Origin of the sequence: Sediminibacillus massiliensis, from assembly GCF_900156915.1 — a bacterium.
GTDB lineage: Bacteria > Bacillota > Bacilli > Bacillales > Amphibacillaceae > Sediminibacillus_A > Sediminibacillus_A massiliensis.
The window spans coordinates 2,989,215-3,046,885 of record NZ_LT732535.1 but is presented as its reverse complement, the minus strand read 5'-3'; the positions used below and the strand labels follow the sequence as shown (position 1 = coordinate 3,046,885).

General features: G+C 44.2%; 49 protein-coding genes, 10 tRNA genes, 1 rRNA gene and 1 other annotated feature (1 of these 61 only partly in view). Of the genes, 8 read left to right on the top strand and 52 right to left on the bottom strand.

The genetic code is table 11. The features are described 5' to 3' along the window. The 7 genes from CZ434_RS15890 to CZ434_RS15860 all read right to left on the bottom strand — a co-directional run. Positions 1-22: the 5' portion of an Lrp/AsnC family transcriptional regulator gene (locus CZ434_RS15890; protein WP_077624047.1), read on the bottom strand. It extends 479 nt beyond the left edge of the window; the window shows 22 of its 501 coding nt (coding positions 1-22); it begins with the start codon at positions 20-22; the stop codon falls past the left edge of the window. A gap of 131 nt (positions 23-153) precedes the next feature. Beyond that, entirely contained in the window at positions 154-1,554 is a 1,401-nt protein-coding gene (locus tag CZ434_RS15885) for an MFS transporter (protein WP_077624046.1), read from the bottom strand. A gap of 242 nt (positions 1,555-1,796) precedes the next feature. Beyond that, positions 1,797-2,591: an ABC transporter ATP-binding protein gene (locus tag CZ434_RS15880; RefSeq protein WP_077624045.1), complete on the bottom strand. Its 795-nt coding sequence runs from the start codon at positions 2,589-2,591 to the stop codon at positions 1,797-1,799. Continuing rightward, entirely contained in the window at positions 2,591-3,571 is a 981-nt protein-coding gene (locus CZ434_RS15875) for an ABC transporter permease (RefSeq protein WP_077625218.1), read from the bottom strand. The genes CZ434_RS15880 and CZ434_RS15875 overlap by 1 nt, the downstream gene beginning before the upstream one ends. A 98-nt stretch (positions 3,572-3,669) precedes the next feature. Continuing rightward, on the bottom strand, positions 3,670-4,710 hold the full coding sequence (locus CZ434_RS15870) for an ABC transporter substrate-binding protein (protein WP_425442059.1): 1,041 nt from the start codon (positions 4,708-4,710) through the stop codon (positions 3,670-3,672). Between the two features lie 163 nt (positions 4,711-4,873). Then, positions 4,874-6,553, bottom strand: coding sequence for a dihydroxy-acid dehydratase (gene ilvD, locus CZ434_RS15865; protein WP_077624043.1), 1,680 nt, complete (start codon positions 6,551-6,553; stop codon positions 4,874-4,876). 341 nt (positions 6,554-6,894) lie between these two features. After that, positions 6,895-7,671: a glucose 1-dehydrogenase gene (locus CZ434_RS15860; RefSeq protein WP_077624042.1), complete on the bottom strand. Its 777-nt coding sequence runs from the start codon at positions 7,669-7,671 to the stop codon at positions 6,895-6,897. Positions 7,672-7,846: 175 nt separating this feature from the next. Between CZ434_RS15860 and CZ434_RS15855 the strand changes: the two genes are divergently transcribed. Continuing rightward, positions 7,847-8,422: a M15 family metallopeptidase gene (locus CZ434_RS15855; protein WP_077624041.1), complete on the top strand. Its 576-nt coding sequence runs from the start codon at positions 7,847-7,849 to the stop codon at positions 8,420-8,422. Between the two features lie 52 nt (positions 8,423-8,474). Here the strand turns inward: CZ434_RS15855 and CZ434_RS15850 are convergent, their stop codons facing one another. Then, positions 8,475-9,479, bottom strand: coding sequence for an NAD(P)/FAD-dependent oxidoreductase (locus CZ434_RS15850; RefSeq protein ID WP_077624040.1), 1,005 nt, complete (start codon positions 9,477-9,479; stop codon positions 8,475-8,477). A gap of 337 nt (positions 9,480-9,816) precedes the next feature. On the opposite strand from CZ434_RS15850, the gene CZ434_RS15845 reads away from it, so the two are divergent. Then, entirely contained in the window at positions 9,817-10,509 is a 693-nt protein-coding gene (locus tag CZ434_RS15845; protein WP_077624039.1) for a type 1 glutamine amidotransferase domain-containing protein, read from the top strand. A 43-nt stretch (positions 10,510-10,552) separates the two neighbouring features. Here the strand turns inward: CZ434_RS15845 and CZ434_RS15840 are convergent, their stop codons facing one another. The 19 genes from CZ434_RS15840 to CZ434_RS15750 all read right to left on the bottom strand — a co-directional run bounded on the left by CZ434_RS15840 (position 10,553) and on the right by CZ434_RS15750 (position 30,759). Continuing rightward, positions 10,553-12,046: a flavin monoamine oxidase family protein gene (locus CZ434_RS15840; RefSeq protein ID WP_245831003.1), complete on the bottom strand. Its 1,494-nt coding sequence runs from the start codon at positions 12,044-12,046 to the stop codon at positions 10,553-10,555. 126 nt (positions 12,047-12,172) lie between these two features. Then, the gene (locus CZ434_RS15835) at positions 12,173-13,726 is read right to left on the bottom strand and encodes a glycosyl hydrolase family 28-related protein (protein WP_077624038.1); all 1,554 of its coding nucleotides are present in this window, start codon (positions 13,724-13,726) and stop codon (positions 12,173-12,175) included. Positions 13,727-13,909: 183 nt separating this feature from the next. Further along, positions 13,910-14,116 carry a hypothetical protein gene (locus CZ434_RS15830; protein WP_077625216.1) on the bottom strand — a complete coding sequence of 69 codons (207 nt, stop codon included), beginning with the start codon at positions 14,114-14,116 and terminating at the stop codon, positions 13,910-13,912. Between the two features lie 451 nt (positions 14,117-14,567). Beyond that, a complete protein-coding gene (locus tag CZ434_RS15825; RefSeq protein WP_077624037.1) occupies positions 14,568-15,035 on the bottom strand; it encodes a metal-dependent hydrolase in 468 nt (155 codons plus the stop codon). Between the two features lie 67 nt (positions 15,036-15,102). Then, positions 15,103-16,335: a peptidase T gene (gene pepT / locus CZ434_RS15820; RefSeq protein WP_077624036.1), complete on the bottom strand. Its 1,233-nt coding sequence runs from the start codon at positions 16,333-16,335 to the stop codon at positions 15,103-15,105. Between the two features lie 165 nt (positions 16,336-16,500). Continuing rightward, positions 16,501-19,422: a DUF5689 domain-containing protein gene (locus CZ434_RS15815; RefSeq protein WP_143262139.1), complete on the bottom strand. Its 2,922-nt coding sequence runs from the start codon at positions 19,420-19,422 to the stop codon at positions 16,501-16,503. A gap of 190 nt (positions 19,423-19,612) precedes the next feature. Beyond that, a complete protein-coding gene (locus CZ434_RS15810) occupies positions 19,613-20,524 on the bottom strand; it encodes an AEC family transporter (protein ID WP_077624034.1) in 912 nt (303 codons plus the stop codon). A 123-nt stretch (positions 20,525-20,647) separates the two neighbouring features. Then, on the bottom strand, positions 20,648-22,378 hold the full coding sequence (locus CZ434_RS15805) for a PAS domain-containing sensor histidine kinase (RefSeq protein WP_077624033.1): 1,731 nt from the start codon (positions 22,376-22,378) through the stop codon (positions 20,648-20,650). A gap of 11 nt (positions 22,379-22,389) precedes the next feature. Continuing rightward, a complete protein-coding gene (locus CZ434_RS15800) occupies positions 22,390-22,851 on the bottom strand; it encodes a GAF domain-containing protein (RefSeq protein WP_143262138.1) in 462 nt (153 codons plus the stop codon). Next, the gene (locus tag CZ434_RS15795) at positions 22,841-23,494 is read right to left on the bottom strand and encodes a response regulator (RefSeq protein WP_077624031.1); all 654 of its coding nucleotides are present in this window, start codon (positions 23,492-23,494) and stop codon (positions 22,841-22,843) included. Before CZ434_RS15795 ends, CZ434_RS15800 begins: the two co-directional genes overlap by 11 nt. An 11-nt stretch (positions 23,495-23,505) precedes the next feature. Further along, the gene (locus tag CZ434_RS15790) at positions 23,506-24,162 is read right to left on the bottom strand and encodes a sensor histidine kinase (protein ID WP_077624030.1); all 657 of its coding nucleotides are present in this window, start codon (positions 24,160-24,162) and stop codon (positions 23,506-23,508) included. Positions 24,163-24,179: 17 nt separating this feature from the next. Continuing rightward, a complete protein-coding gene (locus CZ434_RS15785) occupies positions 24,180-25,685 on the bottom strand; it encodes a nitrate/nitrite transporter (RefSeq protein ID WP_077624029.1) in 1,506 nt (501 codons plus the stop codon). Position 25,686: 1 nt separating this feature from the next. After that, a complete protein-coding gene (locus tag CZ434_RS15780) occupies positions 25,687-25,965 on the bottom strand; it encodes a hypothetical protein (RefSeq protein ID WP_245831002.1) in 279 nt (92 codons plus the stop codon). Beyond that, the gene (locus tag CZ434_RS15775) at positions 25,952-26,266 is read right to left on the bottom strand and encodes a hypothetical protein (protein WP_245831001.1); all 315 of its coding nucleotides are present in this window, start codon (positions 26,264-26,266) and stop codon (positions 25,952-25,954) included. Before CZ434_RS15775 ends, CZ434_RS15780 begins: the two co-directional genes overlap by 14 nt. Then, positions 26,259-26,462, bottom strand: a complete 204-nt coding sequence (locus CZ434_RS15770) for a hypothetical protein (protein WP_077624027.1) — start codon at positions 26,460-26,462, stop codon at positions 26,259-26,261. Before CZ434_RS15770 ends, CZ434_RS15775 begins: the two co-directional genes overlap by 8 nt. Further along, the gene (locus CZ434_RS15765) at positions 26,452-26,976 is read right to left on the bottom strand and encodes a QcrA and Rieske domain-containing protein (protein WP_077624026.1); all 525 of its coding nucleotides are present in this window, start codon (positions 26,974-26,976) and stop codon (positions 26,452-26,454) included. Before CZ434_RS15765 ends, CZ434_RS15770 begins: the two co-directional genes overlap by 11 nt. Before the next feature lie 25 nt (positions 26,977-27,001). Next, complete coding sequence (locus tag CZ434_RS15760) at positions 27,002-27,562, bottom strand: 4Fe-4S dicluster domain-containing protein (RefSeq protein WP_077624025.1); 561 nt, start codon at positions 27,560-27,562, stop codon at positions 27,002-27,004. A gap of 1 nt (position 27,563) precedes the next feature. Further along, a complete protein-coding gene (locus tag CZ434_RS15755; RefSeq protein ID WP_077624024.1) occupies positions 27,564-29,732 on the bottom strand; it encodes a molybdopterin oxidoreductase family protein in 2,169 nt (722 codons plus the stop codon). Next, positions 29,719-30,759 (bottom strand): pepsin/retropepsin-like aspartic protease family protein, encoded by a 1,041-nt coding sequence (locus tag CZ434_RS15750; RefSeq protein WP_077625214.1) that lies wholly within the window; start codon positions 30,757-30,759, stop codon positions 29,719-29,721. The genes CZ434_RS15755 and CZ434_RS15750 overlap by 14 nt, the downstream gene beginning before the upstream one ends. 283 nt (positions 30,760-31,042) lie before the next feature. Between CZ434_RS15750 and CZ434_RS15745 the strand changes: the two genes are divergently transcribed. Further along, a complete protein-coding gene (locus CZ434_RS15745; RefSeq protein ID WP_077625213.1) occupies positions 31,043-31,348 on the top strand; it encodes an ArsR/SmtB family transcription factor in 306 nt (101 codons plus the stop codon). 36 nt (positions 31,349-31,384) lie between these two features. Then, complete coding sequence (locus CZ434_RS15740) at positions 31,385-32,323, top strand: cation diffusion facilitator family transporter (protein ID WP_077624023.1); 939 nt, start codon at positions 31,385-31,387, stop codon at positions 32,321-32,323. A gap of 24 nt (positions 32,324-32,347) precedes the next feature. On the opposite strand, the gene CZ434_RS15735 is transcribed toward CZ434_RS15740, so the two are convergent. Next, positions 32,348-34,543 carry an FUSC family protein gene (locus CZ434_RS15735; protein WP_077624022.1) on the bottom strand — a complete coding sequence of 732 codons (2,196 nt, stop codon included), beginning with the start codon at positions 34,541-34,543 and terminating at the stop codon, positions 32,348-32,350. Between the two features lie 301 nt (positions 34,544-34,844). On the opposite strand from CZ434_RS15735, the gene CZ434_RS15730 reads away from it, so the two are divergent. Further along, positions 34,845-35,045, top strand: coding sequence for a cold-shock protein (locus CZ434_RS15730; RefSeq protein WP_077624021.1), 201 nt, complete (start codon positions 34,845-34,847; stop codon positions 35,043-35,045). 148 nt (positions 35,046-35,193) lie between these two features. Further along, a complete protein-coding gene (locus CZ434_RS15725; RefSeq protein ID WP_077624020.1) occupies positions 35,194-35,961 on the top strand; it encodes an SDR family oxidoreductase in 768 nt (255 codons plus the stop codon). Positions 35,962-36,165: 204 nt separating this feature from the next. Here CZ434_RS15725 and CZ434_RS15720 read toward each other — a convergent pair whose 3' ends face one another. The 3 genes from CZ434_RS15720 to CZ434_RS15710 are packed head-to-tail and all read right to left on the bottom strand — an operon-like array spanning position 36,166 to position 38,783. Continuing rightward, the gene (locus CZ434_RS15720; protein WP_077624019.1) at positions 36,166-36,789 is read right to left on the bottom strand and encodes a class I SAM-dependent methyltransferase; all 624 of its coding nucleotides are present in this window, start codon (positions 36,787-36,789) and stop codon (positions 36,166-36,168) included. Positions 36,790-36,830: 41 nt separating this feature from the next. Continuing rightward, on the bottom strand, positions 36,831-37,871 hold the full coding sequence (locus CZ434_RS15715) for a DmpA family aminopeptidase (RefSeq protein ID WP_077624018.1): 1,041 nt from the start codon (positions 37,869-37,871) through the stop codon (positions 36,831-36,833). Between the two features lie 24 nt (positions 37,872-37,895). Beyond that, positions 37,896-38,783, bottom strand: coding sequence for a serine hydrolase (locus CZ434_RS15710; protein WP_179107290.1), 888 nt, complete (start codon positions 38,781-38,783; stop codon positions 37,896-37,898). A gap of 79 nt (positions 38,784-38,862) precedes the next feature. Between CZ434_RS15710 and CZ434_RS15705 the strand changes: the two genes are divergently transcribed. Beyond that, positions 38,863-39,843: a DMT family transporter gene (locus CZ434_RS15705; RefSeq protein ID WP_077624016.1), complete on the top strand. Its 981-nt coding sequence runs from the start codon at positions 38,863-38,865 to the stop codon at positions 39,841-39,843. A 10-nt stretch (positions 39,844-39,853) separates the two neighbouring features. Here the strand turns inward: CZ434_RS15705 and CZ434_RS15700 are convergent, their stop codons facing one another. From CZ434_RS15700 to sigW, 9 genes are all read right to left on the bottom strand, one after another. After that, positions 39,854-40,141 (bottom strand): hypothetical protein, encoded by a 288-nt coding sequence (locus CZ434_RS15700; RefSeq protein WP_077624015.1) that lies wholly within the window; start codon positions 40,139-40,141, stop codon positions 39,854-39,856. An 85-nt stretch (positions 40,142-40,226) separates the two neighbouring features. Next, complete coding sequence (cydC, locus tag CZ434_RS15695; RefSeq protein WP_077624014.1) at positions 40,227-41,951, bottom strand: thiol reductant ABC exporter subunit CydC; 1,725 nt, start codon at positions 41,949-41,951, stop codon at positions 40,227-40,229. Next, positions 41,948-43,678, bottom strand: a complete 1,731-nt coding sequence (gene cydD, locus CZ434_RS15690) for a thiol reductant ABC exporter subunit CydD (protein ID WP_077624013.1) — start codon at positions 43,676-43,678, stop codon at positions 41,948-41,950. Before cydD ends, cydC begins: the two co-directional genes overlap by 4 nt. Positions 43,679-43,898: 220 nt before the next feature. After that, entirely contained in the window at positions 43,899-45,704 is a 1,806-nt protein-coding gene (glmS, locus tag CZ434_RS15685; RefSeq protein WP_077624012.1) for a glutamine--fructose-6-phosphate transaminase (isomerizing), read from the bottom strand. A gap of 474 nt (positions 45,705-46,178) precedes the next feature. After that, complete coding sequence (gene glmM / locus CZ434_RS15680) at positions 46,179-47,528, bottom strand: phosphoglucosamine mutase (RefSeq protein ID WP_077624011.1); 1,350 nt, start codon at positions 47,526-47,528, stop codon at positions 46,179-46,181. Between the two features lie 34 nt (positions 47,529-47,562). Further along, on the bottom strand, positions 47,563-48,798 hold the full coding sequence (locus tag CZ434_RS15675) for a CdaR family protein (protein ID WP_077624010.1): 1,236 nt from the start codon (positions 48,796-48,798) through the stop codon (positions 47,563-47,565). Further along, on the bottom strand, positions 48,791-49,618 hold the full coding sequence (gene cdaA / locus CZ434_RS15670; RefSeq protein WP_077624009.1) for a diadenylate cyclase CdaA: 828 nt from the start codon (positions 49,616-49,618) through the stop codon (positions 48,791-48,793). The genes CZ434_RS15675 and cdaA overlap by 8 nt, the downstream gene beginning before the upstream one ends. A 160-nt stretch (positions 49,619-49,778) precedes the next feature. After that, positions 49,779-50,414: an anti-sigma factor family protein gene (locus CZ434_RS15665; protein WP_077624008.1), complete on the bottom strand. Its 636-nt coding sequence runs from the start codon at positions 50,412-50,414 to the stop codon at positions 49,779-49,781. Between the two features lie 16 nt (positions 50,415-50,430). Further along, a complete protein-coding gene (gene sigW / locus CZ434_RS15660) occupies positions 50,431-50,994 on the bottom strand; it encodes an RNA polymerase sigma factor SigW (protein WP_077624007.1) in 564 nt (187 codons plus the stop codon). Positions 50,995-51,163: 169 nt separating this feature from the next. Here sigW and CZ434_RS15655 point away from each other — a divergent pair, with 169 nt between their 5' ends. Then, positions 51,164-51,322, top strand: coding sequence for an aspartyl-phosphate phosphatase Spo0E family protein (locus CZ434_RS15655; protein ID WP_143262137.1), 159 nt, complete (start codon positions 51,164-51,166; stop codon positions 51,320-51,322). A gap of 51 nt (positions 51,323-51,373) precedes the next feature. Here CZ434_RS15655 and rocF read toward each other — a convergent pair whose 3' ends face one another. The 12 genes from rocF to CZ434_RS15595 all read right to left on the bottom strand — a co-directional run bounded on the left by rocF (position 51,374) and on the right by CZ434_RS15595 (position 57,585). Further along, positions 51,374-52,276: an arginase gene (gene rocF / locus CZ434_RS15650; RefSeq protein ID WP_077624006.1), complete on the bottom strand. Its 903-nt coding sequence runs from the start codon at positions 52,274-52,276 to the stop codon at positions 51,374-51,376. 770 nt (positions 52,277-53,046) lie between these two features. Continuing rightward, positions 53,047-53,122 (bottom strand) — tRNA-Ala (locus CZ434_RS15645). A gap of 4 nt (positions 53,123-53,126) precedes the next feature. Next, positions 53,127-53,201, bottom strand: a tRNA-Gly gene (locus CZ434_RS15640). An 18-nt stretch (positions 53,202-53,219) separates the two neighbouring features. Next, positions 53,220-53,292 (bottom strand) — tRNA-Lys (locus tag CZ434_RS15635). A 12-nt stretch (positions 53,293-53,304) separates the two neighbouring features. Then, positions 53,305-53,379: transfer RNA gene (locus tag CZ434_RS15630), tRNA-Gln, on the bottom strand. Between the two features lie 57 nt (positions 53,380-53,436). Beyond that, positions 53,437-53,522: transfer RNA gene (locus tag CZ434_RS15625), tRNA-Tyr, on the bottom strand. Between the two features lie 20 nt (positions 53,523-53,542). Beyond that, a tRNA-Thr gene (locus CZ434_RS15620) sits at positions 53,543-53,618 on the bottom strand. Positions 53,619-53,621: 3 nt separating this feature from the next. Then, a tRNA-Val gene (locus CZ434_RS15615) sits at positions 53,622-53,697 on the bottom strand. Between the two features lie 28 nt (positions 53,698-53,725). Continuing rightward, a tRNA-Glu gene (locus CZ434_RS15610) sits at positions 53,726-53,800 on the bottom strand. 10 nt (positions 53,801-53,810) lie between these two features. Then, positions 53,811-53,883: transfer RNA gene (locus CZ434_RS15605), tRNA-Thr, on the bottom strand. 3 nt (positions 53,884-53,886) lie between these two features. Beyond that, a tRNA-Asn gene (locus CZ434_RS15600) sits at positions 53,887-53,961 on the bottom strand. 7 nt (positions 53,962-53,968) lie between these two features. Then, positions 53,969-55,825 (bottom strand) — a sequence feature (23S ribosomal RNA rRNA prediction is too short). Between the two features lie 192 nt (positions 55,826-56,017). Then, positions 56,018-57,585 (bottom strand): 16S ribosomal RNA (locus tag CZ434_RS15595). Between the last annotated feature and the right edge of the window lie 86 nt (positions 57,586-57,671).

Here is a 57,671-nt window from a genome sequence, read left to right as displayed (position 1 = left end):
ATTCCTTCTCGTTCATAAGCAATACCCCCTTCAAATTCTTTTTTGGATGTGAGGGGGGAGGTTCATGGAATGTGCATGATAGATTCACACTAATCTCATGACTCTCCCTCAATTCCCTAGTATAAATTACTTCATAATTCTTCGACAGCAAACTTATAACTGTTGGGTGTCCGCTTTCCTTTTCTCTAAATCGCTGAGAATTTTCGGATACTGTTTATCAAGCCTATAGAAGAACAGCAATAACAGCTGAACTCCTGCAATAAAAACAGGCAGATGGATAAATAAAAACTTAATAGCAGTTATGGCCGACTCAGACTGGGCCGATCCTCCGCCTGTATAGCTACCCATCGACAGCACCCAACCGACAATAGCTACAGACAATCCATTTCCGACTTTCGTCCCGAAACTGCCGGCACTATAGACAAGTCCTTCCGTTCTGATCCCGGTTTTCCATTCACCGTACTCAATCGTATCTGCAAGCATTGCAAATTGCGAGCCCACAACCGGGGCAATTCCGATTCCGCGGATAAACATGCCGATAACTACGACCGTCAGGCTGGTTGGGTCCACCAGAACAAATACCGAACCTAAAATTCCCAATAAAATACCGGCAATCATCGTATTTCTCTTTCCATAACGGCGGATAATCGGTGGGACGACGAAAAAACCTACAAGCTGCGGAAGATTCCAGGCAACCGCCAATGTACCGACAAGGCTGGCATTATTCAAAATATATTCTGCATAATAAACATTTATCGCGTTTCCAAGACCCACAAAAATAAAATTGGTAATGAGAAAAATAACCATGATGATCCAATACTTATTCTTCATCAATGCTTTGGTCCCAACCTTGATCGAAACATCATTCTTCCTGCTCGCTTCCGTACTGGATGTTACCCTTTCCCTGGTTGTTTTAAAAGTGATTCCAAAGATAAGAACGGCAATCATGCTGAATACGGTAAATGTTAGCGCCCAACCCGTCTTACCTCCGCCGAAAAAGTCGGTAATCGGAATGGTGATCACATTGACTACCATTGTAGCCGTCACCGCCAGTCCCATCCGGAAGATATTAAGCACCGAACGCTGATACTGGTCCTGTGTGATCAATGAGTTCAGCACACCATAAGGGATATTGATTCCCGTGTAAATAATGCTGAATAAATTGTATGTTATAACAATATAAATGATCTTTCCTACTGTTCCAATCTCCGGTACGCTGAATACTAATATGCTCGATATCGCAAACGGAACAGCAAGCCACAGCAGCCAAGGGCGTGCCTTGCCGAACTTGGAGTTCGTTTTATCTGTGGCAATTCCCATCCCAATATCTGTGATGCCGTCAAAGAGCCTCGAGAACAACATGATTGTTCCAATTACCCCCGCCGATATTCCTCCTACGATATCTGTATAGAAAAAAGTGATAAAAGAGCCGATGGCCGCAAAAACGATATTGCTTGCAAAATCACCGAGCCCATACCCCAATCTTTCTGCAAATTTTATTTGCTTTGTATTCTTTGTCTTAGTTGTATATACTTGGTTGTCAGCTGTTTCCACTTTTTTAGCACTCCTGTCTGAAACCCAGACTTCTTGTTGTATTATTCCTTGAAGCTGAGAAGATTTAAAAAGGTAACAACTATATACCCCGGCCTTCCAGACGAGAAACCAAGCAATATTTACCTCGTGAATTTACTTTCTACCTAATTCATTGGCATGCCGGGAATCTTCACATCGAAAATTCATGCCAAAGGAAAGTACAGAACAAGAAGTTGTCCTGTACTTTCACCATTGTTTTTTATTTAACCCAGAACGGCCCGGTCACTTTCAAACTGCCCTCCACGTATGCGCTGAAACTCCTGCAGCAGTTTTTCGATTGTCAGTCTTTGTTTCTCTTCACCCTCAACCTCCAAAATTATCTGACCTTTATCCATCATGATCAGGCGATTTCCCAAATCAAGCGCTTGCTGCATGTTATGGGTGACCATCAATGTAGTTAATTCAAATTTACCAACTACTTCAGATGTCAGATTGGTAATCAGCTCAGCTCGGGAAGGATCCAAAGCAGCTGTATGTTCATCCAACAACAAGATATTCGGTTCGGTGAATGTAGCCATCAATAAGGATAACGCCTGGCGTTCTCCACCAGACAATAATCCCACTTTGGCTGTCAACCGGTCCTCCAGCCCCAGATTCAATGTTTCCAGGTACTCCTTAAATAATTGTCGGCGCTTTTTCGTGACACCAGCCTTCAACTTTCTTTTTTTGTCCCGTGTAAAGGCCATGGCAAGGTTCTCCTCAATCGTCATAGAAGGGGCAGTACCTGCCATCGGATCCTGAAAAACCCTGCCGATATATGCCGACCGCTTGTATTCCGGCAAGTGCACCACTTGTCTATCATTAATAAATACATCCCCGACATCAGGGTAGAGAGAACCTGATATTACATTCATCAGCGTCGATTTGCCTGCACCGTTACTGCCGATTATCGTGACAAAATCGCCTTTTTCCAAGTTTAGGTTAATATTTTGCAAGGCTTTCTTTTCATCTGGTGTATCTTCATTAAACGTAATAGCAATGTTTTGCAGATTCAGCATTATGAAACCTCCTCGACTTGAAGGGCAGCCCGTTTTCGCAAGCGACGTTTCTTTTCTTGATGGGCCTTGACCATTTTGGGCGCTACTAATGCAGCTATTACTAATAAAGCAGTGATTAGTTTCATATCTCCAGTCTCCAAGAACTCGACTTGAAGTGCGAGTGTGACCACGATCCGGTAGATAACAGCACCTCCGACAACAGCCAATGTCGCCCTGGCGATGCTTTTTGTTCCAAACAAGGCTTCCCCGATGATGACCGAAGCAAGACCGATGATAATCATGCCAATCCCCATTCCGACATCGGCAAACCCTCCATGCTGTGCAATGAAAGCTCCGGATAAAGCTACTAAACTATTGGAAAGTCCTAAGCCGGCAATGATTAACGTATCCGTATTTGCGGACAAGCTTCTGATCATTTTTTTATTGTTTCCAGTCGCTCTGAGTGCAAGTCCTAAATCTGTTTTCAAGTAGTAGTCTGTAAGTAGTTTTATAGCAAAGGTGATAACGATCATTAATAATAATATAGACCATGTTCCAGGAAACCGCTCCATGCCAAGACTGGATAGTATGCCGTTAAAAAAATTATCCAACCCTGTTGAAGCCCAGGCAGCTTCTAGTTGTTTGAATACAGTCGATTCATTTAATAATGGCAGGTTAGGCCGTCCCATAATCCGAAGATTGACCGAGTATAGAGCAATCATCATCAAAATCCCGGACAACAATGCATTTACTTTTCCTTTGGTATGGAGAATACCAGTTAAACACCCTGCCAAAAAACCTGCGAGTGCTGCAAACACTGTAGCTATGACCGGAGGTACTCCATTCATAATGGCAATTGCCGCCACAGCTGCACCGGTTACAAAACTCCCATCAACCGTTAAGTCTGGAAAATCGAGTACCCGAAATGATAAATATACTCCCAGTGCCATGATAGCGTAAATGATACCCGACTCTACTGCGCCAAAAATTGATATAAACATGTTGTCCTCCCTTTCAAAACGATACCAGTTTGGTTCGGAACCAAAGACCCTGAAAGAATAGGAAGCAGGCATGCAGCCTGCTCCCTTTTTTCAACCTTTTATTCAGGCTCTACAAACTCCGCTGTTTCATCCCATTCTTCATTCCACTCGATTCCCTGTTCTTCTGCAGCCTGTTTGTTGATGAATAACTGCATATCTTCCGGATATTCCACCGGGATATCTTGCGTTGTGTTTTCTCCTTTTAAAATATCTGCGGCCATTTCACCTGAACGGTAACCGATGGAATAGTAGTCGATGCCATATGTTGCAAAACCGCCTCTCTTAAGTGAATCCGGCTCCCCGACAATCAGTGGTATATCCTGTTCATTGGCAACACCGATCACACTGTCTAATGCAGATACAACCGTGTTATCTGTCACGATAAAAATCACATCTGCTTCACCGACTAATGTCGTCGCGGCCTGCTGAACCTCGGCAGAATTCGCTACAGTACGCTCCACCAGACTAAGACTGGTCCCTTCTACAGCAGCCTGAACATCTTCAATCTGTGTTACAGAGTTTTGCTCACCAGCATTGTATAGCAGGCCAACTTTAGAGTCGGCAAAGTACTTATCAATGAATTCTATCGTTTTCTTAATGGAATCGGGATGCAAGTCCAATACGCCTGTTATATTCTCGCCCGGTTCATCCATGGCAGTGACCAATCCAGCTTCAACCGCATCTGTCACCGATGTAAAGACAATCGGTATGTCAGAAGTGGCCTGCAAAGCTCCCAATGCGCTCGGTGTTGAATTGGCAAAAATCAAATCGACGTCATCTGCTACGAAATTATTGGCAATCGTGCTGGTATTGCTTTGTTCTCCCTGCGCGCTTTGCAAGTCGTACTCCACGTCCAAACCTGCATCAGACAGAGCAGCTTGAAAGCCTTCATAAGCCGCGTCCAAAGACGGGTGCTCAACGATTTGCGTAGCGCCTATTTTATAAGTGGTTTCGCTGTTTGAGTCATTTTCCGCCTGTGCATCTGAATCAGTTGTTTCTTCTGACGAGGCAGTGTCTGTTCCATCGGTTGATCCACATGCTGCTAACGAGATAACTGCTATAAGTGCAACTGCCAATAAGTAAAACCATCTCTTCATCATATTTCCCCCTGACAATTTTTAAAATATTCTAAATTTTTAAATGATATTAAGCTACATTATACCATACCTTACAATTGATACTGCTAGCAATTTTTAGAAAATCCTACTTGTTTAGTAAAACAAGCTGGCACCCTGCTAAGGGGCCAGCCTGTAGGAATTAACATTATTTGAAATTGTCTGTGACGGCTCCCTTGGACGAACAGGATACATTGTGTGCGTACTTTCCTAATACACCTTTTGCATACAAAGGTGGCGCTGTCCATTGTTTACGTCGTGCTTCTAATTCTTCTTCCGGCACGTCCATAATGATTTCCTGCCGGTCGGAGTCTATCGTCACCATATCTCCCTCTTGAAGCAAAGCGATCGGCCCGCCCACTTGTGCTTCGGGAGCAATATGCCCGACCACTAAACCATGCGTTCCGCCGGAGAAACGTCCGTCTGTTAACAGGGCAACCTTTTCACCTAACCCTTTTCCGACCAAGATAGCGGATATGGACAGCATCTCAGGCATTCCAGGTCCGCCTTTAGGACCTTCATAACGGATGACAAGTACGTCACCTTCATTGATATCATTATTAATTACGGCATCCGTCGCTTCTTCTTCGGTATCGAAAACTCTGGCAGGTCCGGTATGACGTTTAACTTTGACTCCAGACACCTTTGCCACAGCCCCGCTTGGAGCTAAATTTCCTTTAAGAATGACCAATGGACCGTTTTTCCTATATGGCTTATCAAATGGAAGGATAATTTCTTGACCTTCGGTTAAAGAAGGAGCTTCAGCAGCGTTTTCAGCCACCGTTTTGCCGGTCACTGTCAGACAGTCTCCATGAAGGTAACCATTTTCATAAAGAAGTTTCATTACTGCCGGTACACCACCGACTCTATGAAGATCTTCCATTACATATTTGCCGCTAGGTTTTAAATCTGCAATATGGGGTACTTCCTTCTGTATCCGGTCAAAATCATCGATTGTCACATCAACACCAGCCGAATGTGCAATCGCCAGTAGGTGCAATACCGCATTAGTGGAACCGCCTAAAGCCATGACCACTGTAATGGCATTTTCAAACGCCTCTTTTGTCATGATGTCTTTTGGATAGATGCCTTGTTCTAATAGGCGATATACTGCTTGTCCAGCCTCATCACTGTCCTTTAACTTATATTTGGACTCAGCTGGGTTTGAAGAACTTCCAGGCAGACTCATTCCCAGTGCTTCCACCGCAGACGCCATCGTATTCGCTGTGTACATACCGCCGCATGACCCCGCCCCAGGACATGCATGGCATTCAATTTTATGTAACTGATTATCATTGATATCCCCATTATTATGCTTACCGACACCTTCAAATACAGATACAATGTCAAGTTTTTCTCCGTTGTGGAAACCGGGAGAAATGGTGCCTCCGTATACGAATACGGCTGGTACGTCGGCCCTGGCAATGGAAATCATACACCCTGGTATATTTTTGTCACATCCTCCAATCGCCACGAAAGCATCCAGGTTTTCTGCTCCGACCACCGTTTCAATTGAGTCAGCGATGACATCTCTGCTCGGCAGGGAATAGCGCATCCCCTGAGTCCCCATCGAGATACCGTCAGATACGGTAATCGAATTGAAAATCATCGGTACTCCCCCGGCTTCACGAGCTCCTTCTTTCGCTTTCACAGCCAGTTGATCCAAGTGGATATTACAAGGGGTTACTTCGCTCCATGTTGAGGCAATCCCAATCATCGGTTTTTTAAAATCCTCATCTGTCACCCCTACAGCACGAAGCATGGCTCGGTTAGGGGCTCTTTTGCTGTCGTCGAAAACATTACTTTTGATGCGCAGATCCTTTTTCATTATGTATGCCTCCTGTCATTCTTTCTAACAACTATAATAGCTTTTTTCATATAGTTCAATATTTTTATTCTATTCTGAAAAATTTATATGCATATTCTAAAAGAATTTAAGTCCATTTGCTACAAAAAAGCTGAATCACGGACTTCATCCGGAATTCAGCTTCTTCAAAAACGAGTTTTTGCATTTTCAGTTTTTTATAACAGGGATAAAATAAAACCGATCACGACAATTGCTCCTATTACCATTAAAATTGTTCTAAGCACCGCGCTCACCCTCTCTGAATTCTTGTCTACATTATCTATTCCCTTACTGAGCCACAAAGCAAACATCCAATAAATGGATTATTCAAGCTGGGATGGATATAAAGTCATCCCACCGTCTACAAACAAAGTGGTACCCGTGATATAACTTGCTTCCTCGGATACAAGCCAGGCTGCTGCAGACGCGATTTGATCCGGCTTTCCTACCTTGTTCATCGGAATCTTGTTTAATGCCGCTTCTTGTTCCTCTGCAGACTTTTCCGATACAGGATTGGCAGGTGTTTCAATGGTACCGGGAGCTATGGAATTAACCCGTATCCCTCTGTCTGCGTATTCCAGCGCCAAAGTTTCTGTCATCATTTTCAACCCGCCTTTTGTGGCCGAATAATGGACATTTTCCACTTTCGGAATTTGTTGATGTACACTGGAAATATTGATGATACTCCCCTTCACATCATTCTCGATCATATACTTCAAGGCTTCTCTGGAACCAAGAAACGCTCCTGTCAGATTGACTTCCAACACCCTTCTCCAGTCGTTCAGGCTCAGTTCGTGTGATGGAGAATGCACACTGAATCCTGCATTATTGACCATAACCTCGATCGAACCGAACCTCTGGATGGCCGCATCGATCAGCTGTTTCATTCCTTCCTCTCTCGAAATGTCTGCTTCTACTGCAAGGGCATTCCCGCCTTGCTCCTTAATTTTCGCTACTGTTTTTTCGGCACCCTCGGAATCGGAATAGTAATCCACTACTACATTCATGTTCTCCCTGCCGAAGCGTTCGGCGATCCCCTGTCCGATTCCCTTGGACGATCCTGTAACTATTGCAGTCTTCCCCTCTAAGTCTTTGTACATGATATCTCTCCTTATCTGCCCTTTTACTGAATTAATTACCCAGGGGAGCGGGAGTGGAAACCTTACCGTTGTGTTGGTCCATTGAAAGCCATTTTTTTAACGGATTCAGGCGGGGATGTTATAATAAATCTATCTTTCAAGAGTAACAGAGAGTTAAAAGTTACCAACAAAGACAATGAAGGGATTATCTTTAGTGAGACTAACAATTTTTATTTGGTTGATTATTATTTCATCCATCGTATTGTTTGTTGTTTTATACTTGGATAACGAACATATTAATGAGGGGAATAAGCAGATAGAGGAAGATGCCGAGATGCCTGATGGGCTTCACCCCGAGGTGGAAGCAAAGAGAGACGAGCTATTGCAAAGAGCAGAAGAAAAAGGAATAGAAGTTATCATTACAGAAGGATTCCGGACTCTGGAAAGACAGGATGAACTTTATGAACAGGGACGGACAACAGAAGGTGATATTGTCACATACGCACAGGGTGGTGAGTCTTATCATAATTATGGGCTGGCTATTGATTTTGCCTTAATCAACCAAGATGGCAATATAACTTGGAATACCAGTTATGATGGCAACAATAATGAAAAGTCCGACTGGGTCGAAGTCGCAGAAATAGGAAAAGACCTGGGGTTTGAATGGGGCGGTGACTGGAACCGCTTTAAAGACTATCCCCATCTGCAAATGGACTTTGGACTAAGCATTCACGAATTGCAAAACGGGAAGCGTCCTGACATAGATGAATAATCTATTTTAAAAAGAGGCGGGGAATAATTCCCTGCCTCTTCTTGTTTACCGTTTAGTTTTCATGTCTGTACACCACTGTGCTATAGACTTGGGCACTCGCACCCGGATCGATCAATGCCTTTGCACTGTTGACAGCAGTGATTGCCTCTGTGAACCCTGACGCAATCAACTGGGTTTTATAAGGATAACTCACAGCGTCCCCCGCAGCAAAAACACCCTCAATATTGGTAGCCATCCGTTCGTCTACTTTAATCTTGTTTTTCTCTGTGACCAGATTCCAATCTTTGAATGGAGCCGATTCGAACTTAATGCCCTCGTAAACAAGGACATGGTCGGCTTGCAGGCTTGTCTCCTGGCCATTGTTGTGGGAAACCTTTATTTTTTCCAGTCGATTAGATGCTCGAACTAACTCTGTGACAGATGCATCCATCAGGACATCCACGGAAGAGTCACTCAAACGTTCCAAATCCCCTTCACGAGTATGCTGAAAGTTGTCATTCCGATTGATGAGATATACCTTCCCGGCAGTCTGTTCCAACTTAAGTGCCCATTCTATTCCAACCCGGCTAGTGGAGGAAATGGCAACTGTTTTTCCTGCAAACCGCTCTGGATTTCCAATGGAGTAATGAAGATGCTCACCTTCAAACAGTCCGGCATTCACAGCTTTTAGCAGCTCCGGTTCATACAGCCCGAAACCGGATGCTACAATCACCGTTTTTCCCTTATGACCTTTGCCATCGCCGGTGGTTACGACAAAGCTGCCGTCGGTCTGTTTCTCCACATTCTGCGCAGAGTGTCCATATACTATGTCAGGACTATGTTTGGAAGCCTGTACTTTCATCTTGCTTACCAGCTCCTCACCCGTCACCTCTGGGAGCGCCCCCACATCATATATCATTTTTTCAGGATAGAACTGGGCAACTTTACCTCCAGGCTGGGAGCCTGCTTCTATTACTTTTACTTTCATATCTCTCATCCCACAGTAAAAAGCAGCATATAAACCAGTAGTACCAGCTCCAAGGATGATTACATCATACGAATCGCTCATTTTCCCCATTGATTAGAACCCCTTTAGCAATAATCACAGCCCTTTAGCCGCAGGCACCGGTCGGGCTGGCGGCTTCTTCCACCGGATGATTGTTTGTCTCCATATTATCCATCATCCAACTGGATCGCCAAAATATGTATCCTTATATAATAAAATTTCTATCATTACTCACAAATATAATTGAGAACCATTATCATTATAAAACATATTAGTATTATTGCAAGTGTTTACTGGTTTTTGCCTTTAACCGGATTAAACAAGGAAAAGCAAAATTATTTGATTGAATCAGCGAGGCTTGTGGAATATTATTATAAGCTTACCCTACATAAATGACAGGAGGACTAGTATGAAGAGAATACTTATGGTGGTCACAAGTCATGGAGAACTTGGGCAGCCATCCAAGGAAACAGGTTTATGGTTAAGTGAATTTACCAAGTTTTACGACAGGATGGCCAAAGCAGAATATGAAGTCGATATTATAAGTCCGGATGGCGGCGAGGTACCAGTCGACCCCCGCAGCTTGTCTGAACTGCTAGTAAGCAAAAAACTCCGGGACTACTATAATGATACGTCATTTATGGAGTGGCTTAGAAAACCGGCAGCTCCTTCCGATATAAACCCAGCCGACTACCAGGCGATCTATTTTGCCGGAGGCCATGGCACTATGTGGGATTTTCCTGAAAATGAAGCCATACAAACAATTACAAGGAAAATATACGAGAATGGCGGAATCGTTTCCGCGGTCTGCCACGGCCCTAGTGCCTTGTGTAATTTGAAACTTTCTAACGGCCGTTATCTCCTGGAAGGGAAAACAGTGACAGGTTACTCTGATAAAGAAGAAAAAGCCATCATGCTTTACAAATATATTCCTTTTTCCCTGGAACAAAAGCTCAAACATCGGGGAGCAATATATGAACAAGCCAAAATTCCATTTCGTAAATGTATACAGAAGGACGGCAGAGTCGTGACAGGCCAAAATCCCGCTTCCGTAAAAGGGGTCGCCAAGCAAGTCATGAACCTCTTGATCCAGACTGATTAATTTTAAATTTATGGGGAAAAAGGGAGCGCTCCGCGCTTCCTTTTTATTGGTTAATTATCCGCTCTTGCACCTCCATCGCTACTCTTACACCAGATTCCACCGCTCCTTCAATCCATCCATGGAAAGAAGAAGTATGTTCGCCTGCAAAATGCAGATTGCCTTCCGGAAGCCTGATTACTTCGGAAAAATCGGTGTATTGATTAGGTTTATACAGTGTAAAGGCTCCATTGGAAAATTGGGTTCGGTTCCAACTATGTGACATGCCAGTTATATATTCCTTATACACTTCCATACCAAATATCTTCGCCAAATCTTCAAGGACTTGATTTATTTTCTCCTCCTCAGGCAAGCCATCCCACAATAAAGCATTATCAGACCAGCTATAACTGGCCAGCAGCACACCCGGTCCGTCCTGGTTTGTACTGCTGGGCGTGTAAGTAAATCTGCTGGTCATATCTGTTATGAGATTGCTTTGGTGTAAATCATGGTTCCTCCAAAACTGCGTTCTAAACTGCAAACCAATTTTGACGGAGGCGACATTATGTATTTCCTTAATCGCCCGTCTTTTCATAAAGGAGATAGATGAATAGGGGTGTACTTCGATAAACTGAAGCACTGTAAACGGAATAGTCGCTATGACTAGATCACTTGTGAAGTCCTGGTACTTCCCTGTCTCCAAATCTTGCGTTTGGACACGCATCTTTTTTTGTTGATAGATACTAGTGACCTTTTTACGGAACTGTATATTGGAAGATAACAGGGGCATGAATGCTTTGGGCAAGTAATCATTGCCTCCTTCTATTTCTACAAAGTCATTGCTGTTGGTGAAAATCGGAAAAATGATGTCCCTTATAATATTTACAAACGAGTACTCCGGAAAACCTTCTACACCTATCAACACTTTAATTTTGTAGATAGCATTGCTGGACAAACTACGGCCAAATGGGTTGCATTTCAAAAAGTTCTCCATTGAGTAACTGTCATACCGGTGCAATAACTCTTTCCTTTGTGAAATCGGGGTTTTCTGATAGAGTTCAATAAATGGCTTAAGGGCCCATTCGATTAATTCTTGTGCTGTTTTGTTTTTCTCATGGGGATGGAGAGGAATATTAAAAATATCGGGATTGCTCTCATAATGGTCTCTTCTTACAGTTAAACCATTGACATGAAGAAGGTCTTGAGGTGTAGAATTAACAAACTTGTTTGTCCTCAAATTGAACTTTTTGATGTATTCCTTGGTCAGAAGATGGGATCCGGGAATCCTCATTGCCCCAACATCGAGGTATCCTCCTTCTACAAAAGGCTCCCTTACCGTATAAACCCTTCCTCCAACACGGTCCCTCCCTTCGAGAATAGTAACAGAGTGACCGGCTCCCTTAAGTAATGATCCAGCCACCAAACCAGACATCCCTGCACCAATGATGATGATTTCCCTAAAGCATTTCCCCTTAGATAAGCCGTTTTGGATGATGGAAAGATATTTTTGAGTTTCTTCCTCATCCAGGAACATACCAGCCCAGGGATTTCTAACTGCCATCACATCACATCCCTCCACCCCCATGATATGTTATAAATTGGTAACTATTCTAATAAATGGGTCCTATCTTCCAAATAAAAAGTACCACCCTCCAGGAGAGGATAAGTACTCATTGATACAGACAGTCTAGTAAATTTTCATCATTTCCACCTGTTGCACCCCTGCACCGATTTCGATTGTATCAGGTGCCGACTCATAGGTGGTCACGTTACACAACCTTACATCATCCGCCCGCTGTGCTCCTCCAAAAATTTCAATATCTGCTTTTGCTGTACGAAATCCTGTTAACCGGACATTGTTGATAGAAACGTGTCTGGCACGATACTGGACAGCTATGACCGGATTTTTCTTATAATCATAATTTCTGTCACCGATAACGGTGAAATTGTTGACTGCCACATTCCTGTAGGCTGAAATAACCATCGCTCTTGGCGTGGACTCCCTATATAAATCGGTGTACACCGGAGTGATGGATATAATGTTTGCAAGCCGGATATCGTAAGCTGTCTTAGATGCCGGATCGTCTTGATGGTGATGCCCGATATGACGTAAATTATAGGAGCGATTGTCTTTAATGGAGATATGGCCGAAGATGACCGTATTCATCGCAGCAGATGAGTTATGATGGGCTTTCACCTCTACCCCTCCGAAGCATCTGGTCGATGAGTTGTTTTGGAGCCAGACGTTCCGCGAACCATCGTCCACTTCAAAGCCATTCGAATTGGCAACGCCTGGATTATGCGCCCGTCCGCTCGGGTCACACATATGAGAATTGGAAATCAGGATGTTTTCGCTGTGATGAGTAGTGACTCCATCGTCCCCAAAACCATAGCCGTTCAAATTATCCAGCCAAATGTACTTGCTCGGTCCTTTAGCCCAATACCCATCACCTGAATAATTGTAGAGAGTCGAAGATACATCGAATCCATGCAGACCAGGATTAATTGCTTCAACATGTTTCACCCAACCAAACATCACGTTGGCATATGTAAGACAGCTTGAAAGATTATTGCCGCTGGCCGTTTTATTGACATCTTTCAACCTTTCAACGTTCCAATCCAAACTCATGCTTTCCACATAGATATTACGATTGCCTTTCATATGATTTGCATTGGTGATCAGGCGCCGTCTTTTAGGAGCATCATCGTGCAACTTGATAATCGTTTTGCCCTTTCCTTCCCCAATCAACATGGTCCAGGAAGGGAGCTTGATTCCTCTAACCACGTAGGTGCCAGCGGGAACTTTCACGATTGCCTTTCCTCTCCCTAACGCTCTATGAAATGCCTTCGTACAATCTGTTTTCCCATCTCCGCGTGCTCCGAAATTTGTTACGTCCACTACTTTCATTTGCTGTTGCAGCATCTTTTCGTATTGCTCATCTAGTTCTTTTTTCCATTCCGGGTAAACAAGCCGGTCCTCTCCGATGAATCCTTTGAGTGAATACGCCCTCATTATTCGGGCCGGACGGGCAGCTAAAAGGTTTACCCCTTTTTTCAAGACTCCCTCAGCAGGATATGCGGAAAGCAGAGGTTTTTTCACGATCGGGTACTTTTTAATAGCTTTTAACAGTTTATTTGTCGTTTGCCAGACTACTTGGTCACCCTGTTTCCAATACCCCAATTCTTTGATTAATTTGGCATTCGTACTCGGGTCATGCTGCTTGCTCAGGTAAATGTTCATCATATTTCTCCTCTGACTTCCTTTTGCTCTTTGTATTGTTTTTTCCCATCTTTTCTCCCTGCAAACCGGAAACGGCGGGCTTCCATCTTGTTTTATGCCCCTTAAGCAATATATTTATCTTCCAATAAATAAAATGAGGTGGCCTTCTGAACATGGGTTCTCTGGCCACCTGCTGCTTTTTTCTTATGAATTGTCTCTTACCTGCTTGATTTCTTCAGCGGCAAAATGCTCGTTTGCTTTTTCCAATTCTTTGTGTTCGTTGACGGAATCACCAGCAAATCGATCCACTGTGTTAAAGGGATGCTTGGAATCCAGATCAGTCCTTATTCCTATTCCTTCATTTTCCTCCAAGCCAGACTTCGGTTGACCGTCCATATTATTCTTACCCATCACCATCACCTCGCCCCTATTCTCCTCCAAACAGGGACATTTTATGATGCATTATCAAAATCGCTCTTAATTGCACCAGAGTTAAGGCAATTTGCGAAATAGCGACAATTTTATTTCTTGCTGTTCTGATGATTGTTGAGCGCATGAGTCGCTGCGGCAAACTAATAATCATGTTAGACACATTTCAGGACCACTTCTCACCTAATCAGAAATTATACCAAGCTGAGGAAAAATACGAGACTCCAGTGGGAAAGGAACAGTCTGAAGACCCCGCAGTTGGCGCTTTTTGCCAGCGAGGAGGCTGAAGCGTTCCCCACGGAAAGCGAGTGTTTCTCCTCAGCGCCGGACTAACACTCAATCCAAAAGGATGGAAGGAAGTCTCGCTACAGTTAGTAGTTTATGGTTTTTATGATTCAATATGTACCTTTTAGGGTCGTTATACGGCTATGCACTACAGGTAACCGCGGCTGAAATAGGCGATGGTCAGGATGAGGACTGCCAGTATTCCTTTTTCGAAGCTGCTTCCTGTTCGGATGGTGATCGGAAATCTTATGGTAAGGGACAAGGGATACAACAACTTGATTCCATTCTTAGTTGCAGCGTCCAGTACTAAGTGGCTGACCATTCCCACCATAATCCCTTTATTCAAATCAGGGTATGGAACAAAAGAATTCAGCAAAAACTGAACCAGAATCAAAAATAACAGACTATGGGTAATCGTCCTGTGTCCGAACAAGCTGCTAATTATTTTGGATAATCCTGGCGCCTTCCTGCCAATTTTGCTGCCACTGTGACAGATATCCGGAAACAATGAACCGAAAACTCCCCCGATGACCAACATAATTGGATCATGAGGGGTCAACTGGAGGACAACAGCACTTGCAGCAATCCCTCCGACAATATGTGTCTTTCCTGTCATTAAATCTCTCCTTGTCATTCTTAGATGAAGAAAGCCAGCCAGGATTTCTGACCGGCCTCTAAAAGCTTTAGTGATTTTGTTCCGTCAATTTGGCAATTTCCACAATCGTGCGGACAGCCTTTTCCATATTATTCACCGAGGCAAACTCATACTTCCCATGAAAGTTCTCCCCACCGGTAAAGATATTTGGTGTCGGTAGACCCATGAATGATAACTGGGAGCCATCTGTTCCGCCTCTAATCGGTTTCACAACCGGTTCTATATTCAGGTTTTTCATCGCCTGGTAAGCAGTATCGACAATTTCTTTGACTGGTTCTATCTTCTCTCCCATGTTGTAGTACTGATCCTTCATTTCCAGGATGACGATGTCCTGCCCATATTTCTCTTGCAACTTGGAAACGGTCGATTCCACTACTGCTTTCTTCTCTTGAAATTTTTCTTTGTCATGGTCTCTGATAATATAATACAGAGTAGTCTTTTCTACATCTCCTTCAAACGAGATGAGATGATAAAAACCCTCATATTCTTCTGTAAGCTCGGGGGCTTCCTCTTCTGGAAGCCCCTGATGGAATTCCATTGCTATCTTAGTGGAATTAACCATTTTCCCTTTGGCTGTTCCGGGATGAACATTTTTTCCGTTGAATGTTAGTCTGGCAGCTGCAGCATTGAAACTTTCATACTGCAATTCTCCCAAAGGGCCTCCATCTACTGTATAGGCGTGGGATGCACCGAATTTTTCTACATCGAATTTATGCGGGCCCCGACCGACTTCTTCATCAGGAGTAAAAGCAACCCTGATCTTGCCATGTTTTATTTCAGGATGGTTGATCAGATAAACCATTGCTGTCATGATCTCCGCTATCCCGGCTTTGTTGTCGGCACCAAGCAAAGTAGTCCCGTCTGTTGTCACCAGTGTGTGTCCGATATAATTCGTTAAAGCAGGGAAATCTGCCGGTGAAAGTTTCACTCCAAGAGCTGCATTTAATACGATATCTTGTCCGTCATAATTTTCCACCAACTGCGGTCTGACATTTTCTCCCGTAAAATCCGTAGCTGTATCGACATGCGCCAAAAAACCGACAACAGGAACATCTTTATCGGTATTAGCCGGGAGCGTAGCCATCACATAACCATTGCCATCGATCGATACGTCTTCCATACCGATTTCATTCAATTCTTCAACGAGTAAATTGGCCAGATCGAGCTGCCCTGCAGTAGACGGACATTGCTCGTTGTGAAGGTCAGATTGTGTGTTGATTTTCACATATGTAGTAAACCTGTCAATGATTTCTTTTTTCATTTAATTCATCTCCATTTATCACTTGTTGGAACCATTTTATCACAGTAAGACCACCTAAATGCGCACTAGTTACTTCTAGAAAAAACCAAAGCTAATACAAAAAACAAGGATGGCCGGATTTACGGACACCCTTGTTTTCACTGTTATAATCTTTTGCTCGAGCCTTTACCGTAGTGACTCGATGTAATAAACCAACTCAGACTTAAGTTCCTGGTCAATATGCTTGTCCGGTTGCTTTTCGATAAATTGAATCAGCTTACCGTAATGCTTGCTGTCCCGCTCAGCATTTCTCAGCTTGACTGATATGGCATTCTTGATACCGTATGGTTTAATATTACTGTTTCCAACATAGTCTTTCACCCAATGGTTATCAACCAGGCTGAAATCCTCTATACTTCTCGGTTTGAGTTGGTAAGTATCCCGGAAAACACTGGATATTCCAGTAATAAACACTATGTCGCCTTCTTCATAAGGAAAAGTGTCATAATCAGTCCCAGTACGATTATCCAAACGGACAAGCACGTTTTCCCCATCTTTGCTGACAGCCCTGAATTCGGTCGTACCATAATTGTCCGCCTTTTCAATTTCGGTAATGGTGACTCCTCCGATTTTCACTAGCTGGCCCTGTGTTTTCTCGGCAATTTCGCCAGGGCTGATGGTTTTCGGTTCTGGTACATCAGCTGTCCCGATCACTTCGAGCGATGTGACATTTTCTAATTCGAACTCATTATTGTATGTCGTCGTGGTTCCCGACAGTTTGACAACATCTCCCGGTTTCACATCATAGTCATGCTGGTAAACATAAAGACCGCCGGTTTCATCCTGCATGTAAAAGGCTTTTCCGCCCCAAAGGCCTGTTTCTGTAGTGACGACTCCCTCAACAGTTACCTGCTGGCTGTCTCCCAGCTCACGGACATCGCCTATTTCATTTACGTAATTCAAATCTGCTATATTTCGTGGTTTTAATTGGTAATTGCCATTCCAAATAGCAGAAACCCCAGTTAAGTCGGCCAGATCCCCTTCTTCATAAGGGAAATTATCCAAGGTAACACCAGTCCTACTGTCTACCCGGACAGTTGTGGTGTTTTCTCCTTTTACAGCATCGAATTCAAATGCACCGCCTGATGCAGTTCGGATATTTTGAATGGTGACCCCGTTCAATTGAACTATCTGTCCTTGATTTTCGTCCGTCAACGCTTCAACTTGCTGCGGTGCTGGTAGTTCCGCTGTTCCTGTTTTAATAATTTCCGGATCGATAATTTCTTTCTCTGTATTGTATGTTTCCAATTCACCAGTAATGGTTACCACATCACCAGGTTGTAACCCTGACTGGCTTTGATAAACGTAGATTCCACCCGTATCATCTTGAAGATAAAATCCCTGCGCCCCGAAGATGCCCGGCTCGGATACCACTACACCTTCAACGGTTACTCGTTCCCCATCATCGATTTGACGAGCTTCGCCAATTGAGACAGCATCTGGAACAGTCGGTTCTTCATCGCCTGGAAAGGGCCCTGGCTCAGCATCAGGATCAATTGTCACCGTTTCTGTAAGAAGATTGCCTGAGCCTAACTTCACACGAAGATTGGCCTCTCCACTTACACCCTCTTTGACTCTGACATAGATAGATTTGGAAGAGTTCCCCGAATCGTCTGCTGTCATATCAAAGTAATCGGAGTAGCCATAACTAGAGGACCAGTTCTCACCGTCGAGGCTGAATTGAGCAACTTGCTGACCTCCATCGAGATAAATACCGATCCGGAAATCGGATACTGTTGTAAAAGAACCCATTTGCTCTCCTGTCAATTGGATTTGAAATTCTTGCATGTTCCCTGGGAGCGGTTGTTGATAGTCCAACTCGTAAGATGGATTGACTGCTTCTTCTTCCGACCCATAGGCACCCGGAGCAAACGTGGTCCGATCATACCATTCGTACCCAGCCGGAGGATTGTTCCAAGGTTCTGCCTCGGGCTCTGTAGAATTTTCCGGAATTTCGAAATCATGCAACTCGGTTGGGCTGTCTAAGCTGATACCCTGTTCTGCTAAGCTTGTATAATCTTCCTGTTCAGCTAGCCAGTTGATTAGGTTGGTTAGGATAACAGCATCGTCAGCTTCTTCAAATCCATCATAAGTTGTTTTCGTTCTTCCTGTATCTTCACGAAGGTAAACAGGAGTATTGTCTTCTACCGGAGAGGAGTCACCGATAAATGCCGCTTTTCCTGCGCCAACTTTAGATATGGCTACATAAGCGCCTTCATCCCTTCCTCCATCGTTGTAAACACCCTCATCAACTGCCGGTCCCCAGGAAGGAACACCTTCTGGAACATATACAAGTCCTTTGGCCTGTTGAGGATCTGTAACAGCTACAGTGGCACCGGCATGAAAGGCAACACCGCCTACTCCTTCTGTAACTCCAAAGCTTTCACTTGGAGAAACGATATCCTCTGCCACTCCATCACCGATGGCATTGTATCGGAAGCGGACACCAAAGTTATCTGAAAGCCAGTCCGAACTGGTTACTCCCTCCATCTGTTCTGCATTGATCTCATCCTCTTCAAAACCTTTGGTGGGTTCACCATATGCGCCGCGCCGGTATCCATTGAAAACCTCGCCGGAATCCCAGCGGTTTAAATTACGGTCAGCATTGTAATGATCCGCAATGAAAAATACACTCCCGCCGTTTTCCACAAAAGTTAAAATAGCCTCTTGTTCAGATGCTTTAAAAGGGATATTGGCTTCCGGAATGACAAAGACCTGATACCCACTTAAATCTTCATAAGTAATCGCGCTTGTCTGACGCAGTTCCTCGACATAATAACCTTCACCGGCAATCGCTTCCCCAAAGTCGGAAAATGCTCCATTGATTACCCAGTCAGCCGCTCCGGCTGTCTGGCCGTGTGTGTTGTCGAATAAAACTCTCGTTTCATTATTCTCATTCGCCACTGCTGGTTCAATGACTGGGGCTGGTGCATTTACCGACGTGATCGGCAAATCATCCTCTGCGGCCGCCTTCGTGGAAGTAAATAATCCAAACACAAGCAAAACCGCCAATAGACTAACGAACTTTTTCGATATTTGTTTAGCCATTCTCCCTCTCCCTTTCATTCTATTATTCATCCTCTACTATACAGAGAAATAATAAAAGGAGTGTAAATTTAATGTAAAATTCAGTAAAAATAGACATATTAGACCAGAAAGAAATTTGCCGGACAGAAATTAAGCAGTAAAAAAGGACCTGTCCTTTAATAAAACAGGTCCTTTTTCCTCGCCGTTTTTCCTATAAAATCAAATTGGCTATCAGCCATAACAGAATAAAACTGATGATAATAGTCATGTTTGCAATGGTTCCTACCAGTTTTGTGTCGTATTTAAATTCAACCGAGTATGCGAGCGATGTTGTAGCTGTAGGAAGTATGAAGCAGATCAACAATGTATAACGGAACATGTCTTCAAACGGAAGAAGCCAGAAAAGCAGCAAACCAAGCGCTAACCCCAGTGTATACCGCAACGCCAAAAATTTTCCTACCAGCTTTAAATTTGATTTGTCAAACTGCAAATTCAAGTAAATGCCTAGGATCAGCAGAGATAGCGGCATATTTGCGTCAGCAATGATTCCGGACACATCAAGCACCAGATTAGGCAGTTGAACATCAGCGATATTTAACACACTAACAATTATGTATGTCAATAAAGGAATCGAGGTAGAAATCTTGATAGCAATTCTGCGGAAGTCCGGCTTGCTATTCTCGGCAGCAAAATATGCCGCGATAATATAAGTCAAACCAAAAAGCACCATGGCATTACCCGCATCGAACATACCGAAGTACTTCAGCCCCTTGCTCCCCCAAATCCCTTCGACCAAAGGAAATGCAAACAGGCCGATATTAAAACCTGGAAGCATCATGGCGAGCATGCCTTTCGTCTTTGCATTCTCTTTTCGAAACACAAATAATCCTACTGCCGCCATGAATAATCCGTTGGCCATCGCAATAAATACGAGCAGAAACAAGGAAGGATCAAGAGCTATTTCACTGAAACTGACAATGAGCAGACAAGGAAGCGTCACGTTCAGGACGATCCGGGTCAATCCTTCTCCCTCCCGCTCTCGTACAATATCAAACCTTTTCAGTAGATATCCCAATATAATGATAGAAATAGAATACAAGAATTGCTGGTTAAAACTGTCCATAAATGAATGTCTCCTCTTGCTGGCATTATTCCACTAGTATAAGCCAAATTCAGCTTGTTTGGCATCAATAAATGCTGTTAATCACCCCTAGACGGAAATCAAAAAAGCCCACCATGTAGTGGACTAATCGCTCGCTTCCTTATAGTTTGGTATATCGAGAATGACTCTTGTCCCTTCATCAGGCTTGGTGTTGACATCCAAATTGCCATTTACCGATTTTGCCCTCTCTTCCATGCTGATCAAGCCTACCCCTCTGGATAACTCTTCTTTATCAAAACCGTTTCCTTTATCCTCGATCACCACCCTTATTTGCCGGTCATCTTCCCGAATGATAACCGACGCTTCCTGTACATTGGCATATTTGCGAATGTTGGTGAGTGACTCCTGAATAATCCGGTAGATGGTTATCTCGACCTTACTATCCGGACGGTGTACAAGTGAACTATCGAAGTAAACATTGATTCCATAGTGTTCGGCAAATTTATTAAGGAATGACCGGATTGCTGGAACAAGCCCCAAGTCATCCAGAACAGACGGCCGAAGCTCCCAGGAAAAATCGCGAACCTCCTGGATAATTTCCGTGGCTTCCTGAAGCATTTGAGAAACGAGCGGATGATCATATTCGGCACTTAAACGGTTTATGGTGATCAAATGGCTGTATAAATTCTGTCCTATTCCATCATGAAGCTCCCTTGACAGCCTTTTTCTTTCCTCTTCCTGTACATGAATGATCCGTGTCATTGTCTGCTGCAATTCTTCTTCGATCCGTTTCCGCCGCGTTATTTCGAACCGGATCGCCAAGTATTGATAAGGTTTCCCGGCTTCGTTCAAAAATGGCACAATCGTTGTGTCCACCCAATAATAGGTTCCATCTTTTGCTTTGTTCTTTATTTCACCTTTCCATACACTTCCGGTACCGATCGTTCTCCATAATTCCTTAAAGAAGGATTTAGGATGGTACCCGGAATTGATGAGGGCATGTGTATTTCCGATCAATTCTTCTCGTTCGTATTTTGAGATCTGTACAAATTGGTCGTTCACATAGGTGATTTTCCCTCTTCGGTCGGTAATCGCCACGATAGAAGATTCGTCGAGAGCGAACTTTATATCCACCAATTCCTGTACAGAATGTTTCAATTCCTCGACTACTCGCTTATAGTCCGTAATTTCTTTACGCACAGCCAGGTACTGATATGGTTTACCCTGTTTATTCAAAAAAGGGACGATCGTTGTATCGACCCAATAATAGGTTCCATCTTTTGCTTTGTTCTTAATATCTCCCTGCCAGACGTTTCCATTGGCTATCGTTCTCCAGAGATTGCGCATAAAGTCTTTTGAGTGGTATCCAGAATTGATGAGCCGGTGATCTTCGCCAATCAACTCGTCCTTTGTGTACTTCGAAACTTGACAAAACTTGTCATTTACATATTTTATTTTTCCAGTTTGATCGGTGATAGCCACGATGGTCGATTCGTCCAGTGCGAACCTGGTATCCAGAAGCTCGTTGAGAAGCTTCTCCGGATCCATTTCCGTTTCAGAGTCCCTGTCTTTTCTATGTAAAAATAATAGTGAGTATCTTTCCCCTTTCAAGGAAAAAGGACTGCTCCGGATTGTCACAGGTATTTGTTTTTCCGTTGACTGGCGGGTATGTTGCTTAAAAACCGTTGTTTGTTCATGTTCCCTTATTTCCAGCCCCGGAAAAAGAACGTCCAGATCCTCCCCTGAAAAGTCATCATGCTCCAACTCTAATAGTTTGACTGCCTGATCATTTATTGATTCAATTACATTTCTTGCATCTATAACTATAGTTGCATCCCCAGGAGTATCTGTATGGTGTTGCTTTTTGTGTGGCATTATCTCTCCTCCTAGTCCCGGCCAAAATAAACCGGCAGCAATGTCTCCATCTTCCTGGTGGCCTTCAGAAGTTTTTCACCTTCGTTATCTGTAAAGATATGATTCTGGCGATACCCTATCAATACAGCCCCCTTCGGAATTCCCTTCCACAAAAGCGGACTTGCCATAGCGGCAACCATCCGTTCAGCAAGCATAATCGGATAATCTGTAGATTTTCCGATTATGTCTTCCGGGAAACGTTCTATGGTCATTATACCGCTAGTTGCTATTACCTTACCGGCAATTCCTTTTCCGTAACGGACGGTAATATATTTATATTTTTCATTACTATTACCATGGACAAATGGCCAGATTACATCCAATTCATCATATTTTTGCAACGCTACCCCTACGAAATCACAAGCGGTACTCTCCCTCAGTTGCTCGCATTCTGATAGAAAAGACTTTGCTGCTTTACGGTTGTCACAGCCCATAGCCAAGCAGTCCTTTTTTCAATGCATAGGAAACCAATTCAGGTCTGGTCCGCATCTGCAGCTTTTCCATCAGGTTGCTTTTATGGGTTTCCACTGTCTTGACACTGATCACCAGCTGTTCGGCTATGTCTTTATTTGCGTAACCTTTGGCTATCAATGTCAGTACTTCTTTTTCCCTGTCTGACAATAACTGGTATTCATCTGAGTTATCGTTTTTTAAATTCCCAAGATATTCATCCATCAATCTTCTTTGTGCTGCAGGATGAAGATAGGCATTTCCGTTGCAAACAGAAGTGATTGCATCAATCAACTCCTGATGCGGGGCGCTTTTTAGGACACAGCCTGATGCACCTGCTTGAATGGCACGGAATAAATACTCTTCATCATCATGCATCGTGAGAATTAAGATATTCGTATCAGGAAGCCGCTTTTTTAATTCTGACGTTGCAGATAACCCATCTTTCCCATGAGGCATGCTCAAATCCATTAAAACGAGATCAGGATTTGTTTCCACAGCTTTTTCTATACCTTCATTACCTTCCGACGCCTCTCCTACCACTTCCATGTCCGTCACGGCGTTCAGAAGCACTTTCAACCCCATTCGTACTACTGCATGATCATCCACTAACAGTATTCTAATCACTTATACTCCTCCTATCCCTGGATTGGCAATTCAAGGAGAACCCTTGTACCTTTGCCTGCTTCAGAAGATATTAGGCAATCCCCTCCTGCGATACGCAGCCTCTGTTTCATTGCAGCTATCCCCATTAACCTGTCTTGGTTTTTTGCATCCTGAAGATCAAAACCAGTTCCGGCGTCCTTTATCTCTACGCTCAAGGAACGTTCCTTCCATTCAATTTGAACAACGGCTTCACTTACATCGGCATATTTGGCAATATTCAACAAAGCCTCCTGGCAAGAACGGAACACGGCCATGCTCTTTTGTTCCATCATGATATGCTCGATTCCAGTGGTGCTGACATGGACAAGCACACCGAAAGTAGTTGTGAACAATTTAGCATAACTTTTGATTGCTGCATTCAAACCCAAAGTGGTCAGCGTATTTGGATACAATTCGACCGACAACAATCTGACTTCCTGAATAGTCCGATTCAACAGTTCGGACAACTGTTGCGCGTATTCTTTCAAATACGGCTGTTCGATTCCAGATTGCAGTACCTCGATTCCAGCCGACAAACTATACAGGTTTTGGTTTATACCTTCATGGAGCTCAAGTGAAATCCGCTTGATTTCCTCTTCTTGCGACTGAATGATATAGGTACTGACATGGTTTTCAGCTTTAAGCTCCATGGGTATCCTCCTTTGATTTATACGCTTTTCGTCTTGCTCTCTGTTATGTCAGTGAACACACCGGCATATTGGATTGTCTCCCCGGCATCATCTTTGATCGCATTGATTGTCAGCCACTCCAAATAATGCTTCCCGTCTTTCCGTTTATTCCATATTTCCCCTTGCCAGAAACCGTCCCTGTTTAATTTATCCCACATATGGCGGTAAAAATCTTTGGATTGTCGCCCGGAACTAAGCATGTTCGGGTTATTCCCTACTGTTTCCTGCAGCGAATATCCGGTAAGGTCCGTAAAGGCTGGATTTATGGTGACAATTCTACCATATTTATCCGTCACCATCATTCCAAGTGGTGTCGTTTCCATCACTTGGTGTGACAAGGTAAGTTTATCTTGATAGTACATCCATATAACAAGTATCAAACTGGCCAATGCCACTTGCGACAAAGCCATAAATCCGATGGCATAATGCCCCGTCAAACTGTAGAGGGAAGATAAAATCAACGGAGGAAAAAAGCCACCCAATCCGCCCATTGCAGCTACAATTCCGTTCGCTATGCCCGCCTGTTTATGGAAGTACATTGGGACAAGTTTGAAAATAACCCCATTGCCGATTCCTGCAGCGATTGCTATTGTCATACACCCGACTGTATAAAGAGTGATTGAAGGAGCAAATGACAACAACATCGCGGCAACAGTAAATCCGCCAAAGACAAACATAAGAATGATCAAGGATTGGAAGCGATCAGCCAGCCAGCCTCCGACAGGCCGCAAAAAGGTGGCCACAGCAATGAATCCGGCTGTCCGCAAACCAGCATCTACCTTATCTAAGCCGAAATTGGCTACAAGGAAATTGGGAAGGTAAACGGTGAAAGCAACAAACGAACCGAACGTAATAAAGTAAAACAAACAAAACAGCCATAACTTTTCATTTTTATAGACACCTTTCATTTGCTGCAAGAGAGGTGTTTGGACTTTCACTTCTTGTTTATCGCCAAGGAAGAAATTGGCCACAATGAATAGTCCCAGCAGAATCATATACAATTGAATCGTTGCCGACCAGCCGATGGCAGCCGCTATTACAGGGGCGGCAAACGCCGTGATTGCCGTACCGATATTCCCGGCACCGTATATACCATTCACAAATCCGTGTTTTTCTTTGCTGTAGTACTTCGGAAGTGATGTGACCCCCACAGAAAAAACGGCACCGCCGATCCCGATAAATAATCCCCCTATAAGCAAATCGGCTAACGAATCTGCGATACTAAGATAATAGACCGGAGGAATCAATAGGATGAAACTGATCATAAAAATCATCCTGGCCCCGAAGAGATTAGTCAGATACCCCATCGGAATCCGGAGTATCGAGCCTAAAATCACCGGTATTGCCGTTACCCATGCTGCCTGCTGGGAAGTGATGGAGATATCATCCAGGATAAAGGACAGCAAGGATGACAGCAGAACCCACACCATAAAACCTACCACAAGGTTGAGAGTCTGAAGTGGGAGTTGTACTTTCTTGTACATGTCATTTTCCCTCTTTCTTAATAGAGTAATATAACGCTGACTTTTCGTCATATGCAGTCCATTCCTGCCCATTCTGGTAAACAGAACCGGTCAAGGGTACTGCGATAAAGAAATGTTTATCAAAATAAATGCGGATATGGGTGTTGTCAGGGCAAAATGCCAGTTTGAAAATTTTCCTTTTCACCGCCGGAGCCCTGTCTTCCCCTTCTTTCCCATAAATGCACAACTCAACAGGTTCAGCTACGAATTTTTCTAAGTCAATCATTTTAACGGCTTCCACTAGGACGGCACCCTTTCATGACTGGTAGAACCTGAAACTGGTACCCTTGAAGGATGGTCCAAAATTTCTCGCTTGCGTGTTCTTCCAGATAGTCGATTACTTCTTGTTCGGATTTCCAGTTGCTCATCCCCTTCACCTCTGCGACAACTATTTCCGCTCCTATCTTCTCTTTCACATCCAAGTACCAATGGAGGCGTTCATTTTGAAATAGTTGTTCGAACATCGTCTTGACCTCGACAGCCAATTCCCCTGTCTTTTCGGTAATAAAGCAAAAATCCAAGTATGTTTCACTCTTAATCATGAATGCGGCGCCCCCTTTGTACTTCGTGTTTATAGATGAAAACACCGATAGGAAATAAGACGATATTGAAGCACGTATAAATAAGCACGGCGGAATAATTCTCATAAAAATATTGGTGGACGATTAACTGGGTCAAGATGATATTCAACATCAAAACAACACAAAGCCCGATAACTCCCACATACTCACGCTTCATAGCGTTTCACCCTGACTGCATATACAGCACCGTTCTGCACTTCTACAATAATTTCCGGCAGCGGACGTCTTGGCGGACCTGCCGTCGGTGCGCCGGTATGAACATCAAATTTACCGTGATGGCATGGACAGACCATCTCTTTCTCTTCTTTTACCCAGTAGACCGGGCAGCGAAGGTGAGTGCACGCGTTTTGGTAAGCGACAAATTTGTTTTTATCCAACCGTATCAGCACCGCACTATCGTGTTCACTCGGAAAGTGAAATTCCACCGAATCGCCGATGGCTATGTCTTTTATATCGACAACTTTTTGATGTGGGTATTCTTTGTCGGCCAGCCCCATCAATTCTTTCGCTGCAAGCGTGCCCCATGGCAGGGATGCAACCGCGAATACCCCAGCCGCTCCTGCCAATGTTTTCATAAAACCACGTCTATCGAGTGAACGTTCATTATTTCTATGGATATTGTGTGTATAATTGTCATCCTTGTGCAGTACCTGAGTGTTTCGATCCGTCATTGTGATATCCTCCCTTAAACAAACCTTAAAACAGTTTAGCCGTACCCTGTAATATCCCCGGAAGATTTACCGTCACATTGGTTTCTCCTTCAAGGAATGGCGTGCTTGTAAACCATTTGTCGTTTCCTGCATTATGGCTTTGTTTTTTCTGTTCAATTTCTTCTTCTGTCAACCATTGCAATGTATTCGAAGGACATACACTTGCACACATAGGCGGTATATTGTCTTTCGTCCGGTCAATACAAAGATCGCACTTATACATCAGGTTTTCTTCTTCATCAAATTTAGGAATCCCATATGGACAGGCAATCGTACAATTCTGGCACCCGATGCATTTTTCTACCAAGGCAGAGAGCACCGCCCCTGTTTCATGAATTTGGATAGCCTGCGCTGGACAGCTGCGCGCGCAGGCTGGATCGACGCAATGAAGACACATAAGCGGCATTGTCTGCCGGCTGACAAGCGGGTTTACGTCATACACGTAGTTTCGATTCCGCTGTTCATGGCCGCCGCACTGCGTACATGCGGCAAGGCAAGAACGGCACCCGATACAATTTTCCAATTCGATGTATAATTTCTTCTGCATATTAAAGCACCTTCCCGGTATTCAGTTTCTCGATCTGAGCTGCACAAGCCTTGAATTCAGGCATCCTCGAGATAGGATCAAGTGCGGGAATCGTTAGTAGATTGATAGATTGTTCATGACCGAAATGGTAAGGAACAAACACCGTGTCCTCCCGGATAGCCTCCGTGATTTTCACCTTATAGTCACTTTTCCCACGCCTCGTGAACAATCTGACTACTTCCTCATGTGCTATCCCATAACTTTCGGCGGTACGTGGGTGAACTTCCACATATGGATCCGGGCACATATCGCGCAAGAATTGAATCCTTCTTGTCTGATTGCCGGATAAATAATGGTACACGACACGGCCGGTGGTCAGCCGGAGAGGATATTCATCGCATGGCTCCTCTGCCGGCGGACGGTATGGAAGGGCGCATATTTTCGCCTTTCCATCTGGATGATAGAACTTTTTGTCCAGGAACATATGCGGTGTCCCTTTATCCTTTTCATCCCGGCATGGCCAGAATACGCCATCTTGGTCATCGATTTTATCCCAGGTTGCTCCGTAGTAATCGGCATTCCCGCCCTTAGAGGCCAGCCGGAATTCTTCTGCAACATCCCTGGCAGTCTTCAAGTGCGAAAAGTGTTTTCCTTTGCCCAATATCTCTGCCAATTCCACTTGCATAAGCCAATCAGGCTTAGATTCGCCAATCGGTTCCTGTGCTTTGTTGATCTTGATAATCCTGCCCTCCAAGTTCGTTACTGTCCCTTCATCTTCGGACCATGTAACAGAAGGGAGAATGACATCTGCAAACTCAGCAGATTCTGACATATAGAAATCAGCGCACACCATGAAATCCAGCTGTTTCAGAGCTTTCTTGACAAAATTCAGGTTCGGTGCCGACACCGCTGGATTCGAACAAAGCAGATAAAGCCCGCGGATGGTCTTTTTTTCCATCAGCTCAAACATTTCGTAAGCAGAAACGCCCGGTTGAGGCATATCTTCCGGATCGATTCCCCATACCTGACTGACCGCTTTTACGGCCTCCGGGTTGGTAATTTTCCGGTAACCCGGCAACAAGTCCGACTTCTGGCCATGTTCCCTGCCCCCCTGGCCATTTCCTTGGCCGGTAAAAGTGGCAACACCCGCTTTTGGCCGGCCGATTTTCCCGGTGACCAACGCCATATTGCAATAGGCAGAAACATTATCTACACCTTTGTGCTGCTGTTCGATTCCCCTGGCAAACATCACCACAGCGTTCGGCGCTTTTCCATAGATTTCTGCAGCCCGTTCAATCTTTTCCACCGCAACGCCTGTCAGCATGCTGGTAACCTCCGGTGTAAAGTCTTCCACTAACTCTTTCATCTCAGCAAAACCATTCGTATGTTGGGCGATAAACTCCTCATCTGTATGGCCATTTTTTATAAGTAAATGTAAGATTCCATTAGCCAAAGCCAAGTCGGTCCCGGGGCGAAGGTCCAAATGAACGTCTGCTCTTCTTGCAACAGGGGTTTCACGCGGATCCGCTACAATTAAATAACCTCCCCGCTCCTGTACGGCCCACACACGGAACATGGATGTCGGGTGGCACTCCGCTGTATTGCTTCCTGCTATAAACAAGCAATCTGTTTCATGAATGTCTGTCCAAGGGAGTGTTGATCCTCTATCCACACCGAAGGTTCTCAAAAAACCACCTGCAGCGCTGGACATACAGAACCTGCCGTTATAATCGATATACCGTGTGCCAAGAGCTACTCTTGCGAATTTGCCAGTCAGGTAACATTTTTCATTTGTCATGGAAACTCCACTGAAAACAGACAAGCTGTCCTTACCGTAGTTTGCTTGCATCTCCCCGAATTTCTCTGCAATTAACTGGTAAGCCTCCTCCCAGCTGGCCTCCCGGAAACCTTCCTTTGTCCCTTTCAATGAAGCGTCCTCGCGGATTAACGGGCGCAGGATACGATCCTTGTGATTTGTCTGCTGGTAAGCCGTCACGCCTTTTGGACACATTTTGCCGACGGTAACCGGCCAGTCATATCTCGGTTCCACCCCGACGATTTTGTTTGTCAGTGTATTCACCCTTAAGTTCATTCCGCACTGCATTCCACAATAGCTGCAATGCGTTTTGATCAGTTTTTCATTCGGATGGTTCACATTTTCTATTTCCTTAAAAAATTTATCCCTTTGCATTCTGATTTGCCTCCTTGACAGGTACTTCATGTGTTGCGAATCCCGAAAACTTGGAAATGCGGTATTTCCTGCGGCAAGGGAGACACAATTCAGCTAAATGAAAGCCTTCCTTCATTTGAAACTCAAGATTGTTTACACCTAAAACGTCGATAACATCATTGGATTGTTCTGTTGATACAAAGCCTTCCCCGCATACTTTGCAGGTTTTCGTTGATTTTTTTGCATAATGTTCGCGATAATTCCTGGCGAAAACACTCAACGGACGGAAAGGGATATGGGCAAGCTTTCCGAAAGGCAGATAAATCAGTGTGATAATCACGGAATATTGATGAATCAAGGACATCGCATAATGTCCTGCTCCGTGTAGAAATACATTGATAAAAGTCAACGCCAAGCCGGTAATACTGATAAAAAGCAAAAGATACAATGGCAAGAAGTCATACATGAATTGCTGTTCGGCTCTTGCCTGCAGGTTTTTCAAACGACGGTATAGCGCCATACACACCCCGGTAATAACCATGAGTGCACTGAAATTCAAAGCATTGTAAGAGAAAAAAGCGATGATGCCATCGGCAGGAACTGTCATGATGTCGATCCCCATGCCGACAATGGTGTAGTAGCCGCCCTCTTCCATGGTGAAATACATCCACCCAAACACAAGTGGAAAGGTGACAAAGCAGGAAATGATACATCCCCAGCCAATCATCATGTGCTGTGCCCATCGGTAAATTCCCCGATTCCAAATAAATTTATAGGTAGCCAAGTGATTGACCGATGTTTTTGGGGTTGATTTACGAAACAATAATTTGATTCCTTTTTTGATCATAATCTTTGTCGGTGGTCTTTCTCCCCACGCAATGAAGCGGTAGAAAAAACCGCCCAGAAACACTAAAGTTCCTATCATATATCCATAAAGATTCAAATCGACATGTGTAAACATTCTCGTACCGATAAACGACAAGATGACCAATGCACTTACAGCCACGAACATGGATTTAGCAAAATGGGAAGCAAAAGCGTTGTTGATGGTATTCTTTGTTTTCTCCGGCTCTTTCAGTGGTTCTCTGATCGGTTCTTTTATCCTGATATCTTCCATTTGAACGACTCCTTAAGGCAATTTTCTTTTGTATGCCAATTCATATTTCTATTATAGAAACCCTTGCTCTCTTTCTGTATCGGGGAAGTTCCTCATCTTTCGGGGGAAATTCCCCTATTATTATTTCGCAGGGAACTTTTTGCTTATATGAACATATGTTAATATAAGCATATAGACAAAATAACGAACCATAATTGGAGGTAATCTAATGGATATGGAAGATAAGTATGAAGAACTTGATGAAGAAACATTGTTCATCGTTTCCCAAACCTTTAAGGCATTAGGCGATCCCACCCGGATCAAGATTCTTCATTTGTTGTTCAATCAAGAATACTCCGTAAATGATATAGCTGAAACACTGAAGCTGCGTCAATCGACCGTGTCCCATCAGCTTCGCTTTTTAAAAAACCTCCGGCTGGTAAAGAACAGAAGGGAAGGGACCACTATTTACTATTCACATGATGACGAACATGTAATGACCGTGTTGAACCAGACAATTCAACATGCACTGCATACATGATAAAGCTAAGTTCGGATAATGGAAGGAGAGATGCAAATGGGACATGGACATGATCATAACCATGCACATGGAGCAAACAAAAAAGCCTTGTTGATCAGTTTCTTTATTACGACCGGGTACATGGTGATCGAAGCTGTCGGCGGTTTTCTTACTAACAGTCTGGCACTTTTGTCGGATGCGGGGCACATGTTAAGCGATTCCGTTTCATTAGGGGTGGGCGTCCTGGCATTTGTACTGGGTGAAAAGGTGGCGAATTACAGCAAGACTTATGGGTATAAACGGTTTGAGATACTAGCGGCATTATTCAACGGTGTGACCCTTACCTTGATTTCTTTATATATTTTTTATGAAGCTTATCACCGTTTTATCGATCCGCCGGAAGTGGCCTCCATTGGGATGCTATCGATCGGGATAATTGGATTAGTTGTCAATATAGTCGTTGCGTGGATCCTCCTGAAAGGAGATACAGAGGAAAATCTTAATCTGAGAGCTGCATTCCTGCATGTGGTGGGCGATTTGTTAGGATCTGTCGGCGCTGTCGTTGCAGCATTGCTGATTATGTTCTTCCAGTGGGGATGGGCAGATCCTTTGGCAAGTGTCATCGTTGCCATCCTCGTACTGATAAGCGGTTGGCGTGTAACGAAGGATGCTGTTCACGTATTGATGGAAGGAACCCCAAAGAATATCGAATTGGATGATATCATCCGTACCATCGAAAACATCCCGGAAATATGCGGTATTCACGACTTGCATGTATGGAGCATAACCAGCGGCCAAAATGCCATGTCATGCCACGCTGTCGTGAGCGGCGAGCTGTCGATTCACGACAGCCAGAGGTTACTCCGATTGATTGAACACGAATTAGAACATAAAGGCATCGGGCATGTCACGGTTCAAATGGAAAACAAGGATCACCCCCACGAGGACTCCCTCATGTGCCAGAATGAACACACAGACCATAACCACCAACATTAAAAACAGGAGCAGGGGCGCCAGCCCTTACTCCTGTTTCTCTTTTTTATCAATTTCAGATGTTGCACCAAGCCCTTCACCGAGATGGACTAGCGATTGGTTCACTTTCCACACATAATACAAATGATGGATCAAATCTCCTTTCGCTTCCTGCCTGCCAGGGGCTAGCTTTTCGATCCTCTCTCGGTGCCGTTCAAGCTTGTAAAGAGTCCCCGAGGTATTCTCCCCGTTAATCAAGGCTCTGAGTACGCCGATATTATGTCCCAAAACCTGTTCCATTTGTTCTAGGTCCTCATTTAATTCTTCCGGATATTCGAAGTTTTTCTGATAGGAAGAGGCAACCAGATGCTTGGCATAATAATTTATTGCCGAAAATATGGCAATAGAGTTAGGGACATCTGACCGAAACAGTAGACCCGGCTGCTGAAGGAGCGGGTGTGCCTGGTCCCTCATAATTTGAAGCTTCTTGTCCATCTCAAAAGCATTATCTGAAAGTTCTTTTACATTTACCTCTTCCCGGAAACTGCGTACGTATATTGTTACATAAGAACTGAGCTCTGCCAGATATTCATCAATAGCATCTGCCACCCTGTCTTTTGTTCTCTTTGGCAGGACAACCGCTGATACACCAAAAGCGATGGCCGCCCCGGCAATAGTATCCAAAACTCGAGCACCCATCAGCTGTATACTAATGCCACCCAACAATATATCGTACATAAATGCGATCAACATGGTGATGAACAAGCTCATCAGCGTATAGGAAACCGTGAACAGGTAGAAGGCCAGGAACACGACTAGAAAAATCAAGACCACTTCCAAAGCGGACTGACCTGACAAGCCATTTGCCAGCCCGAAACCGATAATCGCTCCGAAAATAGTTCCTACAGAACGCTGAAATCCCTTTACGTATGTCCGGCCTACCAACTCTGTTCCTAATAAAACAATAAATGCAGTCAGGATGACCCAGTATGGCTGAATAGGTGAAATGATATAACCAACGATGATGGAAATCGTCCCGGCGACAAGGGCCTGATATGCCTTTTTGGTTGTGGGCTTCAGGCCACGTTCCTTGTCCTCTGTCTCTTCGTTCACTTCTTCGATATTCTCTTTAACTTGCGCCCTGTCTTCCGGCTTAAATTCGGTAAGTGACTGCTGAATGCGAAATGCCGCTTCAATGACATGGTTGGCAATCGATTCAATTCGGCGGATCAAGTACAACCATCCGCCGGGTCTGTTACCTTCATTTAAAAGCTCCCCAAGCGCCAGCCTGGTCGTTTGAATGGCTTTTTCCGCTTCCAATAAATTCTGTTGTTTATAATCCGGGGCAAGCACTTCCACATCCCGTAAAGATTGAATGATCCAGACAAGCAGCCTTCTTATTTCATGGGTTTGAAAGGCATCCGCTTTCTTCAGCCTTTGCACAGAGTCCGCCAGCGTTTGAACCAACATCGCTGCATCGAATACATAGAGTCTGATTTGTGAAACCGATAAACCCGGCCAGACTTTATCTACATCTTCCTCGTTTAAATCACCTGATACGTTCCGGGCATAATCTCCGAGAAGATCAACATTCTTATCCAATATCTTCTTCCACTTTTCATCCACTTCACCTTCCTGAATCATACGGATGATCAGATTGAAGGTAAGGTTTGCCTGTATGTGGAAAGAACGCATACTTTTATTCAGAATCTGGGCGGAATTTTTGAATAGAAGAAAATTGTATAAGAAGGCATAGCTGATTCCAATTACCGCTCCAAGATAAAACCATGGAAATTGGGTTGGGTCCAGCATTAAAAAGGATGATATATAAACAGTGAAAAATGCAATCATGCCAAGAGAAAAATACCTGCTACCGAATCTGGAAAAGTAAAAAGCACTAAAAATAACCAGAACCATCAGGGTTCCAACATAATAAGGGTTTCCTCCCAATAACGATCCTACCGTAATACCCACCGAGGCGGAGACTGCCATTAAGATGGTTGTTACCTTTTTTTCTTTCTCTGTATCGTCCATTACAGCCATTATTGCCATCATGCCGGCCATTCCGGAAATAATAGCAGGAGTCAGCAAATCGGAGCCGCTTGCACGCAAAATAAACAGCATCGTGAAAACCGCCGAAATCAGACTAAGGGTTGCTTTCCCTGCCTGCTGTAATCTTTTTCTCCCTGGATCAGAAGCAATCAATCTTCCAATCCAATGATACTTTATTTGTAAGTGCTTCATGATTCCATCAACCTTTGCTGTATAAATAAGAAAGATTCCTTCTGTAAAAAATGATACTATGGTGACAGACTTTCGTCGACTAATAAGCGGTATAGCTCCCCTTACTTTTCAAAAACAAATAAAAAAAATATAGAAAAGGGTATCTTTCTCTTGTCGGGCATGCTATAATCAAATTAATTATTGTTGTTCGGTATATGATTGTAATGAAAGAAGAAAAAACTTTTAAGTGATTATCGTCTTGAACGATTATGTAGGGCAAGAATAGTAATATTATGTGCTAAATGCACTTGGAGGAATACACATGAATAATGGTACAGTAAAATGGTTCAACGCAGACAAAGGTTTCGGTTTCATCGAAGTTGAAGGTGGAGACGACGTATTCGTTCACTTCTCTGCAATTCAAGGCGAAGGTTTCAAAACATTAGACGAAGGTCAACAAGTTTCTTTCGATATCGAAGAAGGCAACCGTGGACCACAAGCAGCTAACGTTGTAAAAGCGTAACTGACTTAAACAAAAGGTTCTTCCCGACCAGGGAAGGCCTTTTTTTGTTGCCGTCAACTCAACTGTTTTCGTTACAACCTGCCATTCTTTATTTCTAATCATTAATTGTGCATACTAAAGGCACTATTACACAAGGAGGAGAAAAAAGATGGAATCTGATCATAATATCGTTATAATCACAGGTGGTTCAGCCGGGATCGGCTTAGCATTGGCAGAAAGGTTTTTAAACAATGACAACGAAGTAATTATCGTCGGGAGACGGAAGGAGAAGTTGGAAGAGGCAAAATCAAAGTTTCCACGTTTACATACTCGTGTCTGTGATGTCAGCCAGGAGAAGGAACGCCTCGACTTATTTGAATGGGTTAAAACCAACTTTCCAAAGCTTAACATGCTGATAAATAATGCAGGGATCCAGCAAAGATCCAATCTGATGCAGGAAGGCGATAATTGGAAAAAGTTCGATAAAGAGATTTCCATTAACGTGGATGGGCCAATCCACCTATCGATGCTGTTCGCACCCTTCCTTGCCAACCAGCCAAATCCGGCCATCATCAATGTTTCCTCTGGACTTGCACTTACTCCAGGAGCCTGGGTACCGGTCTATAGTGCAACCAAGGCAGCACTGCACTCTTTCACAGTATCCCTCCGGCTCCAGTTGGCAGAAACAGGGATACATGTCGCAGAAATCCTCCCGCCTGCAGTCAATACCGATTTAGGAGGAACAGGGCTGCATACCTTCGGGGCCCCGCTGCAAGATTTTGCCGACTCTGTTTTCGCACGTTTGCTGAAAGGCGATGTAGAGATCGGCTACGGCGATTCCGAAGCCAGGCTGCATGCTTCCATGGATGAAATCCGTACAAGGACGGAAAAAGCCTGGAGCAACTTCCAGACTAACAATCCTGATTTTCTCGACTAATATCATTTAAAAGGTATCAATAGTAACGGGTTCTCTTTTTGTAAAAAATTACAAATGGACGGTAAAAAAACAATAGATTTAGCTACCGAATAAACAAGTAAAAACACAATATAATCAGCACTGAAAAACGCTCAGGAATTTTTAAATCCAGAGCGTTTCTTTTTATTGTCTCCTTTAACCAACGCTCCCCTTATTTGAAGAATTTTAAGAATTTATTTTGCTTATGATTATCTTTCTATACATACCGTTAAACATTATGGGTGTATCTTCATGAATAGATACAGACTCTTTGTTTTTCTCATACAATCTCTCAAAGCTTATACCGATATCAGTACCTAGTAACTTGATTAAAGGTCTAATCGATTTCTTCAAAGGAGAAAGTTTCTTCTCTTTAGGTAAAAATTTATCAAAAATAATAATCTTCCCATTTGGTTTTAAAACTCTAATCATCTCTTTTATACATTTATCTGCGTCAGGAACAACCGTTAAAACAAGACTTCCTACTACAACATCAAATTGATTAACATTAAAACTCATTTTTTGAGCATCCATTTTTAAAAACTGTATCGAAGAATCTTTGAATTTAGCTTTTGCCTTTTCAAGCATTTCATTAGAGTAGTCTATTGCTGTAATATTTAAATCTTTACGATCGATTAGTTCCAAATCAGCCCCTGTTCCTACACCGACAAAAAGTATATTATTATTTTCTTCAAACTTATTCCCTTGAAATATTTTTTTACGAGCTTCTAGAAACTTCCCTGAATTAAAAAAACTATCATACATAGGGGACCAAATTTTATATATTATTTCATTCCAACGATTGTCCATTTTTCACCTCGTCATTTAAAACATCTTATTCTTCACTCCTTTTAAACTTCCTCAATAAATTCTTTTAAAGAGTAAAGCGTATTTCCATTTCTGCCAACAGTGGTTTCTGCCGTTACCATGGAATTTAGTATCGCTTCTTCTGTCGCTTCCACAGAAGCCATAAAAGCCTGGTCGATATCATCTTCCGGCAGCATCTGCAAAGACTGGAGTTCGCCCTGATCATGTTTGATCTGGTTGGCAGTCGAAAAACCAATGACGATGTCTCCACTGCCATTTCCGAAAATGGAACCAGTTCTCGCCAGGCCGGCCCCTGAACGTTTGATAATGCGCTTCATTTGGCGTGAACTAACAGGCAGATCTGTTGCAACGATGATCATAATCGATCCTTTGTCTTGCTCATCTATAGCTTTTGAGAATTTCCGGACTAATCTTCGGCCCACCTGGTCTCCATTTAAAATAAAGTTCTCCATGCTGCCAAAATTGGAAAGCACGAGTACCCCAAGTGTATAGTTCCCATAAGAAAGCGGAATCTTTCTCGACGCAGAACCAATCCCGCCTTTCAATCCGAAACACTTCATTCCTGTACCTGCACCAACTCCTCCTTCCTCAAAATCGAAAGTCGCCGTTCTCAACGCCTCTATCACGTGTTCTTCTCTGACAGCAAGTGACCTGATATCATTGAGAAACATATCATTACACTCTCCCACTATCGGGTTGATGGTCCCCGTCGTCCTCCCGATTTGCTCATTTTCATCTAGCATATATCTTACGAGACTCGTCATGCATTGACCGACTCCAAAAGTATTTGTTAGTAGGATAGGTGTTTCGATCACTCCTAGTTCGTCAAGTTGAACCAGTCCGGCAGTCTTTCCAAATCCGTTCACGACATAGGATGCACCCGTCACTTTGTTTTCAAAGATATTCCTCTGATGCGGAATAATAGAAGTGACACCTGTGTTTATATCTCCATTACGGACGGTTGAATGTCCGACTGCAACACCTTGTACATCTGTTATTTTGTTCTGGCTTCCTGGTTCAAGGTTGCCTATTTTCACACCAAAATCCCTTATTCTGTTCTGCAATTCTTTATCCCCCTATTGGAAAAATCATGGCTGACTGTTTGTGAAATGATCGAATACGACTTTGCTAATACTGGCAATGGCATTGTCTTGTTCCTTTGGCTGAATGCCGGTTGTGAATACACTGATTGTATATGATCCGTCCGGCAGATAGACAATCCCGACATCATTGGCGACCTGAAAAAGGGAACCGGATTTGCTTGCCACTTTAACTTGCGGTGGCAGTTCCCCGCCAATTCTATTTTGAAAGTGCTGTCTTGACATGATATCAAGGATTTGATTACAAGAATCGGCAGCAAGACCTTCATGGTCGGTTATTTTCCGCAGGAGATGCGCCATGTCGTTCGGGGACATGAGATTATTATCTTTCACATCACGCTGATAGACTTTGCTGCTCTGGTCAACTTCTTCGTATGTAAGCCTTCTCTCCAATTCTATATAGTCGGCGGATTGACGTGCACCTGGACTCATTCCAACAGACAGGCAAAGCAACTCCCAAATGGATTGCCGGACAAATGTGCTCTGCAGGCTCTGGCTTCTCATGAATCCTTCCACTTTCTCCATTCCAATCATGGTCAGTAGTTTGTCTGTAGCCAGGTTGTCACTTACCACAATCATCAAGGTGGCAAGGTCCTTTACGGTTACTTCCAGTCCCGGCTGCATTTCCTGGAGAACGCCCGAACCCGGGACAAAGTCCTCATTTTCTATTCGCACCCTTTCTTCCAAACCAATCAATCCCTGTTCCGCCAGTTTATATAACGCACATAAAATCGGTACTTTTATAGTACTGGCCGTTTGATATAGACGGTCACCATTTATGGAAGCATGCTCGCCTGTTTGAAGATGTTCCACGGTCACCCCTACTTCACCTTCTATCCTTTCCAGTGTTTGCTCTAATTTCATTTGTAAAGACATCATTTCCCATCTCCCTTAATAATTAATATATAATAAATATAGATGACTTTCTATTCGGAAAATTCTGAGGAGTGTAGACATGAAAGAAATAATTATTGGTATCATTGCATCCATGTTTTTTGCGGTTACGTTCATTTTGAACCGTTCAATGGAACTTGATGGCGGAAGCTGGTTGTGGAGTTCTTCTTTGAGGTTTTTATTTATGGTTCCTTTTTTATTGCTTATTGTACTGGTAAGACAAAACATGAAACAAGTATTCATTGAAATGGCCAGAAAGCCTCTGCAATGGCTTGTCTGGAGCTCGGTTGGATTTGGGTTATTCTACGCCCCATTGACCTTTGCTGCCTCTTACGGGCCGGGATGGCTTGTAGCAGGCACATGGCAGCTGACGATTATTGCCGGAATTCTAGTGACACCTTTATTCCATGAAATGATCCAAACACCGGCAGGACCGAAAGCAGTCAGAAAGAAAGTACCATTGAAGGCACTGTCGCTTTCCTTGATTATATTATTCGGGGTGGCGCTCATCCAGTTGCAAAAGGCTGACGGTTTCCAAATACAAGAATTGGCTGTCGGCGTCCTGCCCGTCACCATTGCCGCTTTCGCGTATCCGCTCGGGAACCGGAAAATGATGGAAGTCTGCGGCGGGAGGCTGGATACATTCCAGCGCGTTTTCGGTATGACTTTAGCAAGCCTTCCCTTTTGGATCATCATAGGGACGTTCGGATTCATACAGGCCGGTTCACCGTCTTCAAGCCAGGTGTTCCAGTCCTTCATCGTGGCGGTTTGTTCAGGTGTCATAGCAACTACTTTGTTTTTTATCGCTACAGACAGAGTGAGAGAGCACCAGGAACGCCTGGCATCTGTAGAAGCAACCCAGTCCACCCAGGTATTGTTTGTAATTGCCGGGGAAGTGATGTTGCTATCCAGTCCACTACCAAATTATTGGGCACTCGCAGGGTTGCTGTTTATCATCATTGGCATGGTTCTTCACAGCTTTTATACCAATAACCTGATTCGGGTTCACAACCGTCAGCTTCAGTATAAAAAAGTCAAATGAGCAGCAGCTTTCAATAGCCTTCATTAACCAACTTAAAGGAATCGATAAACTTCCGGGGCGTGGATTTGACTGGATAGGTGTATACTCCTTTATTTGTATGGAGATAAAGGAGACCTCCCTTATTTCCAATCGACCTGTACGACATGTCCATCACTTGGGATAGCGGGAATTCATGATATTTCGTGACCACTTTGTCCCGATACAGATGGATATACCGTTCATGCTCTATTTGTTTTTGTTCTAGTCCTGTTACATGCCTTTCCACTTTTATATAGGGATGGGAGGCAATCAGTGACATACTTTTCCTCCTTTAACGAGTTTATTGAACAAACGTTTGATCAACAAGGGCAGCTTCCCACTATTCCTGGGATTGCCCTTGCGATTTACATAAACACATTTTTTTCAATCTGTTTCATCTTATAAAAATATCCTTTCCGATTCATGAGCTGTTCATAAGAACCAGATTCGATAATGCGCCCCTGGTCCATGACAAGGATTTGATTCATTTTCTCCAATCCTGTTAAACGATGACTGATCAGGATTAATGTCTTTCCCTTCATATGATGGAACAAATGGTCAAAAATCCGCTTCTCTGTCAATGCGTCGACAGAAGAGGTCGGCTCATCCAAAAGCCAAAAAGGTTTGTCCTTCAGCAATGCCCGCACCATTGCTAGGCGCTGTTTTTCTCCCCCTGACAGGTTTTCCCCTTTTTCATAAACCATATCGTTCAAATCGATATATTCCAAGCCAACCAATGTTAATAGATCAGCAAGTTTTTCTTCATTGGTGTCAACCATATCCGGCATCAGAAGGTTCTCTTTTACTGTGCCATAGAAATAATGGTTTTCTTGCAAGACGACATTGGTGAAATCCCAAATATCTTCTTCCTTGATTTGTTCTATCGGCTCTCCATTTAATTGAATTTCCCCATGATCAGCTGTCCCGAACTTCAATAGCAGCTCTGCTAGAGTAGATTTTCCAGACCCGCTCGGTCCGACAATCGCCGTTTTGGATGCCGCTTCTAATCTTAAAGATAAACCGATCAGCGTTTGGCGTGTTTCTCCAGGATAAGTAAACGATACATTTTTCAGTTCGACCGATGGCCCCTTACCCGTTGTAAAAGGGCTCTCTATATAAAATTCGGGCTGTCTTTGACTTTCTCCTTCGACTACTGAGAACAACCGTGTTGCCGCCCGCCGGTTATCTTCCAAATAATTCGGCAGGACCGCCATAGGTGCGGCGTTTTCAAACACAGTAAGCGAAATCATAACCAGCATAGCAAGTAATATCCCCTCCAACTGCCCCCCAATTACAAGGTAACTTCCCAAGGCGAGTACGGCCCACGATATCCCCATGGAAACAAATGTGTTGAGTGATTCGCTGAGCGCCGCTTGTTTTTTTTCTTTTTTCTGTTCCTGAACATATGCATTAGCCAGCTGTTCCAGATTTTGCTCCTTTGTTTCTAGCTTTCGGTAAATCTTCAAATCTCTGAACCCCTGAAAAAATTCCGCCACTTCCGCTGACAATACTGACCTGTGTTCCCTAACATGCTCGACCTGTCTTTTCCGAAGCACCATCACCAAGGTAGGGATGATAAACCCTGTTAAAAAAAGGCCTGTCAACAACAATAAAGCAACATAAATGGAGTAAAAGGAGGTGAAGACAATCGTACTTAGAAAGACAATTACCAGGACAATAGGTGGATAAAGCACTCTCAAAAACAAATCCTGCAAGCTTTCTACATCCCCTACTACTCTGGAAAGAAGATCCCCGACCCGATAACGCTGAAAAACTCTCGGTGCTATCGGCTCCAGTTTTTCATAAAAAGAGACTCGGAGGTTACCTAGGATGGTAAAAGTAGCCCTGTGAGAAAAGTAACGTTCTGCATATCTGGCCAGGGCTCTGACAAACCCAAGAAGTTTGACGACAGCGACTGTCACCGTGAGAGCATATAAAGGCGGAGCAAAAGCTGCTTTGGAGATTAAATAGCCACTCGCTGCAAAGAGCCCTACAGCTGCGATACCAGCAATAAACCCGAATAGAATGGAATAGACAATATCCTTCTTTTCTGCGAGCATCTGGTTGATTATAAAAGCTAAATCCTTCATCCCGTCTCCTCTCCTTGCTGTACATTGACCATCGATTGATACTCCTTCACCTTTTCCATTAATTCATGATGATTACCGCACCCTTTCAGTCTGCCATTTTCAAGGAAGAGAATCTTATCGGCATTTTTAATCGTATGAAGGCGATGGGCTACCGTAATAATTGTTGCCCCCTGAGCCAGTTCATGGATGGCATCCTGTACTATTTGCTCCGTCCTAAGGTCAAGACCTGTTGTCGGTTCATCAAATAAGACGACCGAAGGATTTTTATAGAAAGCCCTTGCCACAGCTATACGCTGTTTTTCCCCTCCGGAAAGGCCCCTTCCTGCTTCACCGATTCGTGTTTCGTACCCGTCTTTCAGCGACTGAATGAGCTCTGAGAGACCGGCTTTTTCCGCTGCCTCTTTCACTCTTTCCATGGAAGGGATTCCCGTACCGGTTATCGCTATATTATCTGCGATGGTTCCTGAAAAAAGATAAGGCTGTTGCGAAATGTACGTTATCTTACTAAACCAGTCTTCTTCCATCCATTCTGACTGCCCTTTTCCACTAATGATCACTTCCCCTTCCGACGGTCTAATAAGCCCGGCAATCAAGTGGAGTAACGTTGTTTTCCCTGACCCGCTCCTGCCTATGATGGCTGCCTGACTGTACGGCTCGAAAACTGCTTGAATATCAGATAGGCTAAAACCATCCTCTTCATATTGGAAGCTTGTGCTTTTCAGTTCAATTTCCGGGGGTGCTTGACCGGGCAGACGATTATGTCCCCAGTTAACATCTCTTGCCGGTATTTTCAGTTCATCCAGCACTTTATTGGCTGCCCCCATGCTGGTCCTGCCCGTATGAAAGGCGCTTCCCATTTCCTTCAGCAAGGAATAAAACTCGGGTACCAGTACAAGGATGAAAAAAGCGGTGAAAAAGGTCAGACTCTGAAATACGACCAGCCTGATTGCAATTTCCAGAGCAACGAGTCCGATACTGAGCATGGAAATGAACTCGAGCATCAGGGAAGATACAAATGCTATCCTCAACACTTCCATCGTTGTGTCCCGAAACTGATAACTGCTGGTTCGGATTGCTTCTTTTTGCTGTTTGGCTTTGCCATATAATTTCAGGGTGATCAAACCTTGGAGCGTGTCTACAAACTTACCGGCAAATGCCGCCAGCTTATCCAGCTGTTCCTCTGATTTCTTTTTCGTTTTTATTCCGATCATTATCATGAAAAAGGGAATGAAAGGAGCAGTAATGACTATTATCAACCCGGAATAAACATGTTGAGAAAATACAACTACCAACAACATAATCGGTATAACGGCAGCTTGGATCATCTGGGGAATATACTGGCTGAAATAACTATCGACCCCATCGACAGCATCCATTATGACACTTACTTTCTTTCCCGACTGCCCTTTAAGAGCAGCCTGAACAGGAATGGCGGAATACCGGGAGAAAAGAGACTCCCGCAATTCCGCTTTGGCTCTTGCCGACATTTCAGCTCCGATCCAGCCATTTAAATAAGTGATAACCGCTCTGGTCAGTAAAATTGCCGCCAGTATGGCTAAAGAAGGAACAAGAGCATCGAAGGCCTCGCCTTTCAAAAAAGCACGGTCTATGACGATGACGAAAAAATAGGCTTGGCCGATGATAATGAACCCTTTCAGAAAAGCCGATACAATAAGCAAAATCATACTCGCTTTCTGTTTAAAAGCCATTTTCAAAAGCTGATTCATATACGCTTTACGCTCCTAACCACTTGTTTGACATGATGATGCCTTTAGATGCCTTCATTATAAAAGATTTGACCATGGAATGCTTGGCTGACAGTTTATCAGGAAAGTGTCCAGGAGGATCCTGGCAAACACTTGTGAATGGTTCAAGGCAAAATTTTACACTTAGTCTCCGAAAGCAAAAAAATCCTGACCGGGAGCCCCGGCAGGATTTTCTTTTATATTATTCTACTGTAACACTTTTGGCCAAGTTACGAGGTTTATCCACATCACAGTCGCGGTGAAGGGCGGCATAGTAAGCCAGTAATTGCATCGGTACCACGCTTACGAGTGGAGTAAGAAGTTCATGTACCTTCGGCAGTACCATGGCATCTCCTTCTTGCTCCAGTCCTTTCAAGCTGATAATGCACGTATTTGCGCCACGGGCAGCAACCTCTTGGACATTGCCCCTGATTGATAGGTTTACATTTTCCTGTGTAGCCAATGCAATAACAGGAGTTCCCTCTTCAATTAAGGCAATAGTACCGTGCTTTAGCTCACCGCCGGCGAATCCTTCTGCTTGAATGTAGGATATTTCTTTTAGTTTAAGGGATGCTTCTTGAGCCACAAAGTAGTCCATGCCTCTGCCGATATAGAATGCGTTTCTCGTTTCGGCGAAATAATCTTTGGACATTTGCTCAATTTCTTCTTGTAAATCCGTTATGCTTTCCATTGCATTGGCGACAATTCCCAGTTCCTGCAATGGATTGAAGTCGAAAGTTAATCCTTTTGCTTTTGCTGTATCTACAGCAAGGATTGCCAGGACAGCTATTTGTGCTGTATATGCTTTTGTAGAAGCTACGGCGATCTCAGGACCTGCATGTAGATGCAGTGTATAGTTTGCTTCACGAGAAAGGGTGGATCCTGGCACGTTTGTAATGGTCAATGCCGGGTGTCCCAGTTCTTTTATTTTAACTAGCACCGAGCGGCTGTCTGCTGTTTCACCGCTCTGGGAAATAAATACGAATAATGGTTTTTCGGACAATAACGGCATGTTGTAAGAAAATTCACTGGCAATGTGAACTTCTGTCGGTACATTGGCAAGCTTCTCCAAGAATTGCTTTCCTACCAAGCCGGCATGATAGCTGGTACCTGCAGCAATAATATAGATACGGTCCACTTCACCCATCGCACGTCGAATATTCTCATCTAGCTTGATCTCGTCATTTTCATCCTGATATTCCTGAATGATTTTACGAATGACCAACGGTTGTTCTTCGATTTCTTTTAACATGAAATGAGGATAGGTGCCTTTTTCCATGTCCATTGCATCCAACTCCACTGTGAATGGGTCTCGATCGACAACCTTGCCATTTAGTTTTTGGACCTCGACGTAGTCTCTGTTCACAATAACAATCTCTTTATCTTCCAACTCAAGATAACGATCTGTCACTTTTAATGTAGCCATTGAATCACTGGCTACAACATTGAATCCATCGCCAAGACCCACAAGGAGCGGACTTCTATTTTTCGCTACATAAATCGTCTCCTGGTCTTCTGCATCGATTAACCCCACTGCATAAGAACCTTTAAGCAGCTCGATTGCTTTACGAAAGGCAGCTGATACATCGTTCAACTCCCCATACAGAACTTCAACCAGTTGAACAATTACCTCTGTATCTGTTTCACTCGCTAAGTTAACATCAGCCAGATATTGCTTACGGATATCCTGATAATTTTCGATGACCCCATTATGAACAATGGTGAATCGTCCAGACGCGCTTTGGTGCGGATGGGCATTCTCTACGCTTGGTGCCCCATGAGTCGCCCAGCGGGTATGTCCGATACCCATGTTGGAAAAGGTATCATCCTCGGCTACTTTTTCACGAAGTGCTGCAATTCTTCCCTTTACTTTAAATACATCGACTCCATGATTACTTAAAGTAGCGATTCCGGCAGAATCATATCCCCGGTATTCCAGTTTTTCCAATCCGTTCAATAAAACTTCTTTTGTATCGTTTCGTCCAATATAACCTACTATTCCACACATGTGTTGTTTCCTCCTTGTGATCAAGGGGCAAACAATACCAGAAATCTTCGATTAAGATTCGGGGCACTCATTTGCCCCTTTCCCGCGTAAATTTAGATGGCATCCTGTTTTTATTCTTGTTCGGAGAGTCGCCTCTCCGTTTTCAAATAAAAACATAACGGCTGAGATGGGCAGCCGGGAGGTATCCGCCGAACAAGCTCGATAAACCTCCTCCTCGTCAACTATTCTCCTCCAATGGAAAATAGCCCAGGCGCTTTTGATTACTCTCTTTACATCGATCCTCCTTCCTTTTTGAATGAAGCATCCATGCCCTTATTCTTATTAACCGGATAGACAATCGATTAAACATACAGAGCAAGAATATAATCATTTTACTTTAAGTCAGCCATACTGGCAATACTTTTTATTAATTCGGGACAATAATAAAATATGCGCAAACCGGCTTTCAAGTGCCAGTTTACGCATTTAATAAGTTTATTCTTTCATTCCCAACAGTTCATCAATAACTTGTACAACTTCTTCCACGTATCTGTCGCAATCTTCCTTGGTCGGCGCTTCAACCATTACACGAACCAATGGTTCAGTTCCTGAAGGCCTGACTAGCACACGCCCCTGGTCTCCCATTTCATTTTCCACTTTTTCTATAACGGCTTTGATACGTGGATTCTCCAACGCTTCGTTCTTGTCGACCACTTTCACGTTCTTAAGAACTTGAGGGAACTTTTCCATCTCTCCTGCGAGTTCTGATAATGGTCTGCCAGTCTCTTTCATGACGTTCACCAACTGCAAAGCAGTAAGCATGCCGTCGCCGGTCGTATTATAATCGAGAAAGATGATATGACCCGATTGTTCACCGCCAAGATTGTAACCGCCTCTTCTCATTTCTTCCATGACGTAACGGTCGCCTACGGCTGTTTTGTCGCTTTTCATCCCTTGGCTTTCCAATGCTTTATAAAAACCGATATTACTCATTACGGTTGAGACGACGGTATTGTGACGAAGCAGGCCTTTGTCATTGAAATACTTACCGCAAATATACATGATTTGGTCCCCGTCTATAATTTCGCCCTTTTCATCGATCGCAATCAAACGGTCGCCATCACCGTCAAAAGCAAGACCGATGTCCGCTTGTTTCTCTAAAAGGAAATCCCGCAGAGTTTCCGGATGGGTGGAACCGACATTGTCATTGATATTCAGGCCATCAGGTGACGAGCCAATGGTTGAAATGTCTGCTTCCAGATCGGCAAATAAATGAGAAGCCAATGAAGAAGTGGCTCCATGGGCACAGTCCAAAGCTATATGAAGTCCTTCAAAGTCGTTATCTATTGATTGCTTTAAGTATTGAATATACTTCTGTCCGCCTTCAAAGTAATCGTTGATTTGGCCAAGGTCTGCTCCGACCGGACGTGGCAGTTCATCCTCTTCCCTGTCCAAAAGCTCTTCTATTTCTTTCTCCTGGGCATCCGTTAATTTGAATCCGTCGGGGCCAAAAAACTTGATACCATTGTCCTCAACAGGGTTGTGGGAAGCAGAAATCATAACACCGGCCTCTGCACTTAACGCTTTGGTCAAAAAGGCTACTCCAGGAGTGGAAATAACCCCAAGACGCATAACTTCTGCACCGATTGACAACAGACCTGCTGCCAAGGCACTTTCCAGCATGTTGCCGGAGATCCTGGTATCCCGGCCGATCAGTATTTTCGGCCTGCTCGTATCCTTTGTGACAACATACCCGCCAAAACGCCCCAATTTAAAAGCCAATTCAGGTGTTAGTTCTTTGTTGGCTATTCCTCTTACTCCATCTGTTCCGAAATATTTTCCCATGATGTACCTCTCCTTTACTTGCTCACATTAAAATTCAATCTATTTCAACAGTCGCTTCTTCGCTCCCGAGATCCGTATTTATTCCTTCCGGGCCCTCCACTGAAATCGGGAGAGTATGCTCCCCTTCTTCCAATTCCTCAGCATCGATGGCCAACCGGAAATCATCCTCTGATAAGTTGCTTAATTCCTCTTCCGTGCCAAACACAGTTAAATCAATTTCTCCTTGTTCAGGCTCCAGGAAGTTAAGGGTTAAACCATCTGACAGATTTTCTACTTCTATCGGAAGATTTTCAAAAGTGGAGGTTTCTGTCCGCTCTAATTCAATTGTCACTTTCACCTGTTCAGGATCCAGCAGACGAGCTCCCTCAGGCGGGTCGAGACTGACTTCCATCGCTGTTCCTTCATCGATATTGGAAAGATTCACCTCTTCGGTCTGAATATTGGATATATCTTCCAACATTTCTTCTGAGGCGAATACATTTACATTACCCGGTTCGACTACAATCGACTTTACAGATACATCATCAGGCAATTCACCAGTTGTAGCGACTTCTATCGGTACTTCTTTATTGGGGCTCCTGATATCCACCCCTACTTGAACGGTCTCCGGTTCCACACGGGCATTTAATTCGTTACCTTGACTATCATAGACTTTCACAGGTACTTCCCTTGCATCGATTGATTCCTCTACATCTTTCAAATCGACAAAAGCCTTTACTACTGCAATTTGGTCGACCACATTCCTCGAACTTGTTATTTGAACGGTAGAAGGCTCCACAGTAGCATCGCCTACTTCGAATCCATCCGCAATTTGACTGGAATTAATGTAATCTACACTCACATTGAATTCCTCTGTTGCCCGTTCCTCTATCGTTACTTCCACTTCTTGCGGATCCACATGAACATCCAGCTCTTTCGGGATACCCGAGTATTCAATATCAACAGTATGAGTACCCGGCTCATATCCTTCCAAGTCAACGAAAAGTTCATATGGCTGCTGTGTCACCGTCGATGTAACGACGCTATTTGCGCCTTCGAGGACCATGGCAGCCGACTGCGGGACCCCGCTTACGACATATTCTTCTTCATCAATTTTAATATTTACCGGAACATCCTCTACCCGCTGGGCCTCGTCTGCGCTATTGTTGGTATCCAGTCTTGCATTTGGCTGATAGGTGTTTTCGTCTAACGTAACCGCTGTAAAAAGCAGTATGGCCAACGCAAGGGAGATGAGACTGATCACCCAGGGTCTATTTAACCAATCATCCATTTTTCTTCCCCCTCCAGCTCCAATTTCCTTTTGCAGGGGCGATAATTTTTGGCTCCAGATTATCTTTCAACATTTTGACCAGCTTCTCCTGATCTAAATCCCTATGTAGTTCACCATTTTTGGTACAAGAGATTTGCCCTGTTTCTTCCGAGACTACGATTGTAAGGGCATCGGTTACTTCACTGATTCCCATTGCAGCCCGGTGTCTTGTGCCAAGTTCCTTCGATATAAACGGATTTTCCGATAATGGCAAATAACAAGCCGCTGCCTGGATGCCGTCCTTCTTTATGATGACAGCCCCATCATGCAGAGGTGTGTTCGGGATAAATATATTCGTCAACAATTCATTGGTGAGCCTTCCATTAATGGGTATGCCCGTTTCTACATAGTCCCCCATCGGTGTTTCCCGTTCTATTGTAATAAGGGCTCCTATTCTTCTCTTTGCCATGTAATTACATGACTTCACTATGGCGTTGATGGATTGGTTTAATATTTCTTCTTCCGATGCTGTGTTCCTGGAAAAGAAACTTCCTCTTCCCAGTTGCTCCAGGGCCCGTCTGAGTTCGGGTTGAAACAAAATGATAATTCCAAGGAACCCCCACATAATTACCTGCCACATTACCCAGTTTACAGTTTGCAGGTCAAGGATACTTTCACTGCTCAAGAACCATATACCCAGTACAACAAAAATACCTTTAAGCAATTGGATTGCTTTAGTTCCCCTGATCAGCATGATTAATTTATAAAAAACATACCAGAGGATTGCTATGTCTACTCCTATGCGCAATAGATCCAGTAATTCGAACCCTCCGTCAAACATGTTTACACGTCCTTACATCCATGTATTTCCTCTTCCTATCTATAAAATGATGACTTATTTATTATACCATACCAACAGGACATTCAATAAATACGCTCAACTTTTTGATGGATTCCACCTGTACATAAAATTAAAACCTTTACTTATTAAGGTAAAGGTTTTAATACTGGTTTTTCTCAAAAAGTACTGTTTCTAAAGAAAATACACTTTTGGCGATGTCTTTAATATGATACCACATCCACTCGAATACTTGGTTGACTTGTTCCAAATCTCCACTGACTTCACCAGCGGATGCTTGCAGATGTTCTCCATTGATTATAATCACATCACCGTCTACTGTACCTTCAACTTTCAAATTTCCGTTTTTCACGACAAGATCACCGTCGACCACTACGCCTTCCGGTACAATCACCGTGTCTTCCTGAATGATTAGATCTTTTTGTTTAGAAACGGATAACTGGCTGTCTTGATTCCATACGGAAAAGATACTGCTAAACATGAATAAGAAAAAGATAGCTGCAGCTGTTATGACAGGATGGGCTTTAAACCATCGTTTATAACCGACGCGCTTTTTCTCTTTTGGAAGGTTGGCCATTACATTCGCAGAGAAATTTGCGGGAGCCTGAATCTGGCTGCCGCTCTCGAGTAGGGTTGCCGTTCTTTTCAACTCGTGAAAATGACTCTGGCAATCTGTACAGGATTGTAAATGGGAGCGTAAACGTTGCTCTTCTTGTTGTGTAATATCGCCGTCTAAATAATTATGCATCAACTTTACAGCTTCTTTTTTGCAATTCATCAGAATTCACACTCCTTTACACATGACGAAGCCTCTTTTTGAGTGTTTCGCGGCCTCTGTGGATACGAGTTTTTACAGTTCCTATCGGAATATCCAGAATTTCGCTGATTTCCAACAGGCTGAGCTCATTTAAATATCTCAATGCAATTACCCCTCTGTATTTAGTCGGAAGAGCCATGATCTCCTTCTGTATATAACTTTGTATTTCCATACTTTCGACTTCTTCCTCAGGCAGGGCCTGTTCTGCAGGCAATTGAGAATACATATTCAGCCCATCTGTTCCTTTCACTTCCGCGTCAAGGAAATAATCGGGTTTCTTTTTACGTATCCGATCAATAGTTAGGTTGGTCGCTATGCGATATAGCCATGTAGAAAATTTTCTGCGTTCATCAAATGATTCAATATTCACATAAGCCCTGATGAAAGCTTCCTGTGCAATATCTTCCGCTTCATGACTGTTCCCTAACATCCGATAACATATTTGATACACTTTGTTCTGATAAAAGGAGACAATGTCTTCGAACGCTGACTGATCCCCTTTTTTCACCTGTTTTATTTTCTGCTTTATCATCGTATCCATGACTCTAATACCTCCGCTGTATCCTGCGGTCACTATCTGTACGAGTGACCCTTTGTTGAGGTTTCATATATTTTATAATTATTTTATATTTTTTCCTAAGCATGGTTTAACCTGCCAAAAAATCGGGTAGTTTTTAACCAATACAATTATAACAATTTAGGAGGAAGCGATGGACATTAAATTGCATCTTTTGGAAAAAATTGAGACGTGCAGAAAAGAAATGGTGGAATTGTCCTCCACAAAAGATTTGACCTCCGAGGCAGTCATCTCTGCGAGTACAAGACTGGATCACTGGTTGAACGAATATGAAAAGACGGCGGAAAATTAGAAAACCTTGCTAATGAATACTAAATACATTAACAAGGCTATAAATAAAGGGTTACTTTAATTTTTCACCGAATAATGAACCCATTAAACCAACAGCTATTGTAGCTGTTTTATTTTTTTCATCCAAAATCGGGTTGACTTCGACGAACTCGGCAGATGTGATGATGTCTGCCTCTGCCAGCATCTCCATGGCCAAGTGACTTTCTCTGTAACTTAAACCGCCGATTACCGGAGTACCCACTCCTGGAGCATCCCCTGGGTCCAGGCCATCTAAGTCCAGGCTCAAATGAACACCATCCACCCGGTCTTTAAAATAATCGATAACTTCTTCCATTACAGCCGACATACCCATTCGGTCTATTTCGTGCATGGAAAAAACTTTTATGCCTTTTTCTTCAATTAACTCTTTTTCCCCATGATCTAAAGATCTTGATCCGACTAAAACGATATTTTCTGGTTTGATTTTAGGTTGATAGCTTAGAATATTCGTCAATCTGTCATGACCAAGTCCAAGGTTGACGGCAAGCGGCATCCCGTGAATGTTCCCGGACGGAGAAGTGTCAGATGTATTAAGGTCTCCGTGTGCATCATACCAGATAACACCTAAGTTTTCGTAATGCTTGGCGATACCAGCTATACTCCCGATAGAAATACTGTGGTCTCCACCCAACACTAATGGAAATCTGCCTTCTTCCACAGCTTCATCCACTTTCTTAGCAAGGGTTTCACTGCCTTCAGCAACTTGGGACAAGTTTCTCAAGTTGTCCTCCAACTGTTCGGCACCTCTTTTGGCTCTGGATATAACGATATCCCCTAAATCTTCAATATCATATTTTAAGCGTTCAAGTCTTTCAACTACTCCCGCATAACGAATGGCACTTGGTCCCATATCTACACCACGGCGATTTTGCCCTAAATCCATGGGCACCCCGATAATAGACATATTTGTATTCATATAGAAGCCTCCTTCAATAGCTATTCCTATTGTAGCCGGAAACTGCGTGGTGACTCAACCAGACAAGAACTTGCATATATATACGGAGGTCCGTTACTTGGCACAATTCTTTTACTCGTTCACTTAATCATCCAACAGCCGTAAAGTACATAATCTTATCACTTAACTTTGTAATAATCGCTTGCTTTCCCTTGAATATATTGTTCATTTTCTGTTTTGGATGTAATTCATGGTTGTCTTTTAAAATTTTTGTCAAAGGGCAGTTCCGAAAAATCTGCAGTGTATGTGCCGTGAATTGACCTAGTAATAGTTTGCTTAATTTATTTGTTAGGAGTACACATGTTAGACACCTTTCAGAACCACTTCTCACTTGATCAGATATCTATCTTAAGCTGCGGAAAAATGCGAGACTCCTTGAAAATAAAGTTCAATTTTCTGCGTGCGGTGTAAATTCACGGAGGTCTTTTCAAAGTCCTGTGGGAAAGGAACAGTCTGAAGACCCCGCAGTTGGCGCTTTTTGCCAGCGAGGAGGCTGAAGCGTTCCCCACGGAAAGCGAGTATTTTTCCGTAGCGCTGGACTACCACTCAATTTGAAAAGAATGGAAGGAAGCCACACAAGTTATGTCGTAGTTTATGGATATTACGAAATGGCAGTGATTTTATGGAGGTTAATGATTAAATACCCGATCATTTGTTTTTAAGAGAATCACAACAAAAAAGGGTTGAATTTACAATTAATGTAAAATCAACCCTTGAACTATCGATATGTATGGTGGAGCCTAGCGGGATCGAACCGCTGACCTCCTGCGTGCAAGGCAGGCGCTCTCCCAGCTGAGCTAAGGCCCCATATTGGAGCGGAAGACGGGATTCGAACCCGCGACCCCCACCTTGGCAAGGTGGTGTTCTACCACTGAACTACTTCCGCATACCAATCTTATATGAGTGAGCCATGGAGGATTCGAACCTCCGACCCTCTGATTAAAAGTCAGATGCTCTACCAGCTGAGCTAATGGCTCATAGAAAAAGAATGGCTGGGCTAGCTGGATTCGAACCAGCGAATCACGGGATCAAAACCCGATGCCTTACCGCTTGGCTATAGCCCAATAAAAAACAAAACAGTGCGATTTTACTCTGCACTTTAATGATTTATATGAAATAAGTGGTGGAGGGAGTAGGACTCGAACCTACGAACCCGATGGGAGCGGATTTACAGTCCGCCGCGTTTGGCCAACTTCGCTATCCCTCCAGGACTTTTTTTGAAAAAAGTGGTGCCGGCCAGAGGACTTGAACCCCCAACCTACTGATTACAAGTCAGTTGCTCTACCAATTGAGCTAGGCCGGCAAATGGTGGAGGATGCAGGGCTCGAACCTGCGACCCCCTGCTTGTAAGGCAGGTGCTCTCCCAGCTGAGCTAATCCTCCGATCAGGTATAACCTGTGTTAATCAAAATGGTGACCCGTACGGGATTCGAACCCGTGTTACCGCCGTGAAAGGGCGGTGTCTTAACCGCTTGACCAACGGGCCAATATAACAGAGCTTCCAGCCGGACTTGAACCGGCGACCCCTTCCTTACCATGGAAGTGCTCTACCGACTGAGCTATGGAAGCAAATGGCTCCACCGGTAGGATTCGAACCTACGACCGATCGGTTAACAGCCGATTGCTCTACCACTGAGCTACGGTGGAATGGTGCTGAATAGAGTTACTATTCAAACTGTCATGCTTCTCAAAGCCGTCATGAAATTTTTCACTGCCTAGCGGCGTCCTACTCTTNTCACTGCGGCTTCTCGCAAAAGAAGCACCCCTTCTCCCGAAGTTACGGGGTCATTTTGCCGAGTTCCTTAACGAGAGTTCTCCCGCTCACCTTAGGATTCTCTCCTCGCCTACCTGTGTCGGTTTGCGGTACGGGCACCTCTTTCCTCACTAGAGGCTTTTCTTGGCAGTATGAAATCCGGAGCTTCGGTACTTATGTTCCCTCCCCGTCACAGCTTGAGATTGTTGGACGGATTTGCCTATTCCAACTCTCTTACTGCTTGGACGCACATTTCCAATCGTGCGCTCTCCTTATCCTCCTGCGTCCCCCCGTCGTTCAAACGGAAAGGAGGTGGTACAGGAATATCCACCTGTTGTCCATCGCCTACGCCTTTCGGCCTCGGCTTAGGTCCCGACTAACCCTGAGCGGACGAGCCTTCCTCAGGAAACCTTAGGCTTTCGGTGAAAGAGATTCTCACTCTTTTTTCGCTACTCATACCGGCATTCTCACTTCTAAGCGCTCCACCAGTCCTCACGGTCTGACTTCGCTGCACTTAGAACGCTCTCCTACCATTGTTCGCAAGAACAATCCGCAGCTTCGGTGATACGTTTAGCCCCGGTATATTTTCGGCGCAGAGTCACTCGACCAGTGAGCTATTACGCACTCTTTAAATGATGGCTGCTTCTAAGCCAACATCCTGGTTGTCTAAGCAACTCCACATCCTTTTCCACTTAACGTATACTTTGGGACCTTAGCTGGCGGTCTGGGCTGTTTCCCTTTCGACTATGAACCTTATCACCCATAGTCTGACTCCCAAGATCGAGTAGCTGGCATTCGGAGTTTGACTGAATTCGGTAACCCGATGAGGGCCCCTAGTCCAATCAGTGCTCTACCTCCAGTACTCAACTCTTGAGGCTAGCCCTAAAGCTATTTCGGAGAGAACCAGCTATCTCCGTGTTCGATTGGCATTTCACCCCTACCCACACCTCATCCCCGCGTTTTTCAACACGCGTGGGTTCGGGCCTCCAGTCAGTGTTACCTGACCTTCACCCTGGACATGGGTAGATCACACGGTTTCGGGTCTACGACCAACTACTACAGGCGCCCTGTTCAGACTCGCTTTCGCTGCGGCTCCGTCTATGCGACTTAACCTTGCAGGTGATCGTAACTCGCCGGTTCATTCTACAAAAGGCACGCCGTTACCCATTAACGGGCTTCGACTACTTGTAGGCACACGGTTTCAGGTTCTATTTCACTCCCCTCCCGGGGTGCTTTTCACCTTTCCCTCACGGTACTGGTTCACTATCGGTCACTAGGGAGTATTTAGCCTTGGGAGATGGTCCTCCCGGATTCCGACGGAATTCCTCGTGTTCCGCCGTACTCAGGATCCACTCCGGAGGAAACGGCTTTTCAACTACAGGGCTCTTACCTTCTTCGGCTGATCGTTCCAGATCGATTCGTTTAAACCATTTCTTGGTAACTCCGATGGAGTGTCCTACAACCCCAGAAAGCAAGCTTTCTGGTTTGGGCTGTTTCCGTTTCGCTCGCCGCTACTTGGGAAATCGCATTTGCTTTCTCTTCCTCCGGGTACTGAGATGTTTCAGTTCCCCGGGTCTGCCTCGGTTATCCTATGAATTCAGATAACCGTACTGCTCCATTACGAACAGTGGGTTCCCCCATTCGGAAATTCCCGGATCAACGCCTACGTACGGCTCCCCGGGACATATCGGTGTTTGTCCCGTCCTTCTTCGGCTCCTAGTGCCAAGGCATCCACCGTGCGCCCTTCTTCACTTAACTATTAAACATGAAAAGACGTTTTGTTTGATGTCTTGTATTAGTCTAGTTCCAGCTCCTTTTCAGTCGCCTTCACTTCCTAATTTACTCTTATCTAGTTTTCAAGGTACAAAAATGAAGGATTTAATCCCTCAAAACTGAACCAAACAATCGATTATGCCATTCGTTTTTGCTCCGAAGAGCAATTATCCTTAGAAAGGAGGTGATCCAGCCGCACCTTCCGATACGGCTACCTTGTTACGACTTCACCCCAATCATTGGCCCCACCTTCGGCGGCTGGCTCCAAAAGGTTACCTCACCGACTTCGGGTGTTGCCAACTCTCGTGGTGTGACGGGCGGTGTGTACAAGGCCCGGGAACGTATTCACCGCGGCATGCTGATCCGCGATTACTAGCGATTCCGGCTTCATGCAGGCGAGTTGCAGCCTGCAATCCGAACTGAGAATGGTTTTATGGGATTTGCTACACCTCGCGGCTTCGCTTCCCTTTGTACCATCCATTGTAGCACGTGTGTAGCCCAGGTCATAAGGGGCATGATGATTTGACGTCATCCCCACCTTCCTCCGGTTTGTCACCGGCAGTCACCCTAGAGTGCCCAACTGAATGCTGGCAACTAAGGTCAAGGGTTGCGCTCGTTGCGGGACTTAACCCAACATCTCACGACACGAGCTGACGACAACCATGCACCACCTGTCACTCTGTCCCCGAAGGGAACCTCTTGTCTCCAAGAGTGGCAGAGGATGTCAAGACCTGGTAAGGTTCTTCGCGTTGCTTCGAATTAAACCACATGCTCCACCGCTTGTGCGGGCCCCCGTCAATTCTTTTGAGTTTCAGCCTTGCGGCCGTACTCCCCAGGCGGAGTGCTTAATGCGTTAACTTCAGCACTAAGGGGCGGAAACCCCCTAACACCTAGCACTCATCGTTTACGGCGTGGACTACCAGGGTATCTAATCCTGTTCGCTCCCCACGCTTTCGCGCCTCAGCGTCAGTTACAGACCAGAGAGCCGCCTTCGCCACTGGTGTTCCTCCACATATCTACGCATTTCACCGCTACACGTGGAATTCCGCTCTCCTCTTCTGTACTCAAGTTCCCCAGTTTCCAATGACCCTCCACGGTTAAGCCGTGGGCTTTCACATCAGACTTAAGGAACCGCCTGCGCGCGCTTTACGCCCAATAATTCCGGACAACGCTTGCCCCCTACGTATTACCGCGGCTGCTGGCACGTAGTTAGCCGGGGCTTCCTCGTTAGGTACCGTCAAGGTACCGCCCTATTTGAACGGTACTTGTTCTTCCCTAACAACAGAACTTTACGATCCGAAGACCTTCATCGTTCACGCGGCGTTGCTCCGTCAGACTTTCGTCCATTGCGGAAGATTCCCTACTGCTGCCTCCCGTAGGAGTCTGGGCCGTGTCTCAGTCCCAGTGTGGCCGATCACCCTCTCAGGTCGGCTACGCATCGTCGCCTTGGTAGGCCGTTACCCCACCAACTAGCTAATGCGCCGCGGGCCCATCTGTAAGTGACAGCCAAAAGGCCACCTTTCAACTCTTCTCCATGCAGAGAAAAGTGTTATCCGGTATTAGCTCCGGTTTCCCGGGGTTATCCCAGTCTTACAGGCAGGTTGCCCACGTGTTACTCACCCGTCCGCCGCTCGTTCCACAAAGCGCACACCCCGAAGGGTGATTACTTGCTTCCCGCGCTCGACTTGCATGTATTAGGCACGCCGCCAGCGTTCGTCCTGAGCCAAGATCAAACTCTCCATAAAATGTGAGCTTGCTTGCTCGAAAACTTGACTAGCATTTCTTGCTTGACATAATGATTGTTTTGTTCAGTTTTCAAAGATCAAATAAT

Excerpts from the sequence above, each read along its gene's own strand:
- CZ434_RS15880 (WP_077624045.1), bottom strand. The coding sequence starts at position 2,591 with ATGCTGAATCTGCAAAACATTGCTATTACGTTTAATGAAGATACACCA.
- CZ434_RS15875 (WP_077625218.1), bottom strand. The coding sequence starts at position 3,571 with ATGTTTATATCAATTTTTGGCGCAGTAGAGTCGGGTATCATTTACGCT.
- CZ434_RS15870 (WP_425442059.1), bottom strand. The coding sequence starts at position 4,710 with ATGATGAAGAGATGGTTTTACTTATTGGCAGTTGCACTTATAGCAGTT.
- ilvD (WP_077624043.1), bottom strand. The coding sequence starts at position 6,553 with ATGAAAAAGGATCTGCGCATCAAAAGTAATGTTTTCGACGACAGCAAA.
- CZ434_RS15860 (WP_077624042.1), bottom strand. The coding sequence starts at position 7,671 with ATGTACAAAGACTTAGAGGGGAAGACTGCAATAGTTACAGGATCGTCC.
- CZ434_RS15855 (WP_077624041.1), top strand. The coding sequence starts at position 7,847 with ATGAAGGGATTATCTTTAGTGAGACTAACAATTTTTATTTGGTTGATT.
- CZ434_RS15850 (WP_077624040.1), bottom strand. The coding sequence starts at position 9,479 with ATGGGGAAAATGAGCGATTCGTATGATGTAATCATCCTTGGAGCTGGT.
- CZ434_RS15845 (WP_077624039.1), top strand. The coding sequence starts at position 9,817 with ATGAAGAGAATACTTATGGTGGTCACAAGTCATGGAGAACTTGGGCAG.
- CZ434_RS15840 (WP_245831003.1), bottom strand. The coding sequence starts at position 12,046 with ATGGCAGTTAGAAATCCCTGGGCTGGTATGTTCCTGGATGAGGAAGAA.
- CZ434_RS15835 (WP_077624038.1), bottom strand. The coding sequence starts at position 13,726 with ATGAACATTTACCTGAGCAAGCAGCATGACCCGAGTACGAATGCCAAA.
- CZ434_RS15830 (WP_077625216.1), bottom strand. The coding sequence starts at position 14,116 with ATGGGTAAGAATAATATGGACGGTCAACCGAAGTCTGGCTTGGAGGAA.
- CZ434_RS15825 (WP_077624037.1), bottom strand. The coding sequence starts at position 15,035 with ATGACAGGAAAGACACATATTGTCGGAGGGATTGCTGCAAGTGCTGTT.
- pepT (WP_077624036.1), bottom strand. The coding sequence starts at position 16,335 with ATGAAAAAAGAAATCATTGACAGGTTTACTACATATGTGAAAATCAAC.
- CZ434_RS15815 (WP_143262139.1), bottom strand. The coding sequence starts at position 19,422 with ATGGCTAAACAAATATCGAAAAAGTTCGTTAGTCTATTGGCGGTTTTG.
- CZ434_RS15810 (WP_077624034.1), bottom strand. The coding sequence starts at position 20,524 with ATGGACAGTTTTAACCAGCAATTCTTGTATTCTATTTCTATCATTATA.
- CZ434_RS15805 (WP_077624033.1), bottom strand. The coding sequence starts at position 22,378 with ATGCCACACAAAAAGCAACACCATACAGATACTCCTGGGGATGCAACT.
- CZ434_RS15800 (WP_143262138.1), bottom strand. The coding sequence starts at position 22,851 with ATGGGCTGTGACAACCGTAAAGCAGCAAAGTCTTTTCTATCAGAATGC.
- CZ434_RS15790 (WP_077624030.1), bottom strand. The coding sequence starts at position 24,162 with ATGGAGCTTAAAGCTGAAAACCATGTCAGTACCTATATCATTCAGTCG.
- CZ434_RS15785 (WP_077624029.1), bottom strand. The coding sequence starts at position 25,685 with ATGTACAAGAAAGTACAACTCCCACTTCAGACTCTCAACCTTGTGGTA.
- CZ434_RS15775 (WP_245831001.1), bottom strand. The coding sequence starts at position 26,266 with ATGATTAAGAGTGAAACATACTTGGATTTTTGCTTTATTACCGAAAAG.
- CZ434_RS15770 (WP_077624027.1), bottom strand. The coding sequence starts at position 26,462 with ATGAAGCGTGAGTATGTGGGAGTTATCGGGCTTTGTGTTGTTTTGATG.
- CZ434_RS15765 (WP_077624026.1), bottom strand. The coding sequence starts at position 26,976 with ATGACGGATCGAAACACTCAGGTACTGCACAAGGATGACAATTATACA.
- CZ434_RS15760 (WP_077624025.1), bottom strand. The coding sequence starts at position 27,562 with ATGCAGAAGAAATTATACATCGAATTGGAAAATTGTATCGGGTGCCGT.
- CZ434_RS15755 (WP_077624024.1), bottom strand. The coding sequence starts at position 29,732 with ATGCAAAGGGATAAATTTTTTAAGGAAATAGAAAATGTGAACCATCCG.
- CZ434_RS15745 (WP_077625213.1), top strand. The coding sequence starts at position 31,043 with ATGGAAGATAAGTATGAAGAACTTGATGAAGAAACATTGTTCATCGTT.
- CZ434_RS15740 (WP_077624023.1), top strand. The coding sequence starts at position 31,385 with ATGGGACATGGACATGATCATAACCATGCACATGGAGCAAACAAAAAA.
- CZ434_RS15735 (WP_077624022.1), bottom strand. The coding sequence starts at position 34,543 with ATGAAGCACTTACAAATAAAGTATCATTGGATTGGAAGATTGATTGCT.
- CZ434_RS15730 (WP_077624021.1), top strand. The coding sequence starts at position 34,845 with ATGAATAATGGTACAGTAAAATGGTTCAACGCAGACAAAGGTTTCGGT.
- CZ434_RS15725 (WP_077624020.1), top strand. The coding sequence starts at position 35,194 with ATGGAATCTGATCATAATATCGTTATAATCACAGGTGGTTCAGCCGGG.
- CZ434_RS15720 (WP_077624019.1), bottom strand. The coding sequence starts at position 36,789 with ATGGACAATCGTTGGAATGAAATAATATATAAAATTTGGTCCCCTATG.
- CZ434_RS15710 (WP_179107290.1), bottom strand. The coding sequence starts at position 38,783 with ATGTCTTTACAAATGAAATTAGAGCAAACACTGGAAAGGATAGAAGGT.
- CZ434_RS15705 (WP_077624016.1), top strand. The coding sequence starts at position 38,863 with ATGAAAGAAATAATTATTGGTATCATTGCATCCATGTTTTTTGCGGTT.
- CZ434_RS15700 (WP_077624015.1), bottom strand. The coding sequence starts at position 40,141 with ATGTCACTGATTGCCTCCCATCCCTATATAAAAGTGGAAAGGCATGTA.
- cydC (WP_077624014.1), bottom strand. The coding sequence starts at position 41,951 with ATGAAGGATTTAGCTTTTATAATCAACCAGATGCTCGCAGAAAAGAAG.
- cydD (WP_077624013.1), bottom strand. The coding sequence starts at position 43,678 with ATGAATCAGCTTTTGAAAATGGCTTTTAAACAGAAAGCGAGTATGATT.
- glmS (WP_077624012.1), bottom strand. The coding sequence starts at position 45,704 with ATGTGTGGAATAGTAGGTTATATTGGACGAAACGATACAAAAGAAGTT.
- glmM (WP_077624011.1), bottom strand. The coding sequence starts at position 47,528 with ATGGGAAAATATTTCGGAACAGATGGAGTAAGAGGAATAGCCAACAAA.
- CZ434_RS15675 (WP_077624010.1), bottom strand. The coding sequence starts at position 48,798 with ATGGATGATTGGTTAAATAGACCCTGGGTGATCAGTCTCATCTCCCTT.
- cdaA (WP_077624009.1), bottom strand. The coding sequence starts at position 49,618 with ATGTTTGACGGAGGGTTCGAATTACTGGATCTATTGCGCATAGGAGTA.
- CZ434_RS15665 (WP_077624008.1), bottom strand. The coding sequence starts at position 50,414 with ATGAATTGCAAAAAAGAAGCTGTAAAGTTGATGCATAATTATTTAGAC.
- sigW (WP_077624007.1), bottom strand. The coding sequence starts at position 50,994 with ATGGATACGATGATAAAGCAGAAAATAAAACAGGTGAAAAAAGGGGAT.
- CZ434_RS15655 (WP_143262137.1), top strand. The coding sequence starts at position 51,164 with ATGGACATTAAATTGCATCTTTTGGAAAAAATTGAGACGTGCAGAAAA.
- rocF (WP_077624006.1), bottom strand. The coding sequence starts at position 52,276 with ATGAATACAAATATGTCTATTATCGGGGTGCCCATGGATTTAGGGCAA.